A 57,671-nucleotide genomic window follows, 5' to 3' on the forward strand; every position below is an offset into this window, starting at 1 on the left:
TCGGGGGCCTCCACGCCCGAGTCCGGCGCCGAATCCATGTCGTCGGTGGACGTGTCCGGCGAGCACGCACAAAGGACGCAGGCCGCGAGGGCGAGGAGGAGGCTCGGTTTCATGCCCCTTCCAACACGCGGCCCTCGCGGAAGTTGCGCTGCCTTCCGCGAAAGGTGCTCACTTCGGGGGCAGGAGCTGGAAGAGCAACGAGAGCCCTGGCGCTTCCAGGGGCACGCGTCCTCGGAGCGCGGCGAAGAAGGACCAGCCGTGGTCCGCGAGGAGCACCACGCCCGCATTCGCCGCCACGGCGAAGCCGAGGAACCCCGTGTAGCCGCCCATGACGGAGGAGCGCCACACCACCGGCTGGCCTCGCACCTGCGTGACGTTCCAGCCCAGCCCGGCGTGCCGGGGCCCCGCCGTCACACGCGGCTCCTGCGGAATCCGGAGGGCGCGCACGACGCTCGCGTCCCCCTGGCCCAGGTTCGCGTCGAGGAACCGCAGCAGGTCGGGCGCGGTGGAGTACGCGGCCCCCGCGCCTGGAATCGCGGGGAAGGTCCACGCCGGCACGGGCATTCCCTTCGCGGTGTGGCCCACGGCCAGGCGTGGTGCTTGTTCGTCGGTGGGCCGCAGGGAGGTGTCCAACATGCTCAGGGGCCTGAAGAGCAGGTCCCTCAGCGCGTGGCCGTAGTTCACCCCCGCGCGCCGGGAGAGGGCATGGCCCAGCACGCCCATGCCGATGAGGGACTCGGCGTGGCGGCGCGGTGGAGGCCACTCCGGGTGGTAGCTCCGGAGGAAATCGCCGAAGAGTCCCGCGTTGTAGTGGCCGAAGGGGTCCTCGGGGTTCTGCGCTCCGGTCTCCAGGTTGGGCGGCAGGTGCGGCATCCCAGAGGTGTGCGTGGCGAGCTGTTCCAGGGTGATGCGGCCCGCCGCTTCGTCCGGGAGCAGCGGCCGGGGAATCACCTCCGACAACGGCATGTCGAGCCGTGCCTTCCCCTGGTCCACGAGCAGCGCGAGGAGCGCGCCCGTGAAGACCTGGGTGAGCTCGCCGAGCGCGAAGAGCGTGTCCTTTGCGGGAGGCGCGCCCCGGCCTCGCAGTGCCTCCACATGGTGCGTGCCCCCGTATGTGATGCCGGCACAGAGGGCGGCCGACCTGTACCCGCGCACGTAGCGGCGGGTGGCATCCTGGAGCAGCTCTGTGGGGGACGGCTTCGATGTGGGACTCACGGAGCCTCGTCTACACCATCCGGGGCATGGGCACCCTGTCTCGGGACGCCGTGCGCCGTGCTGTCACACGCCCGCTCGGAAATTGACGGATTGTCTCGCGGCACCGCCGGCGGCGGCGTCCAAGTTCGCGGAATCCCGAGCGAAGGCCCTTGGAACGCCATGTGTAATGGCTTGCGGGCACGAGGAGCCCGCATCATGCCCGTCTGCCGTCAGCCCGAATCGTCCGCGTTCACCCTCACGCGTCACTTCGTCGAGCGCAGCGCGCTCCGGCAGCTTCGTGACGACGTGCTCGACTTCATCCTGGAGTTCGGCAGCCGCACGCGCGCGAGTGGCATGACGCACGTCACGGTGCTGGAGCGCGACCTGCCGAGGGGTTGGCGGCGCATGGACGTGGCGCGGCAGGCGAGCGGATGGATTGTGCTGCTCAACGACGAAGAGCGCCTCATCACCTGCTACCGGCGCGGTGACGCGAACCGCTTCATCCGCCGCAAGCCGAAGCACCGCATGTCCGACACCCAGCTTCACCGCCTCTGAGCGCAGGTGCGCTCAGGCCGCGCCCTGCAAGGCGTACATTCCCAGGGCGACCAGCATCGCGCCACCCACGGCCAGCAGGCCCATGGGGAAGCGCTGGGTCAGCAGCCGCCGCGCGGAGGTGGTGCTGTCGGGCCGGTCCTCGATGCGCTCCGAGAGGAGCCTCTCCAAGAACCGGCGCAGCCGGCGCGGCACGCCTCGGGGGAGGGGCTGGCTCCCGGGCTCTCCGCCGGTGAGGGCCTCGTGCAGCAGGCGCCCCAGGACATGCAGGTCGGACTGCACCACCGCGCGGCCCCACTGACGCTGTTCCGGGGCCTGGTACCGATGCGCGCCGGGGGGAATCACGCCCAGGCCGAAGCGCCAGAGCTTCGCGCCATTCGCGCCGACCAGGACGCTTTCGGGACTGAGGTTTCCGTGGACCAGCCCCGCGTCATGCGCGGCGCCCAGCGCATCCAGGAGCTGGAACGCGATGCGCTCCACCTCCGGCCAGGGCAGGGCATTGACCCAATCCAGCCGCGTCCGCAGGTCGGGCGCGGACAGGGGCACCATCGCGTACCAACACCGGCCGCGCTCCTCGCCCGAGGAGACGACGTGGATGAGGCCCGGGTGCCGGAGACCTCGGAGCAGCTCGACCTCGCGGTGGAAGGCGGCTCGACGTGCCGCGTCCGCCGTCACGCGAGAGGGCAGCACCCGGACCGCGCAGGGACCGGCATGGCCCTCCGCCGCGTACAGCGCGCCCGTGTCATCCGTCCCCATGCGGTGCACCAGCAGGAACCCACCCATCGATTCACCGGAGAGGTCTGGCTCGGGTGGGATGAAAGGGCCGCCCACGCCCTCGCCCGTCGAGGCGCCCGCGCCACACGTGGGGCATGGGCCCGGCCCGGTGTCCGCGCGCGGCGTGCGACATGTGGGGCAGAGGTTCTTCACGGGAGGGGAGGGGGTGGGTTGCTGGCATCTTCCGAGGGCTTTCCTCGCACGGCAAGCGATGGTCGCTCGCTCGAGGGGCGGGGCGGGTGCCGTGGACGTTGACTCGCTTGCCGGGTTGAGGGACGCACAGCGCATGGCGCATCAGAAGGTCCAGGTTCCTCGTGAGTCCGCGGGGGAGCGGCTCGACCGCTTCCTGTCGAAGCAGGTGCCGGGCCTCGGCCTGGAGCGGGCGCGCGCCTTGATTGACTCGGGCGCGGTTCGCATTCGCGGGAAGAAGTGTCAGGCCACGCGCAAGCTGTGGGGCGGAGAGGAAATCGAGCTTGAACGCCCGGAGCCCCGCGCCGCGCCCCAGGTGTCCGCCGAGGGGCCCGTGCTGCCCGTGCTTCACGACGACGCGGCCCTGGTCATCGTGAACAAGCCCCCGGGCATCGTCGTGGAGCCGGAAGGCCGCGCGGCCTCGGTGGTGGGCTTGCTGGCGGCGCAGCGGCCCCCGTTCGACGTGGAGGGCCAGGCGCTTCCGGGGGTGGTGCACCGGTTGGACCGGGAGACCAGCGGCTGCCTGTCCTTCGCCCGCACGGACGTCGCCGCCGCCGCGCTCCTGCGCGCCTTCCAGGAGAAGCGCGTGGACAAGCGGTACTGGACGCTGGTGCTGGGGCAGCCCCCCGCGCAGGGGCGTCTGGAGGGGCCTTATGCCCGCGACCCGGCGGACCCCCGACGCTTCACCACGCGCGTGCCGTCCGCGCGCAGGGCCGCGCTGTCCTACGAGGTCCGCGAGCGTTTCGCCAACGCGGCCCTGTTGGAAATCGACCTGGACACCGGCCGCACGCACCAGATTCGCGTGCAACTCTCCGAGGCGGGGTTCCCCGTGCTGGGGGACTCGCTGTACGGCGCGCCCGAGGCGCGGACGCATGCCGCCGCGCAGGCGTTGGGACGTCAGGCGCTGCATGCCTTCATGCTGGAGCTGCCGAGTCTCACTTCCGGGCAGCTCATCCGCGTGGAGGCGCCGCTGCCGGAGGACTTCCTGCGCGCGCTCGCGGTGCTGCGGGGTGGGTGAGCACGCCGCGCCTCGCGTGGGGACGGAGGCGCGGCGGCACGTGGCTCAGAGTGACTGCGTCCCGTGGACCGTCGCCGCCATGACGCTGCCTGCCGCGTTCCTGCACTCGACCCTCCAGCGAATCTGGTCATGGGGCCCGAGCGGCGGCGGCTCGGTCCGCGGGTTCGGCAGAACGTGCGTCCCGAAGTCGAGCGACGTGGGATACGGACCGCTGTTCCACAGTTCCGGCCCACCCCTGTTGAAGCCCTGGATGCCGATGGACTGCACCACGCACGTGTCGGCGTCGATGCTCTCGTAGCGGTAGGACATCGGCGTTCCCGCGTCCCAGGTGAACCGATTCTGGTTCACCACGGAGGGGTCTCCGGTGAACCGTTGCCAGACGTTGCCCGTGCTGGTGCTCTTGACGTACCACGCGACCCCGGTGACCGCGCGACGGATGGTCGCGTTCGCTTCCGCGCTGGTGCGTCGCGTCCCACTGGCGTTCGTGCACTCCACCAGCCACCGGTACTGCCCTGCCGCCAGCGTATTCGCGGACAAAGTCTGTTTCGGCAGGAGGTTGTTGAGCTGGAACCAGGCGAGCCCGTTCCTGAACGCGCGGACGTTGCAGCTCGCCGCGCCCAACGAATCGTAGCGGACGGCGAACGTATCGGTGTGGAATCGTTCGAAATGGCCGACCGCGGTGTCGCCGACGGCGAGCTCCACCGTGGGCTGCGCGAACGGCCCCTGGAGGTTCAGGTTCGGAATGGTCGCGGTCGAGCCCGGGAGCGTGACACGCTTCGCTCGCACCGCCTGCTCGATTTGTGCGGGCGTGGTCAGGCCTTGCGTCTCCGCCAGATGGAGCGCGACCCCCGCGACGTGAGGGGCCGCCATCGAGGTTCCCGACAGGTGGGTGTAGCTGTTACCCGACCAGGTGGACCGCACGACATTCCCGGGGGCCCAGATCTCGACGCACGCGCCGAAGTTGGAGCCCGGCTCGCTGTCCGCGAGCGGGGCGTTGCGGAACCGGTTCGTGCCATTCAAGGGCGCGACGGGCTGGCCATTGTCGTCAATGGCCCCGACCACCATGATGCCGTCACTCACCTGGGTGGCGTTGTAGGCGTAGACGCAGGCGTCCGCGTGATTGTTTCCAGCGGACTGGGCAATGAAGGCTCCCGGGTAGCCCACCGCGGGGTTCGGCGTTGCCAGGATCCGCAGCTTGTCGCCCAGCGTCTGGCCTTCGTTGAAGTGCGGGGAGTTCATCGAGATGTTGACGATCCCCACACGTCCGGACGCGCGGATGCGTGAGTAGATGAGGTCGAGCCCCAAGGCGACATCGGCGACATCGGAGCCGGAGGAGCACCCCGCGGTCGCGGTTCCCCCGCGCCCGACAGCGACGGAGACAATGGCCGCGCCCGAGCTCACGCCGACCACGCTCGAAGGCACGGTCGTCGCCCGGGCACCGATGATTCCGGCCACGTGGTTCGCATGGGGGTAGCAGCCCGTGGGGGACTGGCCAGGAACGGCCGCGAGCCGGTCGAGGAACGGCAAGCCGCTGTGGGGGGCCGCGCCCGTGTCGAGCAGGTAGACGGTGTGTGAGCGGGAGCTGACCCTCGGGCCGCCGACCGCGTGGACGCCCCAGGGGGTGGTGGGGGTTGTCCCGGTGTTCGTCCACACCGCGCTGAGTTCGACAGCGCCGTTCTCGGTCAGCCGCTGGACGCGAGCATCCCTGCGCAGCCGCGCCACCTGCCCGGTGGTCAGGAAGGCGGTGAAGCTCCTCCCGACGAAGCTGGTCATCGCGGTGGGGAGGACGCCGAAGTCCAAACGCAGATCATCGACGAGATGCCGCGCCGTCACGTCCTGGGCGTCGGAGAATCCATCCGACGGGGGCGCGGCGGACGCCGGCATGCGACTCGTCGCGGCGTCGTGCAGGTCGACGAGGTACTGCGTGCGGCCGTTCGCATCCCGGCGGACCGTGGAGGTGTCTCCGCTGGCGCGGAAGACAGGGGCGCCAGCGTTGACGGTGTCCATGGACACGGTGGGCGCGGCCGCGACGTGTCCGGCCCCCCCGATTCCCACGGCGAGCACCACGACGTTTCTCCAACCCATCATTGGCCGTCCCTGAAGAAAGGAGTGAGGTCCTTTTATACAGGGGATTTATCGCCAGGAATATTGTCTCACGGCGCTGCTGCGACACCGGTGTTGCGTTTCTCATGCATTGAGAGTGATTACAGGCGGACCTGGAGCAGCAGGTTTCCGCCCACCGCGTGCGGCGAGTCGAAGACGACGCGCGCCACGCCGGTGACATCGTCCTCGAAGAGGGTGCGGTTCGGGTCTCGCGTGTAGAAGACCTCCGCGAGCACACCGGCCACCTCTCCCAAATCCCAACGCGCCGTTGCCTTGGCGGTCAGGGCGATGCCTGCCTTCGCTCCCTCCGGCAGGAACGATAGCAACCCGACGTCTCGAACGATGGCATCTCCCGAGGGAAGCCCAGACGACAGGAAGGGCGACGCCAGGCTCGCGGGCAGGGTGGCTCGTAGCAGCAGACCGGGCGTCATGCCCCAGTCGCGCAGATGGTAATCCGCCCCCACCGTGGCGGAGCGCTCCGCCTTGGGTTGCATCCGGTCGCGCAGCGTCATCCCGGGTGGGTAACCCGGCATGTCGCTGAAGATGAAGGCCGGAGTCTTGGCGTATGCGAGCGCATGGACCCGCAGCAGGTCCCACTTGAAGCGGGCCACGAGCGCGGCGGCATGGGCCGGCTGCCGACGAGTGACTCCCGGCTCGGACGCATCCGCGTCCAGGAGTCGTTGGGAGATGAAACTCCCCTCCATGGCGAGGTGCGCCCCGAAGCCGCCCGGATAGACATCGGGTGCGAAGAATCGCTCGAAGAAAGTCGGGTCTCCCTCGTAGAGCGCGAGGTCGACGTTGGTGCCCACGGGCACGCCTTGCCGCCACAGCACGCGTCCCGACACACCGAGCGTGTTGAGGTCGAGTTCCCTGGTTCCTTCCGCTGGAGTTCCAGAGGGGCTCCGGTCGAAATGGGCCGCCTCGACTTCCACCCGAAACGTTCGTGTCAGGTTCAGTCCAGCGCCCGCCAACAGCATCAGGCGTCGCTCATTCTCCAGCGTTTGTCCGTTGGCCATTCGGGGGGCCTTGGCGGCGGCGAAGACCTCCCATCGCTGGCGTGACAGACGCAGCTCCAGGCCGGGTTCACCGCCCTCTTCGCGACGTGTGCGGGTGGCCGTGCGCCCCCAGACCACCGGGTTCTCGTAGCCCATGTAGAGACGGGTCGAGCTCACCGGGAAGACTGTCAGCGACAGGTTTTCATCAGGGGCCCAGGAGGACGGGTGGTAGCGGAGGCGGAAGTAGCTGGCGTTGTCGTGGAAGGCAATGCCTTGAAACCCCGATGGATTGACGAACAGCGACAGCGCGGCCTCGGCGCGCAGGCCCGAAGTCAGCTCCGCCGTGCGTGCGTCCAGCGCGACGTGGAACCGGGTGGTTGCATCAGGCGCACCAAAGTCCGTGTCCCCGGCGAGGAATGAAAGACGCGCCTGCAGGAACGCGTCGTCCGTGGGGCTGGCTTTCGTGGCAACGACATCCGGGGTTTGTCCCAGGGCAAGGACCAGCGAGGCGGCGAGCAGCGAAGGCGTCATGGCGAGGCAGCTTAAACCTCCGTTCCATAGGGACTGGCAAGCCTCCGCGGCAGGACGAGGCTGCATCCCATCCTGGAGTCGCTGTCGGGGCCACTCGAGCATCCGGGCCGGCGGCCATTTGTCCTGCCGACGCTTGCAGGTGATGCCGCTGAGACAATGAATACGTCGCAGGGTGCTCAGGCGTGAAACACTTGTCGCGTGCGGTTCTTGCCTCCCTCTTTTCAAGTTCTCAAAGTGTGAAATCATCCGAGCGGTGAGTTGCGTGTGAATTAACTCACCGGATGCACGGTCTCAGTGGGGCCGATGGCGCTCGCGGGTGCTCGTCGGAGTTTTCGCGCTGTTGGGGCCGTGAGTTCATGGCCGCGATTCGCGAGAGCAAACCCTTGGATCAAAGGAATCATCCCTTGAATACGTCGTTCCGCCGTTGGCCGTGCGCGCTTGTTGGACTCTCCCTCGGAGTCATTCTCGTTGCCTGTGGTGGTGACTCGGAGCCGCCCAATCCGGATGGAGAAGGGGATGGGATTGGAGATGGAGATGGGGAGACTCCCACGGAACCGATGGTGAATGGCCTGCCGGCGAGCGAGTACTACGCGCAGTTCGCCTATGAGAAATACGCTGGCGCCCCGGGTGGTGCGGCTGCGTTCCCCGCGCGGCAGGATGGCATCAACCTGTTCGCAGCGACTGTCTACTTGAAGCAGGACAAGAGCTTCATCGTCTACTACGCCGAGGGCACGGGGACTGTGCGTTCAAATGGCTACACTGCGGAGATTCCTTCTTCCCGTATGTTCAAACGCACCGGCGCCTGGAGCGTCAGTGGGGGCTCGTTGAAGCTCGGCGACCTGCTGACTTGCAAAGGTCTCAAGGTGGATGGCAACGACGCGCTTTATTGCACGCTGGACCGGGCCATTGGTTATGCGGACGCGGTGGGGAAGAGCGCGGTGTTCACGCGCTCGACCCACTTGTCGCCGAATGACAGGCAGTGGGCCGACTACCAGTGATGCCTGAGCTCTCTGTGAGGTGTGGCTCTACGGATTGAAGCAGCTTCACGTCCAGGGGGGGGCGGGGCGCGGACATCCGCCTCTCGCTCCCTCAGTTCGGCTGTTTCATCGCACGCATCCGCCGAACTCGACGGCAGTTGTCAAACGCGTTCTCAGTCCATGGACTGACCCGTCTGCTGCTTTGTCAGTGAAGGAGCCGCCTCACTTCGGCGTGCGCTGGCGCAGCGCCGCGCACGGGTCCTCCATGGGGACCGCCGGGGTGAACCAAGCATAGTCGAAAGGCAGGGTCTCCGTGCCCAGGGAGGCCACGTAGTCCTCCGGCTTCAGAAGCTCCTCGGAGACCTCCAGCAGGGCCAGTGCGCGCACGTCCTTTCCCGGCGCGCGTTTCGCGAGCTGCGCGGGGACGGCCCGGTCCGTGCGCGCGTGCCCGTTACCCGTGATGAGCACCACGCCCTGGCCTGTGTCCGCGCTCAGCATCCGGTCCGCCAACTGCGCATCCCGGGCACGTTGTGCCTGCACCATGGGCCCGAGCATCTCCTTGGGCAGATGGCCGCAATGGGCTTCCTCCTGCTCCTCGAGCATCGCCTGCTCCACGGCCTCTGGGAGCGGCGTCTCCAGGCCCAATCGCTGGCGCAGCTCGGGAGCCATCGACTCCGGGCCGCGCATCACCAGGTCCCTCACTTGGGACCGAGGCAGGTTGGCCGCGACGATGGGCAGGCCCGCCTCCAGTCCCGAGGCGAACACGGGACGGTACAGCGCCCAGTCCGGCCAGCCACTGCCCCCCCAGTTGACCGCGGTCGAAAGCGCGTCCGCGTCGCCCGGTGCCTTCGCGAGCGACGTGTCCACCGCGGCCTGCTGGCCCACGTCGAGCATCTCGAAGGCGAGCGCGGGCTTCCTCCCCGACGCGGCGATGCCCTGGACGAGCTGGGCCTGGAGCCGGTGGTGGTCGGGTTGGTCATGGCGCTCACCCAGCACCACGAAGTGCGCCGCCGTGAGCGATTGCCGCAAGGTGTCCAGGTCCACGAAGCGGGCCGCCTTCACGTCCCAGATGCGTCCCACGAGCGGATGCTCCCGGGACAGCGAGGACGTCCATCCCTCCGGAAGCGGGGCGTGCGGCGCGGGAGGCGTCACCACCGAGTCCGGGCGCGTGGTGCCAGCGCGGGAGCAGGCGGTGGAGAGCAGCAGGACGGAGGCGATGAGGAGCGTGCGCATCAGGTGCGCGATTCATCCACAACGCGGGGGCCGGGGGCCACTCCCACATCGGATGGATGCTGTCCCCAGGACATCGCGGGGGCGGGCCCGCGCCTGCCAGAGAGGCGGCGCGGGCTCGCGGGCGTCTGGCTTACTTCGAGTCCACCACGACGACCATCCAGCGGTCGGTGGCGTGGTCGATGCGGATGTTGGCGGCACCGGCCTCCTGGAACTGCTGGATGATGCCCTCCAGGAAGGTGAGGTGCTCCTTGGGCGCGTCCACGAAGATGTTCTTCGGGCCGTTGCTCTTGGCCTTCGGCTTCTTGGCCGGGGCGCTGGCGGAGCCGTTGATGGCCTCGGGGGCGGCGGCGGCCTTCAGGCGGGCGGCGGCGTCGTCCACCGTGGGCTCATCGGCCTCCGCTTCGGTCTCGGGCTCGGCTTCGACCTCGGGCTCAGCGGCCGGCGCGGGAGCGGCGGACGTGGCTTCGTCCTCGGCCTGCTCACGGAGCTGGTTGAAGGTCTTCATGTTGATGGTGCCGCCAAACTTCTGCTTGAAGGACTCCAGCGCCTCCTTGCTGCTGACGTCCGGCTGCTGGCGGAAGAGGTCGAGCAGGAACGTGTGGCGCTCCTGGGTCTGCTCCTGGGTAGTCCTCGGCATTTTCTTCGTGCTCCTGGGTGTGTCGCGACGGGGCGAAAGGCGGCGCACCCTATCTGGAGCCGTGAAGCGCCGCAAAGGGGGGGCCTGTCTTCCCCTCCGGGCTTGCAACGCGTGCCGAGCCACCCGCGCTGGACGTGCGACTTCAGTGCCGGGGCGGCGGCGGCGCGCTGTGGTCGCAGTGCAAGAGCGACGGCGGGTCGAAGCAACTGAAGCGCTGGTTGTCGAGCCGGCACACGCCATCTGGCGTGTTGGCGCACTGCACCTCGGTGCGCGTGGCCTTGCAGTCGTAGCCGCAGCCCAGCGTCTCGGAGGCGTTGAGGCAGCGCGGGGCGGGGGTCTCCGCGCCGTACTGGTGGATGACGGCGTCCGGTGGGTCCCAGCACATCAGTTGGTTGAAGTTCGTGGAGCACACGCCGTACGGCGTCCGGTTGCAGGCCACCTCGCCATTGAACTGGCGGCAGTTGTAGCCGCACGCCACCTGGCCCCGGCTCTCCTTGCACTCCGGCTTCACGCTTCGGGTGGGCGGATGCTGGATGGCGGCCAGGGGCGGGTCCCAACAGTGCACACCGCCCACCAGCACCTCACAGATGCCGTAGGGCGTCCTGGCGCATGCGGTCTGCGTCCCATTGGACTTGCACTGGTACCCGCACACCGAACGCCCCTGGGCGAACAGACACTGCGGGGGCGGCGGCCGGGCCACGGGCTGCTCCGAGGCTTCCAGGGGAACCGTCGCGAACCACAACGCGGAGAGAAGGCTGAGCATGGTGGAGGCCCGACGAAAAAGGCGGCGGTTTATTCAACCGCCCATTCCGGAGCCGTACGGGCAGGGTCTCCTGCCCGGTGGGGCGTGCGCTCAGCGGGCGCGGGGTCCACCCGGCCGGGGCGGGCGGGAGCGTCCACCGGCCCGCGGCGCATTCCGGGGCGCGCTGTCCTGACGCGGCGCGGAGGCACCCTCGGCGCTGTCACGCTCCGTGCGTTGGCGGCGCGCGGCTTCCCCGGGCGACTCCGGCGGCACGAGCGCGTGCGGTCCCCGTCCGATGAGGTCCTCGCGGCCGGCCTGCTTCAGCGCCTCGCGCGCCAGCGGCCACTGCTCCGGATTCCAGTAGAGCAGCAGCGCCTTCTGGAGCCGCTTCTCGCGAAGTCCCTGCGCCGTGTAGACGGGCTCCATCTTCAGCGGGTCCAGGCCGGTGAAGTACATGGCGGTGGCCATGGCCATGGGCGTGGGGATGAAGTCCTGCACCTGCCGGGGCCGCTTCCCGTTCTGCTTCAGCCACAGCGCCAGCTCCACCATGTCCTCCAGCGTGGAGCCCGGGTGGCCGCTGATGAAGTAGGGGATGTCGTACTGCTCCTTGCCGGCTTCCTCACTGGCGCAGGCGAACATCTGCTGGAAGCGCTCGAAGCTCTCGATGCCGGGCTTCTTCATCTTCTCCAGCACGCGCGGCGACACGTGCTCCGGCGCCACCGACAACTGTCCACCGACGTGGTGCGCGGCCAGCTCCTTCACGTACTCCGGCGAGAGCTCCGCCAGGTCGTACCGCACGCCGCTGGCGATGAAGACGTGTTTGACGCCGTCCTCCTTGCGCACGTCCTGCATCAGGCTGATGAGCGGGCCGTGGTCCGTCTGGAGGTTCTCGCACACGCCCGGGTGGACGCAGGACAGCTTGCGGCACCGCTTCTCGATGTCCTCGCTCTTGCACTTGAGCTTGTACATGTTGGCGGTGGGGCCACCCAGGTCGGTGATGGTGCCCCGGAAGTCACCCATGCGGCGCAGGGCGCGGACCTCGCGCAGCACGCTCTCCGCGGAGCGGCTCTGGATGACGCGGCCCTCGTGCTCGGTGATGGAGCAGAAGGTGCAGCCGCCGAAGCACCCGCGCATCAGCACGATGGAGTGCTTCACCGTCTCGTAGGCGGGGATGCGGTCCTGGTACATCGGGTGCGGCACGCGGTTGAAGGGCAAGTCGTACAGCTCGTCCATCGCCACCGACGCGCCTTCCGCGCCCGTGGTGCCCACGCCGTCCTCCAGCGGGAGCGCGGGCGGATTCATGAAGATGGCGCGGTTGCCATGGCGCTGCGCGAGGGGGCGCGCGTTGCCCGGGTTGGTCTCCATCTGGAAGTCGCGGCTCATCACCGCGAAGGCCCGCTTGTCCTCGATGACCTGCTCGTAGGAGGGCAGCACCACCGTCTTGCGGTCCACGGCGCGTTTGGCCGGGTCCGCCTCGTGGGTGCGCATCTCCTCGTCGTTGATGAGGTATGCGGTGCCGCGCACGTCGCGGATGTCCTGGATGCGCTCGCCTTGGCGCATGCGGTCCGCGACCTCCATGATGGGCCGCTCGCCCATGCCGAAGACGAGCAGGTCCGCCTTGGCGTCGAAGAGGATGGAGCGGCGCACCTTCTCGCTCCAGTAGTCGAAGTGGGCGATGCGCCGGAGGCTGGCCTCGATGCCGCCCAGAATGACGGGGACGTCGGGGAACGCCTCGCGGCAGCGCTGCGCGTAGACGATGGTGGCGCGGTCGGGCCGGCAGTTCGTCCGGCCCGCGGGGCTGTACTGGTCCTCGGAGCGGTTCTTCTTCTGGGCCGTCAGCCGGTTGAGCATCGAGTCCAGGTTGCCCGCGGCCACACCGAAGAACATGCGCGGGGCGCCCAGGGCCTTGAAGGGCTCGGCGGAGTGCCAGTCCGGCTGCGCGATGATGCCCACCTTGAAGCCGCGGCCTTCCAGGAAGCGCGCGATGAGGACCGGCCCGAAGGCCGGGTGGTCCACGTACGCGTCTCCCGTCACGATGATGATGTCGCACTGCTCCCAGCCTCGGGCCTGCATGTCGGCGCGGGTGGTGGGCAGAAAGGGATGGGCGTAGCGAGTCGAATAGGCCATGTCGGAGAAGGGGCGAGGGCTTCCTCCCAGAACATCGGGAGGGCGCGGAAGCAAGCCCGGCTGGAGAGGGTGTACACCGGGGCGGCTTGCCTTCCTACCCACCGCGCATGCACCCGAAGTGTGGTGCATTGACGGCGATCCAGGCCTCCCCTACCTTGGCCGCCCTCTTACATGTGGCGACCTGTTCAGGTGGGTAGGTCGCGAAATGTAGGTTCGAGAGTGTTCGCCATGGCAGCCGCACCGCACCCCTCAGCCCTGCCAGACGTGACGGAGCCGCGTGGCGCCCAGGGCCCACGGCCGGTGGTGGGCGAGGTGTGGAGGCTCCGCGTCCGATGAGCGGCGGGTCGGGCGGGGGCAGGGCGGGGGACGCGGCGGAACCGGAGGCGGGTGCTTCCGGCGAGCCCGCTTCCACGCGCGAGCTGCACATCGAATACGACGACGCGCCCCCCGCGGAGGCGGCGGCCTCGCGGCGCGGCGGTTCGAACGAGTACGACGACGCTCCCCCCGCGGAGGCGGTGGCCTCGCGGCGCGGCGGTTCGAACAACGAGTACGACGACGCGCCCCCCGTGGAGGCCATGCCGGCGCGGCGCGGCGGTCCGAACAACGAGTACGACGACGCGCCCCCCGCGGAGGCCATGCCGGCGCGGCGTGCCGGTCCGGTGCCTCGCTGGCGCAACGCGCTCGTGGTGCCGGAACCTCCTCGCGAGGAAGAGGTGGCGCTGCGGCGGACGGAGACCGCGGTGCGCGCCGACGCGCCCCAGGCGCCGGTGCCCCTCGAGGGTGCCTCGGAGGTGGCGCGAGCGCCGAACCCGATGCTCGTCTCGAGGATGGCGCGCGGCCGGGACGCGGAGGACGTGCCCTCGCGGGATGTCTCCGCGCCCGAGGACGTCAGCCCCGCCGAGCGCGAGGCGATGCGGGCCGCGGTGGCCAGCGGGAAGCGGCGTGAAATCTGGTCTCCGCCCGCGTATCTCCCCGAGGAGCTGCGCGAGGCGCTGTTGCTGGAGCGCAGCCAGTACCGCGCGCAGTTGCTCCAGGACGTGCGCGAGCTCAGCCTCCAGGGCCCCGGCGTGTTGTCTCTCATCCCGAGGCCCGCGGCGGACCCGGACTGGTCGGGCGGCACGGTGCTCGGCTTCCAGGGCGAGGAGTGTGTCTTCGGCGGGGACGTCGTCCACCTGGACTTCGAGTCGGGCCGGGTCTTCGCCGCGCCCAGCCACGGCGACGACGTGGACCGCCGCGCGCTGTCCGCCGACCGCTGGTGTTACCGCCCCTACGACTTCGCCGAGGCCCTGTGCGCGGCGGCGTCGGCCTACGAGGAGCGGCAGGACGCACTCGCCGAGTCCCTGCGCCGGGCGTGTGGTGAAGCCCCTCCGGTCCCTCCGTCTTCCCAGGACGACCTGCTGCTCCCGGCGGACCGGCTCTGGCGGCAACCCTGGGGCTGCATCTGGGGGCCTCCGGGGACGGGCAAGACGACGGCCGTCGCGGACCTCATCGCGCGTGCGCTGCGGGCCTTCCCGGGGGAGCGCATCCTCGCGGTGGCGCCCACCAACCGCGCGGCGGACGAACTGGTTCTCCGCGTCAGCGCGCTGTTGGAGCGCGAGCCCATCCCCCTGCGGCCCCTGGCGCGCAGCATCTTCCGAGGCGGCACCGGCGCGAGCGACGCGCTGGCGAAGCTGCCCACCGTCACGCTGGAGGACACCAAGGGCGGCAAGCTGCGCGCCAGCATCGAGGAGCGCGAGCGGGAGCTGGTGCTCCAGCGGGTGCGGGGCGGTCCGGCGCACGAGCTGGCCAAGCTCCAAGCGGAGCTGCGCGGCCTGCGCGGCAAGGTGAAGGACCCCACGCTCAAGGAGGTGGAGAAGGGGGACTGCCCGTTGGTGGTGGTCACCGTGCACCGGGCGTTGCGGCTCGTCTCGGAGCTGGAGGGGAAGCGGCACTTCGCGCGACTCGTGGTGGACGAGGCGGGCATGGTGACGCGCGCGGCCACCGCGTTGATGGGGCCACTGGCGGAGCGGGTGACGCTCGCGGGAGACCCGAAGCAGATTGGCCCGGTGAGCCGCGCCGCCGAGGGCGCTGGGAAGGGCTCGCAGAAGTGGCTTCGGGGCAGTGGCCTGTCCCACCTGGAAGACGCGGTGCGGGACGCGGCGCGCGCGGACGTGTTGCTGCTGCGCACCCAGCACCGCATGCATCCGCACATCGCGAAGGTGGTGAGCCACTTCTGCTACGGCGGGGCGCTGGAGGATGGTGACGGCGTGAAGGCCCGCGCCGAGCGGCCCGCCCCGGTGGCGGCGTTCCCCGAGACGCGCGCGGGTTGGGTGGTGCTGGATGGCCTCACGCGCGACGCGAAGCGGCTCACGCATGGGCGCGGGGAGACGGGCTCGGGATATCAGCGGGAGCTGTCCGCCAACCTCGCCGTGTCCCTGTCGCGGGAAGCGGTGCGCTCCGGGCTCAGCGTCCTGTGTGTCACGCCGTACCGCGCGCAGGCGGCCTTGCTGCGCCGGCTGGGCAACGCGGCGGGCCTTCGCGGAGACGTCTTCAGCGCCTCCACCATCCACCGTCAGCAGGGCACCCAGTACGACGTGGTGCTGGTGGATACGGTCGCCGGAGGCAGGCCGTTTCCTCCGCACACATTGGTGCCGATGCTGAACGTGGCCGCCAGCCGCGCGAAGGACTACCTGCTGGTGTTGGCCTCTCGCGATGAGGCTCGCGCCGCCACGATTCCCCAGCGCTTCCTGTCGCTGCTGCCTCGGCTTCGTGTTCACCCAGGGGAGCCCTTGAAGCTGGAGCCGCTGCCCGTCCCGCAGCGCGCGCCGCCACCTCCGCCGCCTCCAGTGCCGGTGGACCTGGGCGCGGAAATCTCGGGCGCTCGGACGGGGCGGCCGCTCTTCACCCATGAACAGGTGTCGCTCTTCGAGCGGCGCTTCGATGACGGGCATCACCTGGTGCGTGGCGTGGCCGGGAGCGGGAAGACGTACGTGCTGGCCCACTGGGTGGCGCGCTACCTGTTGGAGCACGCCGAGGCACAGGTGTTGGTGTCCTTCTTCAACCGGGCGCTGGCGCCGCTGGTGGACAAGCTGCTCGTGGAGGCGATTTCCCAGCGCGCGGGCCGGCTCCGGGTGCGCGAGCTGCGCTCCCGGGTGACGGTGAAGCACGTGGGGGCCTTGCGCCGCCATGCCCCGGAGTCCTTCGACGGGGTCTTCGTGGATGAAGCCCAGGACATGGACGCCAAGGCGCTGGCCATGCTCCACGCGCTGGTGCGTCCGGATGCGCTTCCGGACGGACGCGAGGTGCGCTGCTTCCAGCTTTTCATGGATGACTCGCAGAACGTCTATGGCCAGGTGCCCATCGACGCGCTGAAGGAGCAGCTTCCGGAAGGGCTGTCATTCCGCGGGCGGACGCGCGTGCTCAAGGAGACGTTCCGTGCCACGCGGGACATTCTCGACGTGGCCTTCAACGTGGTGTTGGACCCGCTGCGCCAGCACGCCGCGGCCGAGCCCGGCATGCGCGAGTACATGAAGGTGGGCGAGTTGGCGCGTGAAGGGCTCGTCTGGCTTCCGGAGGAGACGCTGGAAGGGCTCTTCCGGGTCCAATCCACGGAGCGCGGCGGCGTGCTGCCCCAGGTGCGAGGGTTCGCGTCCAGTGCCAGCGAGGCCCGGCAGGTCGCTCGCGAAATCGCGCGGCTCATCCGCGAGGAGGGCGTCCATCCGAGCGACATCCTCGTCGTGGCGCCGGTGATGCCCTCTCAGTTCACGGAGGCGCTGAAGCGCGCGGGCGTGCCGGCGGAGGCCTACGGCGGAAAGGGGGGGCGCAACGTGACGGACTTCCGCGTCAGCGGCGTGGACCACGTGCGCGCCACCACGGTGTTTTCGTGCAAGGGGCACGAGTGCCCCATCGTGTTCTTCGCGGGCCTGGACGCGCTGGACACCGCGGAGCAGTGGATGGCGGGGGCTCGCGAGCGCTCGGCGCGGGAGAACGAGCGCATCCGCCGCGCCATGTTCTACGTGGGCGCGACGCGAGCGATGAAGCGGCAGTACCTCACCGGCGTGCGGGGAGCGCGCTTTCTTCGCGTGGCCACCAAGTACGTGGAGACGCTCGGCGGGCTCGCACCTTCCGCGCCGGAAGAGGCGGCGCGAGCCCCGGGTGGCGCCTCCCGGTAGGGCACTTGCGCCGCTCGTCAGGGCCGGCGCGAGCCCGGGTGGCGCCTCTCGGTAGGGCACTTGCGCCGCTCGTCAGGGCCGGCGCGAGCCCCGGGTGGCGCCCCCCGGTAGCGCTACCGCGCCTCCCGCCGGATGGCGGGCAAGTGCACCTGGAGGCCGTTGCGGTGCGCCGCTTCCAGCGTGCCCGCGGCGAGTTGCTTCACGAATCGCTCGGTGCGGGCGATGCGCTCCCGTTCCTCGACAATCGGGTTCGGGTCCCCGGACGTCTCATGCTTGGGATCGATGGCCAGAACCACGCAGCCGTTCTCGGAGGCTTGCGCGCCTTGGCAGGTGACGACCATCGTCACGAGGACCTGGCCTCCCGACACGGAGGGCCCAGAGGTACCGCTCGCGGCCTTGGTCTCGGCTTCGGATGACGCCTCGGGGCCCGTGTGCGCGTGAGCGCGGCGCCCATCCAGGCGCTCCACCACGACATTCCTGCGCGGGTCCACCACGAAGGTGGAGCGCCGCTCCGCGTCCTGGGCGTCCTGCAGCGTGACGCGGACCCGCGTGCCCGGGGGCACGTCCTCGGCGGGATTCCAGTCCGGCGTCCGGCCCGTGTGGATGCAGCCCGTGGCCGCGACGACCAGACACGACAGCGGAACGATGAACTTCTTCATGGGGGTGTACTCGATGGAGAGGAGAGGGATTATTCGAAGAGAAGCACCTGGTGGACCCACGCGCTGCTGTGGCGCTTCAGCCACGCCTGGCGTTCATCGCGCAGCGCCACGGCGGCGGGAGCCCCTTCGCGAATGCGTGCCAGGACAGGCTCGAAGAAGGCGTTGGCCTCGGCATCCGGAATCTCCTGCGTCGCGGCGAGGACGGCCCGCGCGCCGGATTCGATGAAGGCCAGCGGCAATCCGAAGTTCTCATGAAGGTAGGCACTGGTGTGGCCCGCGTAACACGCGGCGAGCAGCACCACGGGGTGTCCGTGCAGCCGCTGTCCCTTCAGGTCTCCCGTGGACAGCGCGAAGCGGCCACTGGAGGACTCGGGTGAGAGCACGAGCACGGACGCATCCGCCACCGAGGGGTCGATGATGCCGTGCGCGTGGACCTGCACCTCGGTGGCGTCGCGCATGGCCTGCAGGACGCGGGGAGGCGTGGCCTCGGCGCCGCGGAGCAGGGTGAGGTCCTTCGTGTCGGCGCCGTTCTCGTTCCAGGCACGGAGCGCGGGCAGGTTCAGCGACGCGGGTGACTGCACATCCGTGACCACCAGTCTGCGAGGGGCCACGCCGGGCGCCGGCGCCGCGGACGGAGCCCCCATCCGGTAGGACCACGCCATGTCGGACGGCAGCAGCCCCGCGCGCCCTTGCACGGGAGGCCGCGCGAGCACGTCCACGCTCGGACAGGCGCGCAGCGCGGCAACGACCTTGTCGGGCACCAACCCGTCCACGGCCGCCAGGGGCGACGTGCGGCCCGTGTCATGGTGACCGATGAGCCGGCCCTCCGCATCCCGGGCCACGACGAACGTCCGCTCGTCATCCACCGTGACGCCCAGCACGCACTTCGCGGGCGGGGGCAGGGCGCGCTCCTCGGCGAAGAGCGCGAGCCCCTGCCCAAGGTCACCGCTCCGCCCCGCATGGAGGATGAGCGAGGTGTAGCTGTAGACGCGAGCCTTTCGCGCGCTCACGTCCGCCGCCGGCAGCTTCGAGGACTCCGCCAGCACCTGCCGCAGCAGGGCCTGTCCCCGCTGCGCGTCCTGCTCCAGGAAGAAGCGCCCTTCGATGTGGCGCAGCAGCGCGAGGTCGCCCGCTTCCTGGGTGCCCGACTCCCGCAGCGCACGCAGCCCCTGCTCCAGCAGCCCCGCGTCCTCGGCCTTCTGGAACGGCGTGCGAGCCAGGTCGGAGAGCAGCGCCAGCCGCGTCATCGAGGGCTTCTGGCTGCACTGGATGGCCCGGTCGAGCAGCTCACGGGCCCCCGCGAAGTCCAGCGCCCGGTGGTGCGCGAGCGCGAGGTTGGTCAAGGCCACCTCCGAGTCCGCGCAGCCCTCCGGCGTCTGGAGCAGCAACTCCTCCAGGTACGCGCGGGCCAGCACGAGGTCGCCCTGCGTCCGCGCCACCTGTCCCAGGTCCTGAAGCAGGTTGCGTTGTGAGCCCCACTCCTGGCTGTCCCGAGCACCGCGCAGCGCCGCCAGGAAGTGGGTGCGGGCATCGACGGGACGGTGCAGCCGCGCCATCACCAGTCCCAGCTCGCGCTGCATCAGCATGCACCGGTAGGCCTGCCGCCCCGACTGCGTGCACGCCTGCACCGCGGCCTGAAGCCGCTCCCGCGCCTGTTGGGGCGCCTCCGCCTTGGCCTGCCGCTCCTCGGCGAGCAGCGCGAACCACGGGTCCTTCGTCGCCAAGGCGATGGCCCGGTACTCCTCCACGGACTGGCGCGGGTCGGCATACGCGAGCGCGCCCAGGAGGAGGTCCTCCTGCCGGGCCTCGCGGAGCCGCGTGAGGAACGCCTCCAGGGCCGGTCCCTTCACCTCGCCCCGGGTGAGTCCCGCGTACTCCCGGGCCAGCGGCACCCGGACGGAGAAGTCCCGCCGCGCGGTGTGGCGCACGAGGTCCTCCAGGTGCGTGCCGTCCTCCCGCCGGTCCAGCACCACCGCCAGGGGACGCAGGGACTCCACGCGCTCGGGCGAGGCCGCGGCGCGCAGCGCGTTGTAGAAACACACGCGCGCCATGCCCGGCAGGGCCTCCGCTTGCGCGGAGGAGAGGGGCGCACCGCCGTCCACCATTCGCTGGCAGTCCTGCCGCATGCCCTTCCAGTCCTTCCGCTCCCGCACCGCCGCGTCGCGAAGGGCCTGGGCCCGCTGGGCGGCCTCTTCGCTCCAGCCGCGCTCCTTCAGGCCGGCCACCTGTTCGAAGGACTCGGCCGCGCGCAGCGGCAGGCCCATCCGCTGGAACGCGAGCCCCTGGTTCCACAGCGCCTGGGCATGGCCCGGCCGCGTCTTCAGGGCCCGCTCCAGCAAGGTGAGCGCCTTCTCCGGCTCCCCCTGTTGCAGCGCCAACGCCGCGCGGTCCGTGTCCACGTCCGGGGAGTGGGGCAGCTTGTCGAAGAAGGCGGTGGCCTGGGCCAGGTCTCCGCGCAGCAGGAAGGCCGAGCCGATGCCCCGGTGGTCCGCGGCCTCTTCCAGCCGCGCCAGCTCACGAAGGGCCAGGGCGCGCGGCGGGGTGCCCGCGCTGCGCATCACGTCATAGGGCCGGTGCCCATCCGCGCCGGGATGGGTCAGCCGGACTTCGAGGGGGCGGGTGGTGGCGTCGGCCAGCCACAGCTCGGAGCCCGGGTCGCCGGACTCCGAACGGGGAACACGCAGCATCAGCACGGCGAGCCCGGCGGCGAGCGCCAGGGGTACCACCATCAGCCACGGCTTGCCGCGCCAGGACGGGGCGGCGCGGGCAGGCTGCGTCTCCACGGTGTTCAGCGCATCGTCCGCGAGCAGCTCCAGGGCGAGCAGCTCCTTCATGCGCGACTCACACGGCCCGCATCGCGCCAGGTGGTGGCGGAAGTTCTCCGCGTCCGCGGGCGCCAGTTCGCCGTCGAGGAAGCGCTCCAGGTTGTCGCAGGCGCTGTTCATGTCTCGGCCATGCCTTCTCGCGAGGCATCATCATCGCCCAGCAGCCGCCGAAGCGCCTGTCTCGCTTCGGTGAGCCAGCGTCCCACCGTTCCTTCCGTCGAGCGGAGCTGCTGCGCGATGGCCCGGTACCGCAGCCCCGCCACGTGCAGCCGGTAGGCCTCCCGGAGGTGCGGGGGCCGGAGCTGATCGATGGCGCGTTGGAACTCGTCGCGGGACACGCGCTCCCAGCGCTCCAATGGCGCCGCCTCGCCCTGCGCGTCCACGTCCTGGACCAGGCGCAGCATCGGCGCGCCCAGGACCTCGGTGCGGCGCCGGCGGCAGTGGTCCAGGAACCGGTTGCTCAGGGTGGTGCTCAGCCAGACGCTCACCGCGCCGGCGTTCTCCCCCTCCAGCCGGTCGAAGTTCCGGTACGCGCGCTCCAGCGTCTCCTGGACCAAGTCCTCCGGGTCGATTCCCCCGCCCGCGCACAGGCGCCGGGCGATGCGGAGCAGCCCTGGCCGCCGCGCACGCGCGAACGCTTCGAACTGGCGGTGTTGCCCGTCGCCCACCGGAATGGACCCCTCTGGTTCCCTCATTCGAATTCGTTCCACGCGTGGAGCGCCCCCTGCGCTCGGGGAGAACGCGCCGGGGAAATTCCCTTCGGTGAATTCGGATGACGCGATGCGTTGCCGCGACGAGGGCTGAAAAGCCCGGCGTGATTCAGGCGTCGCGGATGCCTGGGCGGAGGGCGCTGGTGGCCTCCACGGTGGGGACGGGGACCTCCAACTTGAGCCGCTGGGGGCCGCCCACGTCGGCCATGAAGGAGAGCCGCCCGCCATAGCGCTCGAGCAGCCCGCCCACCACCTTCAGGCTGTCGTCGGCCAGCAGCCCGGCGAAGCGCTCGATGAGGGACACGGCCTGCTCGGCTGGGAAGGAGGGGTCGGCGACCTGGACCTTGAGGACCATGGACGCCTCCGACATGCCCACCTCCGCGTTCACCCCGTCGCGAACGCCCCGGAAGGGGGCGAAGAGGCTGGCCATCGTCTCGCGGTGCCGCAGCAGGCCCTTGAGGTAGCTCACCAGCTCCGCGTCATCCCAGGGCTTGCTGATGAAGCGGCAGATTTCGCCTTCGTTCACCGAGGCCACCACGGACTTGAAGTCCGCATAGCCAGAGATGATGAGGCGCAGCGCGAGCGGATGGCTGCGTTTGACGCGCTGGAGCAGCTCGCTGCCCGTCATTCCTGGCATCCGGAAATCCGTCAGGACGATGTCCGGATGGAACCCCTCCAGCCGCTCCAGTGCCTCGTTGCCGTTGAAGGCAATCTGGACCTCGAATCCCTCTCGCCGGAACAGCCGCTGCAACGCGCGCGCGATAGGGGGTTCGTCGTCAACTATCAAAACCTTGAACGCTTCCATGACAACGTGGCTCCTCGGGCGCGCACTCTAGACGGGCTCCTACGGAAAATCCCCGAGTCTGGAAAATGACTGCAGGGTCAGGCCCGAACCTGCGACAGGGTGGGTGTGATTGCTTCATCTCCACCGGGCGCCATACGCGACGCGTTTCGCTCTGGTTTCATTTAATCGTCAGCAATGCACCGATGACCATCAGCGCCACGCCCATTCCCAGCCGCCATGAGAGGGGTTCGTGGAGAATGAGAAAGGCGAGCAGCACCGTGAGCGGCAGGCTGAGTTTGTCGATGGGCGCCACGCGCGAGGCGGGGGCCAGTTGGAGTGCTCGGAAGTAGGCCAGCCACGACAGGCCCGTGGCCACGCCGGAGAGGACGAGGAAGAGGAGCGTCTTGCGGCTGATGGAGGGCAGGGCGTGGTGTTCACCTCGTGCCAGGGCGATGCCCCAGGCGAACATGAGGACGACGACGGTGCGCAGGGCGGTGGCGAGTGTGGAGGGCACACCCTCCACTCCGACCTTGGCGAGCACCGCCGTCAACGCCGCGAAGCCCGCGGAGAGCAGGGCATACGTCCACCACGCCATTGGAAACCCCAGGTCATGAGTCGGCGGGTCGCCGCTCGTGTTCAGGGACCTACCAGTGCGGGAATGCGTTGTCAGGCGTGGCTGGCGGTGGGGCGGCGGCTGTCGTATGGCGGGGGCCCGGCAAGCGAGTCAGGAGGGCGTCCCTGTCCCAGACGAGAAGTGCTTCATTCCTCCTGCCCTCCCTCTTGGCGCTGCTTGCGCTGGCGTGGTTGCCGGCGTGTGGCGCGGAGCAGGACTCCGGCCTGGCGCGGGTTCGCCGCACGGGGGAGCTGCGCTGGGGCGCCGACGCGCAGGGGGGCGAGCCCTACGCCATGGAGGATCCGGATGCCCCTGGGGGCATGCGGGGGTTCGAGGTGGAACTGGCGGAGGCGCTCGCGCGGGAGCTGGGCGTGAAGGCCCGCTTCGTCCAGAACGACTGGTCCAACCTCATCCCGTCCCTGGAGCGCGGCGGGTTCGACGTGGCGCTCAACGGCATCGAGGTCACCCCGGCGCGCTCCGGCCGCATCCTCTTCACGCGGCCGTACTACGTCTTCAACCTGCGGCTGCTGGCCCGCCAGGATGACGCGGCCGTCACCGGGATGGCGGCGCTGCGGGGACAGCGGGTGGGGACCCTGGCCAACTCGCTGGCGTGGGACCTGCTGCAACGCAGCGGCGTGGAGGCGGTGCCCTACGAAGGTGTCGAGGAGCCCTACATCGACCTGGAGCAGGGCCGGGTGCGCGCGGTGTTGATGGACGACATCATCGCGCAGCGTTACGGCCAGGTTCGCCCGGGGCTCCGGCTGGTGGGCGACGTGGGTGAGGGCTACTACGCCATCGCGGTGCGGCAGGGGGACGATGACCTGCGGGCGGCGCTCGACGCGGCGCTGGGGCGCATTGCCCAGTCCGGCGAGCTGCGCGCCATCTTCCAGCGGTGGGGCATCGACAGCGCCGCGCAGCAGCGGATGGTGGACTGGACGGACGCGCAGACGCGCGAGGTGCTGTCCAATACGCACACCGCCCGCATGGGCTGGGGACAACTGGTGCTGTTCCTCCAGGCTGCGGTGGTGACGCTGCTGGTGTCGGCGGGGGCCATGGTGCTCGCCATTCCGCTGGGCGTGGGCTTGGCGCTGACGCGGCTGTATGGGCCTGGCTGGGCGGGCCGGCTCGCCACCACCTACGTGGAGTTGTTCCGGGGCACGCCGGTGCTGCTCCAGCTCTACGTCCTCTACTACGGGCTGGCGGGGGTGCTCCGGTTGGACCCGCTCAGCGCCGCCATCTTGGGCCTCGGCTTGAACTACGCGGCCTATGAGGCGGAGGTGTACCGGGCGGGGGTGCTCGCCGTGCCGCGCGGGCAGTTGGAGGCGGCGCTGGCGCTGGGCATGCCGCTGCGGCTGGCGCTGCGGCGGGTCATCATGCCCCAGGCCTTCCGTGTGGCGTTGCCGGGCGTCACCAACGACTTCATCGCGCTCCTGAAGGACAGCTCCCTGGTCTCCGTCATCTCCGTGGTGGAGCTCACCAAGCGGATGACGATTACCGCGGTGGATGTTCGGAGCTGGTTGATTCCGGGCGCGCTGTGCGCCCTGCTGTACCTGGCGATGAGCTATCCCCTGTCCCGGCTGGCGCGGCGGCTGGAAGCGAGGTTGGAGCGCGGATGATTGAAGTCGAGAAGCTGAGCAAGCGCTACGACGGGCGGCTGGTGCTGGATGGCATCGACGCCACCTTCGCACCGGGCGAGGTGACGGCGCTCGTGGGCCCCTCCGGTGGTGGCAAGAGCACGCTGCTGCGCTGCCTCAATGGCCTGGAGTCCTTCGACGCGGGCGTGGTGCGGGTGGGCTCGGACGCGCTGGCGCCGGGCGACGTCCGCGCGCAGGGCGAGAAGGTCCGGAGCATCCGCCGCCGCGTGGGCTTCGTCTTCCAGCAGTGGCACCTGTTCGCGCACCGCACGGCGCTGGGCAACGTGACGGAGGCGCCCCTGCACGTGAAGGGCGTGGGGCGGAAGGAGGCCCTGGAGCGGGGCCGGGAGCTGCTGGAGAAGGTGGGCCTGTCCCACCGCCAGGACGCGTATCCCTCCGAACTCTCCGGTGGAGAGCAGCAGCGGGTGGCCATTGCCCGCGCGCTGGCGATGGAGCCCGAGGTGCTGCTGATGGACGAGCCCACCAGCGCGCTGGACCCGGAGCGCGTGGGCGCGCTCATCGACCTGTTGGAGCAGCTCCGCTCGGAGGGCCTCACGCTGGTCTCCGTGACGCACGAGATGCGCTTCGCGCGGGAGCTCGCCTCGAGGGTGCTGGTGTTGTACGGCGGGCGCATCATCGAGGAGGGGCCGCCCGAGCGGGTGCTCGCCAGTCCGCACCATGAGCGCACGCGGGCCTTCCTGGGGCTGGGCCGGGTGGCCTCGCTGCGGACGATGGGGGCGTGAGTCCGGGCTGCCCGCCCGGAACGCAGGCGGGGCGCCCGTCGGGGCAGAATCGGTGCGCCGGCGATTGTTCCCCGCCGCGTTCGCGAGGGAGTGACATGCGTCGAGAGGTGCAATTGACCGAGCTGGGACAGGGGCGGGGGCCCAGGGTGCTCCTGCTGCCGGGGCTCGGTGCCCGTGGCTCGGGGTTCCTCGCGCTCGCCCGGTGTCTGGAGCCGGTGTGTCGACCCGTTCTGGTCGAGTATCCAGAGGGCCTCGCGGCCGCGTGCGGGGCGGGGGCCTTGGCTCGGCAAGTGCTGCGGGCCGCTGGCGCCCTGGACGCGGTGGTGGCCAGCTCCTTTGGCGGCATGGTGGCCGCGCACCTCGCGGCGGCGGGGCCGCGCGAGGCGTGGCGTTCCTGGGCGCCTTTACCCGCACCGAGCACCTGGGCCTGCGCGGGCTCGCCATCGGGATGATGGGCCCCATCGCCCGGTGGGCCCGGCCTGGTGTCGTGGCGGCGGGGCTCGCCGCGGGGACGCCCGTGCCTTTCTCCCGCGTGCCGGAGGTGGTCCCCACCACGGCGCTGGAGCGCGACTCCACGTGGCACCGCGCGCTGGCCATTCACGGCGAAGCGCCGCCTCCAGAGCTTCGGAAGCTGCCGGTGGCGTGTGTCTGCATCCAGGGGACGCGTGACGTGCTGGTGCCGCCAGGCACGGTGAATCGGCTCGCCGCGTCACTGCCGGCCGGGACGCCCCTGCACCTGCTGCGGGGCGCGGGGCACGTGCCGTACTTCACCCACCCGGAAGACTGCGCCCGGCTCCTCCTGCCCTGGTTGGACGCCCTGGGCCCGACAGCGGCGGACGTTTCGCCCACGGTGCGACCAGCTCTCACTGGTGTGGCGAGCAGCGCCGCCTGAGGTGGGCTCGGAGGGGGATGTACGGATGGCCCAAGGGTCGCTACCTTTCGGGCGCCAATGCAGAACCGCCTTACGCGATTACTCGTCACCCTTCTTGCTGTTTCCGCGGCACCCGTGTCGGCCGCCTCCGTTCAGGAGGCTTCGTCCGCCGCCGTTGCACCCGCCGCGCCGCTCCCCGCCGCCGCGCCCGCGCAGGAAGTCGCGCGCAAGCACAAGGTGCTGTTGCTGGGCGACAGCCTCATCGCCACCGGCTTCGGTGAGTATCTCCAGGCGCAGTTGGACGCGCACCCGCGCATCCAGTCCGCTCGCCGCGCGAAGTCCTCCACCGGGCTGGCCCGTCCCGACTTCTTCGACTGGATGGACGTGGGCCGCGAGGAGGTGGAGCGCCACCAGCCGGACGTCGTCATCGTGATTCTCGGTGGCAACGACGGCCAGTCGCTCCAGGACACGCAGGGTGGCAAGCCCGTCCCCTGGGGCAAGGCGGAGTGGGAGTCCGGGTACCGCCAGCGCATGGAGAAGTTCCTGGGCGTCCTCGCCTCGCCGGGCAGGAAGATTGTCTGGCTGGAGCTGCCGGCCACGGGGCTCAAGCGCTTCGAGCAGAAGCTGGGCCTCATCCGCACCGTCCAGCGCGAGGTCATCTCCTCCCGCCAGGACGCGGTGCATCTCGACACGCGCCCGTTCTTCACCGACGCGAAGGGCCGCGCGCTGCGGCAGGCCCGGGTGGATGGGTTCCGCAAGCCCATGCGGCTGCGCATGGAGGACGGGGTTCACTTCACCATCGCGGGGGGCCGCTACTTCGCCAACAAGGTGTACCCCGAGGTGCTCGGCGTGCTGGGGCTGCTCCAGGGCTAGCGGCGTGAGGCCGCGGGCCCTACTTCCCGCCGAGCGCGGTGATCAGGCGCTCCGCCTGCTCGCGGATGTCGCGGCGGTGGCTGGCCTGAGCGCGCTTCGCGTGCGTGACGGCCTGGGCCTTGTCGCTGTCCGCCAAAGCCAGGGCCATGTTGAGGTGCACGTCCGTGTCGTCCGGGTGCGCCTTCAATGCCTCGGCGAGGACGGTGCGCGCGGCGGCGGCGCCTCCCGGACGTGACAGGTGCAGCACCGCCAGGTCATTGGCGGCGCCCACGTCGGTCGGGTCTCCGGCCACGGCGGCCTCCAACAACGTCCGCGCCTCCGCGTCATCACCCAGCTTGCGGCGCACCTTGGCGAGCGCGATGCGCACCGGCGCGGAGTCCGGGGCCTTGGCGAGCGCCTCACGGAGAATCCGGTCCGCGTCCTCGTCCTTGCCGGCCACGAAGGCGGAGATGCCATGCAGGTAGATGGCGTCCGCGCTGTCGGGAAGCTGGAGGCGGATTTCAATGGCGGCCCGCATCGCCGCGTCGGGGGCGCCGGCCATGAGGCACAGCGACGCGAACTCCCGGAAGAGGGCCGTCTCCCGGGGGCTGCGCAGAATCGCCTGCCGCAGCGTCACGATGGCCGCGCCCACGTGCCCTTGCAGCAACTGCACGCGGGCGGCGAGCTGGAGCGGCAGGTGCTCCGTGCGGTTGATTTCAGCCGCTTCCTGGTAGCGGCGCAGCGCCCGGTCCAACTGCTGGTCGCCCTGGTACGCCATGCCCAGGTACGTCAGCGTCTGGGCATTGCCCGGCAGCAATTGGAGCGCGCGCTCCAGCTCCGGAATGGCGGCGGCGTAACGGTCATGCGCCAGCAATGCGCGGCCGTGATTGACCACCTCGAAGTAGCCCGCCTTGGGCTGCGAGGCGAGCGCCGCCAGCAGGTCCAACTGGCGAGCGTCACCCTTCTCCGCGTCGAGCCGGGCCAGGTGGCTCAAGGCCTCCGGATGCGTGGGATGCAGGGCCACCAGCTTCTGGAGCAAGGCCCGCGCCGCGGGTTCGTCGTGCTGCGCCAGACGCAGCCGCGCGAGCCCCAGCAGGGCGCTGGCGTCCTTCGGGTCCTGTTCGATGGCGCGCTCGAAGTCGAGGGCTGCTTCCTTCAGCAAGCCCTGCTTCATGAGGCGCGCGGCGGAGGATGCCAGCTTGGAGACAGCCATGGCCCCTGACTCTAGCTCCGGTCGCGGGAGGTGGGTACCGCTACCTCGGGACGGACGCTCTAGGTGATGAAGTTCCAGGCGTCCTTGATGCCGTTGCCCACGTCGTCGACGAAGCCCGTCACCGCGTCGGCGGCGTTGCTGAACACCTCGCCCGCCGCGTCGGCCACCGCGCCGCCCGCGTTGATGGCGCCGTCGACCACGTTCTCCAGCACCTCGCCACCGGCGGCGGCGGCCGTCTCACCCACGGCCCTCAGCACGTTGCCGGGGTTGACGGAGCCTTCGATTTCCACGCCGAGGCCCAGGCCCGCGGTGGCCTCCACGCCGACGTCGAACTCCAGGTTGCCGTTGTTGATGCCGATGTTGGCGTGCGCGTCGCCGCTGACACCCGCGCTGGCGCTGGCGGTGATGCTGCCGGACGCGAGCGTGTTGTCCTCGTGCTTCAGCTCGATGGAGCCCGTCAGGCTGGCCTGCGCGCCCGCGAAGCCGGAGGCCGAGGCGTTGATGGACACGTTGCCGTCGGTGCCCACGTGCAGGTCCAGCTCGATGCTTCCCTCGGCGCCAATCTTGCCCAGCGCTTCCAGGTCCAGCTCGACCGAGTACTCCTCACCGGCGATCTCGAACTCGACCGTCTTGGAGGCACCGGCGCCCGCCTCGATGAGGTTGGCCTCGATGTCGATGTCGACGCTCACGTCGATGCCGGACAGGCCGATGTCCGCGTCCACTGAGGCATCCGCGGTGAACGTGGGGCCCTGGACGTGCGCGCGGGTGTCGATGCCGCCCGGACCCGTGCCGCTCACGTCGGTGCGAGCGCCGCCCGCCGTGAAGCTGGACTGGCCGCTCAGCGCGCTGTGCCGGGGCTGCTCCACGGAACCCGACGCGGACGCCTGGGTGTCAACGCGGGGGTTGTTGCGACCGCCCTGCGGGGGAACTCGCGGGTCGCGGGCCGGCGGCGGGGGAGGCGGCGGCGGGAGCGGCTGCGAGCGGTTTCCGATGCGGGGGGACATGGGGGCTCCGGCGAGATTCCTCGGCGCCCGGAAGGGCACCATCTGTTCTCATTTTCCGAGATCAGAATCCGGAGTTGCTTGGGACCTTCATTTTTTGAGAATCGATTCCTGGGTTTCTCTCAGGGCGTGTGAGTCCGACGCGCACCTCGGGCGCACCTGGACCTGGAGGCCCTGCGATTCCGGCTCAATGCGAGTGGGGCGCCGGGTCCGGGCCGCCGGACAGCCGATGGGGCATCAGCCGGCGGACGGCCCTGATGAGGAGCTGCTCATCGCGGGGGCTGGCCAGGAAGCCACGCGCCCCGAGCTCCCGGGCCCGCTCGAAGCCCTCGTCGTCCGAGCTGCCGTGGACGATGAGCGCGCCCTCGATGTGGACCTCTCCCGCGAGCAGTCCCTCCATGGCCTGGAGGGGCGCCAGCACGATGTCCTCCGGCCGGGTGTGCAGCACCTCCAAGGGGGAGGCCATCCGGGCCTGGAGGCCGTGCCTCGCGAGGAGCCGGGAGATGAGCACGGCCGTGACGGGAGGCCAGCCGTAGAGCAGCAGCGGCCCACCGGCCACGGGTGCGGCGGGCGCGGAAGGCTCCGCGGCGGGCTGGATGCCATAGAGCCGCAGCAGGGCCTGGTCCAACGCCGTATCCGACGCGATGTGGGGTTCGACGCGGGGCAGTCCGGACACGGCGCGCACCGCGTCCACGGCTTCCAGGGACACGGGGGCGGGCAGCGCCACGTGCAGGACCTCGCGCTCGCCCTGGTCCAGCAGGACCTTCTCCATGCGCAGCGGGACGACGCGGTACTGCCGCGCCAGGCGGATGGGGATGTGGCGCATCAGTCCGGCGTCGGGTGGGGTGTGCTCCAGGTCCACCGCGTCCACGCCGAGTTGCACGGAGAGTCCCCGGAGCACGTCGGCGTCGGAGCAGAGGCCCTCGCGTACCAGCGCCCGGCCGAGCGGGACGTGGACCTCGTGGTGATGCACGAGTCCGACCCGGAGCTGGGCGCGGTTGAGCACTCCCTGTTCCAGGAGAATCTCGCCGAGCGGACGTCGTGAACCGGTCTCCATGAAGACATGAAGTCGTCACGCGATACCCCGCTCGGCGAGAGGCGACAGGCCGTGCGCCTGACTGCGGACGCTCAACCTCGCGAGGCGAAGAGCTGCTCGTAGGCTTCGGGCTTGAAGCCCACGAGGACGGTGTCGCCGGTGACGAGCACGGGGCGCTTCACGAGCTTGCCGTCCGCGGCGAGCCACTCGACCAGCTCCGCGTCGCTGGCCGCATCGACCTTGGGCTTGCCGAGCGCGCGGTAGCTCTGGCCGCTGGTGTTGAGCCACTTGCGGACCGACACGCCGCTGCGGGCAATCCACTGCTTCAGCTCCGCCACGGTGGGCGGCATGTCGACGATGGGGCGCACCTGGTGGGTGACACCTTGCTCCTGCAACCACTTCAACGCCTTCTTGCAGGTGCCGCAGCCCGAATATGAGAGCACGAGAACGTCTTTCGCCATGCGCGCGCTTCTAACAGGGTGACATCGTCCGGCCCAGCAGTGCGTACCCGCCCCGGGTCGCCCGGACCCTGTTTGCGAGCCGCGTCGCACGCGTGTTAGCGCGAGGGGGCATGAATGCCCTCCGTGTCGCGCGGTCGCTGTTCGCGTTGCCTTTGCTGCTGGTGCTCGCTGCGTGTTCGCCGGAGCCGAACGAACCGCCTCCTCCGGGGAGTGGTGACGCGGGCGTGAGTGACGGCGGCGCGGATTCGGGGACGCGGGATGCGGGCCCGGATGACGACGCGGGAAGCGACGACGCGGGCACGCATGACGATGCGGGCAGCGGCGGCGACGACGCAGGGAGCGACACCGACGCGGGGGCTGGGGACGCTGGCTCGGATGTCGACGCGGGAGCGCCGGACAGCGGCACCGACGCAGGCACGTCCGACGCAGGCTCGGATGTGGACGCGGGCGCAGCAGACAGCGGGACTGATGCCGGAAGCGGCACCGACGCGGGCACGCCGGACAGCGGCACCGATGCGGGTAGTGCGGACAGCGGCACCGACGCGGGCACGCCGGACAGCGGCACCGACGCAGGCACGCCGGACAGTGGCACCGACGCGGGCACGCCGGACAGCGGCACCGACGCAGGTACGCCGGACAGCGGAACAGATGCCGGCACGCCGGACAGCGGAACAGATGCCGGCTCGCCGGACGCGGGGCCCGAGATTCCGTCGGACGGAGGAACGATCATCACGGGGACGCTGTCCGGCCGGCTCACGGTGGCGGGTTCTCCGTACCGGGTGGTGGGCAATGCGAACGGGGTGGTGACGATTCCCCGAGGCCAGGTCCTCACGGTGGACCCGGGCGTCATCCTGGACTTCCGTGGCCGGCCCGAGGTGACCGAGGCCGACGTGGACCCGGAATCACCCGACAACGTGATGAACCACCAGGCGGGCCGCGTGGAAGTGCGCGTGTACGGAGCCATCCAGGTTCGCGGGACGGCGGCGTCGCCGGTGTTGCTGACGTCCACCAATCCCTATGGCTGGTGGGGCATGAACTTCTACGGCGAGAGCTCCGTAGGCTCGGGCCACCCGGTGTTCGAGCACATGATTTTCGAGAAGGTGCGCAAGAACGAATACAACGGCGACCGTGATTGGACGCGCGGCGCGCTGTGGGTCTTCTACCCGGGGCCGGTGACGATTACGGACTCGGTGTTCCGCGACAACGAATCCTCCGCGAACTGTGGCGCGCTGGACCTGATGTTCACCGATGGCTCGCGCGTGGAGCGCACCGTCTTCGAGAACAACCGCATCTGGGAGGTCGATCGTTTCGCGCAGCGGGGCACCTACTCCATGTCGGGCGGTGGGGCGGTGTGCATCACGCACGGGCGCAACACGGTGCTGCGAGGCAACACGTTCCGGGGCAATTCAGTGGAGGCTTTCGGTGGTTCGCTGACGACCAACCTCTGGGAGCGCCCCATCCTCACGTGGCCGAACCCGCAGGGCATCTACGACCTGGGCGGCGGCGCGGCCATCCACTACTTCCAGCCGGACAATGACTTGCTGGAGGACAACCTGTTCGACGGCAACTTCATCCCGCTGGGCCCTGGCGCGGCGATTCAGCTCGAGGACATCGGCGGTACGCGCACGGTCATCATGCGAGGCAACCGGTTCATCAACAACCGAGGCGGGGCAGGGGGCGTCATCACCTGCAACCGTGGCTCGCATACGGGGGAGCTGGTCATCACCACGAGCAACGTCTTCAGCGGGAACGTGGTGAACGGGCAGCCGGCGGCGAACTCGACGGGAACCTGCGGCGTCGTGACGCAGTAGCCGTTCGTCAGGGGCTGTCGAAGCGGAGGCCCGCGCGGCGCAGCAGCGGGTCCTCCGCGAGTTGCCACAGGGCGACGGCGTGGTTCTCCTGCCGGGTGCCGCCGAAGTGCAGTCCCAGCACGGCGTGCGTTTCCAGGTCCACGATGGGAGAGCCGGAGCTGCCTCCCAACGTGGAGCAGTCGTGCGCGAGCTGCTGCTGGGCCGGATCCAGTGAGAGCAGCTCCCCGGGCTGGAGCCGCTTCACGCCAAACGTGTCCGAGAAGATGCGCAGTAGCACTTCGGGCGGCGTCCGGGTGTGGTCCTTCATCGGGTAGCCCACGCAGTACAGCGCGCGGGAGGCCGCATCACTGGGCCCCTGCGACGCAAGGCGCAGAGGGGCAGGGCACAACGAAGCCCCCTTCGCGGTGCCCAGGCGCAGCAGTGCCAGGTCGTGGACGGGGTGGAGGGCGGCGACGCCCGCAATTGGAAACGCCGCCTGCGCGTCACGCAGGTGTTCACCCAACCAGTCGACCTGCGGCACCACGCCGAGCTTCAGCACCCACGCGTCTGCTGCCCGTCGGCAGAACTCCTTCGCCACGTGACAGTTGGTCATCACGAGGTCCTCGGCGACGAGGAAGCCCGTGCCGAGCATTCCGTACCCCACCAACTCGATGCGGCCCGTGGCGTCGATGGTCCGTTCGATGTCCGCGCGGTGCTGCTCCAGGACCTCCCAGCCGACCGGTGGCGTGCCGAAGCTGCCATTGCGAACGGCCAGCGCGGGGCGCCCGAAGAAGGCGACCACGGTTTCCAGCGCGGTCTGTTCGGCGTCGGTGCGGGCTGCGTCTTCGCCCAGGTGCTCCATCCGAGCCAGCACCTGGGCGCCCATCGCGAGAACCGAGCGCAGTTCATCGCGAATCGAGTCAGCACTCAGCTTGCCCGCCACGGAGGTAGGCACCCGCCAGGAGGGCGGAAGGTGTGCCGCGACAATCGCTTCCACTCCGCCGGGGTGCAGGGCCTCACGGACCCGTGAGAGGTCTCGGAGGAGGTGGCCTGCTCGGCGCAGCGGCTCGCGGCGTGGCGTGTCGGCCGTCACGGGATGACTTTCCTCAAGGTGTTGGTGCGCCCGCGAGCGGAGCCGCGGGAGGGCGGAAGGTGTCGCAGAGGGCCTGGACCTGCGTGGCATCGCTCCGTCCGCGCACGAGAGAGCAGGCCGTCTGGAGCAGGTCGTTCGGCTTCAGCGAGAAGAGATAGGCCCCATCCGTATCGATGGTGAGGATGCGCTCACCTTCGGCGTCGGATTGAAGCTCCGGGTCATCCCAGGTGATTCGGCGGGCTCGGTGGAGGGCTCCGACGCTCTGTCCGTCCTTCGTTCTCCAGAACTGGCTTCTGCCCGAGGCGTCGGTGACACCAAACCGGTGGTCCGCGTGGTGGATCTTGACGCTCAAGTGCGAGCGCCAGTCGATGCTCCGGACGAGCGCGCCCGTGCGCGGGTCGAGAAGGTGAACGGCCGCATCGGTTACCGCGATGAGCCGTGAGCCGTCGGGAGAGAAGGACAAGGCTTTGACCTTTCCATCGATGGGCGCGAGTCGCAGCGGCGTCCCATCGGTGGCGTCGAAGAGGAAGGGCTTGCCCATCCAGTCGAGGTCAGGGTCATTCGTTATCACGAAGTACTTTGAGTCGTGCGAGAAGGCCATGACGGCGGCCCCGAAGCTCTCTGGCAACTCGGCGAGACGCTTTCCCGTGGTGCCGTCCCACAGCGCGGAAACGTTGCGGTCAGCAGACAGCGTCACGAAACGCAGCCCATTGGGGGAGAACGCGGCCCTGATGGCACCGATTCTTCCCGTGGCCAGTGGCGCCTCCTGGACGAGCCGGCAGTCGATGGTGGAGCCGAGATAGACGGAGCCCGCTTCGAAGACGGCGAAGTGCGTGCCAATGGGGGCGAACTCGACAGTCGAGCCCGCTGTAAACGCCCTGGTCGTCTGGCAGGGGCGTTCGTGCGCACCGCCTGTCTTCTGAAGGTATGCAGTGCCGGGCACGAGGCGGTCCACGCTCGTGCCTGGAGCCGAGTCCGTGCTGGTGACAAGCCGCCAGTGCCAGTTCCTGGGGAACGCAAACTGGCTGAGCCCTGCTTCGACAGGCGGTGGCTGCGCGAGCGGGCCACGCTCCCATTGGGACATGTCCCAGAACTGGATCTGTCTATCGCAGCGAACCGCGAGGAATGCCCCATCCCGAGAGAACTCAGCGAGACGGCTGTAGCGCGCGCCGGTCACGGCGCAATCGCCCAACGCCGTGTCCCGTCCGGTCTCCAGGTCGACCAGGGAGATGCGCCCTGCTTGATGCGAGCGGACCACCAGCCAGCGCAGATCGGGCGAGGCCGCGATACCGCCCGGAATGTGATGGGTCCAGGTGGTGAAGTCGCGCGTTTCCCTCGTGAGGCCGGGGCTGTCGTACAGCAGCAGGGTGCGTCCGTCGGGCGAGAGGAGGCCCTTGGCCTGCTGCTCCGCGAGGGGCGTGGTGCGCATCATCCAGCGTGCGGTGCTCTGGGGAACTCGGATGAAGGGATTGGCTGTCACGGGCTCGGCCGTGATGGCGAAGTGCCTGCGGCCGTCATGGGTGAAGCGCCCGACACGTTGAATGGGCTGCCATGCGGTCTGCTTCGGTGAGGACGCTGTGCCTCCGGGGGCGATGCCCGGGCCTCTGTCGCAGAAGCGCGTGGTCAATGCCGACGTGAAGGTCTCATTGAAGGCGGAGAGGCTGCACTCGTCCTCGAAGGACGGCATGAGCGCGTGCCCCGCGAGTCCTGAGAGTGTGCGACGCACCCGGCCCGTGTGCACGTCCACCAAGAGGACGCTTCCTTCGCCACGGCTGTCTCCCAGTGCCGCGAGCTGTCCCGATGGAGAGAACGCAAGCGAGGGACCGGCATCATGGGTGTTGAAACACTGAATGGGCGATACGCCCGAACCCAGCTTGAAGAGGCACGTCCGCTGCTCTCCACCGACCAGTGCGTAACCTGCATCCGCCGACACCACTGCCTGGGTGCAGGGTTCTGAGTGCGTCAGTGTCCGCAGGAGCTGTCCTGTACGTGCATCCCAGAGCCGGGCCGTTCCATCCAGGCTGGCGGAGAGCACCTGGTCGCCGCGTCCCGAGAAGGAAACCGCGGTGACGCGGGCGGTGTGGGCATCGATTGTGGAAGGGAGCGGGCTGTTCGGATTCCACCGCGTCAGTGCGCCATGGAAGCCTCCAAGCCAAAGCACGCCATCGTCTGGAGCGAAGCCGAACGCGTGAGTGTCCTCGCCCAGGATGTCCGCGTGGAGTTTTTCCGTGCAGGTCTTGCTCGCGGAGTCGGGGCACAGTTCGAACGACTCGAACTCGTGCAGCATGCTCCCGGTTCGTACGTCCCAGAGCCTGCTGACGAATCGCACGGTGGGCGAGAGCAGGATGCCCCGGGTGACGAGATGTCGTGAGTCCGGGGAGAACAGCGCGAGGGTGCGGGCTTCCCGCTCCGTCGTCAGGGGCACGGCGTGGAGAAAGGCCGCCGTTGCTTCGGTGAGGGCTTCCGTCACCTCGTCCCTCGCGGCGTCGTGGCCCGCCAGAGGACTTCCCGCAAGCTGGATGGCTCGGACCAGCGCTTCTGCTTCTCGGCCCGGGGCCCGCGTCAATCCGATGACAGCCGAGGCCTCCGTGGTGCGGAGATTCCAGAAGAGCTGATTCGCGGTCCGGGCTGCTTCGTCCCTGGCGCGCTGGGCCTGCGCCTCGGACTCCGCCCTCAAGACATACAGCCAGCCCACGGCCACCAGCGCGGTGACGGAGGCGCCCAGCGCGAGCCACAGGTTCCTCCGCGCCCGGCCGTGCCGCGCTCGCTCCGCCTCATGGCTGCGCAGGACATACCGTTGCGCCAGTTCACTCGCTTGCCGAGGATGGGCCGACAGCATCTGCTGGGCACGAACCAGCGCCGCGCCTCGCAGCAGCCGGTCCTCCGCCTCCTGTCGCTGCTGGGCGCGCTCGGAATCACGCCACCGCTCCGCGTCCGTCTGCACTGCCTCGTGCCAGCGACGGAAAGCGCGGTCCTCGGTGCGCAGCTTCACGAAGCGCTGCCAGTGCGTGAGCAGGGCGTCGTGAATCAGCTCCACCGTCTCGCGCTGCTGATGTCCGTCCTGGGCCGTCACCAACAGCCGGCCGTTGACGAGGGCCTGCAGCACCGCGTCCACCTCGGCCGGGTCGCCCAGGCGCTCACGCAGCAACTCCAGCGGGACCCGGCGCCCCTTGTCCTCCAGTCCGTTCTCCGCCTCGCCCAACTGCACCAACTCCAGCAGCAGCCGGTCCGCGAGCCGCCGCTCCGACGCCTTCAGCGGCTCATAGACACCATCCGCCCAGCGGGCCAGGGAACCGAGCAATCCCGCACTGGCGTTGAACGCCTCCAGCTTGATGGCGCCGTCTCGCGCCGTCTGCCACAACTGCGTCAGCGCGACCTCCAGCAACGGGAGCGCCGTGACGCGCGCCCCCGCGCCCGCTTCGACGCGGAACTCCTCCTGCGCGGCGAGCGCGATGGAGTCCACCACTTCAGGCGGGTCGAAGCGCAGCCCGACTTCACGTGCGGGGCCCGCGATGATGTCCCGCAGCTCGGAGGGCGTCAGCACCGAGGGCACCTGGACGCGCTGCTCGCCCAGCAGCGAGCGGAGCTTCGGCGCCCGCTGCGACAGCACCGCGTCGAAGCCCTCGCGCAGCGCGACGACGCACGTCACGGGCAGCGCCTCGTCCGCGAGCGCGGAGAGCTGCTGAAGGAACCGCTGCTGCTCCTCCGCCTCGGCGCCGCTACCACGAAGGAGCACGTCCTCCAACTGGTCGATGACCAGCACCAGCCGGTCCCCTGGCTCGGGATGCTCGACGCGCCACGCCCGGACGCGCTCGACCACCCCCGCGCCCGCCGGAAGTCCCGCGGCGTCCATCGCGGAGAACGGTGCCAGCCCCGGCCGGAAGGCCCGGACGTCCCAATGCTGGCTGCCCGGAATGGACGTTCCGTTCCGCAGCGCGGGAATCAACCCCGCGTGGAGCAGGGACGACTTGCCGCTGCCGGAAGGCCCGGAGACCTCCACGAACCGGGGCAGCCGCGAGAGGCGTGGCAAGAGCTGCTCATCCAGCACCCGGCCGCGCCCCTTCCAGAAGCGCGCGTCCGATTCCCGGAACGACGCCAGGTCGCGATAGGGGCAGTCCTCGGAGGCGCGCAGCTCCGGGCACCGCGCCAGGAGTTGCTCCGTGGGCGTCGCATAGGCCTCCCGCGCGTCCTCGGACACCGTCTTGAAGCGCACCACCCCCACCACGCGCCGCGTCTGCTCGTCGAAGAGGGGCCCGCCGCTGAAGCCCTCCCGGATGTCCGAGCCGTGCAGCAGCAGCTTGCGGAAGTCGCCGTCACCCGTCGCGTAGCCCAGCGTGCCGCGCGCCCACGTGCCCGTGTCGTCGAAGCCCCTCGGAAATCCGAAGGTGGCGAAGCGATGGTCCGCGCTCCGCTCGGAGCTGCCCAGCGGGAGCGGCGTGCACGGCCCTCGCAGCGGGCGCGTCAGCTCCAGCAGCGCGAGGTCCGCCACCTCCGTGGGACTGGACGCCTCCACGCGCAGCCGCGCCGTGGCCTTCTCGTGGCTCTGGAGCACCTCCAGGCAGATGGCGTCCCGCTCCGTGTCGCCGAGCGTGTCGAGCACATGCCAGCACGTCACCACCAGGTGCTCGGTGACGAAGAAGCCCGTCCCGAGGACGCGCTGCCGGTCCCGGCTCAACACGCGTACGACGCCTTCTCGGAGATCGCTGCCTTTCATGGTGCGCGCGGAAAGCTAGCACGCGCGCAAAGTGTTGGTGCCAGGCGCACTCAGGAGATGGATTCCGCCTCCGTGAGCGTCTTCACGACCCGGCGGGCCGCCCGTCCCAGCGTCACGCCCGAGCGGTGGTGGAGCTGGGGGTGGAACGCGTGGGTGGCGCCGCCGGCCAGCTTCAGGGCCTTCAGCTCGCCCCGGCGCAGCTCGCGGGCGACCAGGTACTCAGGCAGCCAGCCGAAGCCCAGGCCTTCCAGGATCGCGGCCTTCTTGGCGGCGAAGTCATTGAGGTGCACGGTGGATCGCGTCTCCAGGACGCCGGTGCTGAGCTGGAGCCGGGGGTCCGAGCCGCGCACCGTGAGCACCAGGTGCTCGGCGAGGTCCTCGTCCTTCAAGGGCCCGCGCCGTTTCGCCAGCGGGTGTCCGCGTTGGGCCACCAGGATGGCCTTGAGCTCCGGCAGCCGGTAGCTGCGCAGGCCCGGCACGGTGGGCGGCAGCAGGGACACCATGAGGTCCGCCTCGTCTCGCACGAAGGCTGCCTCCACGCCGGAGAGGAACTCCGCGGAGACGTGGAAGCGGGTGCTGGCACCCTCGGCGCGGAGCGCCTTCACCACGCGCAAGAGGGGCTCTGCGGGGAAGATGCCGTCGAAGACGATGCGCAGCGCGGGCTCCCAGCCGGCGCGAATCTCCGCGCACGCGGCCTCCAGCTCGCGCTCGGCGGTGAGCAGCTTGCGGCAGTGCTCCAGGATGCGCTCTCCGGCGGGCGTCAGCCGGGTGCGGTAGCCTCGCCGGTCCAACAGCGTCAGCTCCGTCTGGGCCTCGAGCGTCCGCAGCGCATACAGCACCGCGGTGTGGCCCTTGCGCAGCGCCTCGGCCGCGGCGGTGAAGGTGCCGTGGCGGGCGAGGGCATCCAGGGCGCGGGCCTGCTCCAGGGTGACGTTCATGCCCTACATTGTGCAATCTCCTGACAACGCAGGGCAGCCCTTCGTGCAGCGCGCATGACGCAATGCGCCTTACGCCTCCCGCACGGAGCGTCCTACTGTTCTGCACGGAGTGACGCTCTGGGAGCGTCCTCTTCGACGGAGGGGCAGATGATGCGAAAGCTGTCGTGGTCCCTTGCAGTGGTGTCGTTGCTGGCTTCCACCGGCGTCAGCGCGGAAGAGACGCAAGCCCTGGAGTCCTCCACGCGAGAAGAGCGCAGTGGCCTGGAGCTCACCGTGGGCGTCGGCTTCCAACTGGGCGCGGGCTACGTGTATCGGGAGGGCGCCGGTTTGGATGGCAGCGTCCGAGACCTGAAGCTCAGTGACGCGGCCAACGGCGGTATCGCTTTCTTGCTGGAGGCGGGCTACCGCATCAACTCGCGTTGGTATGTCGGCGCGTTTGGCCAGTACTCGCATGTGTTGGTCAAGACGAACCCATACACTTGCCCAGAAGGCTACGACTGCTCGACGTCGCAGCTCCGCTTCGGTCCGCAGGTGCAGTACCACTTCGCGCCGGACGCCTCGTTCGACCCCTTCGTGGGCTTGGGCGTGGGCATGGTCCTCTTGAACAACCGTGTCTCCGGCCCGCTCACGGTGCCCGCGCCGGGCACGGTGGAAATCGACAGCCAGACGCGAGGCCCCGAGTTCGTGAACCTGACGCTGGGCGGCAAGTGGCGCCTGTCGGACTCGCTGTCCTTCGGCCCCTACGTGACGGGCACCTATGCCCGGTACACCACGCGCAGCGGCACCACGACGGTGAACATCCCCGCCATCAATCTCACGCGCGAGGAGCCGCTGGACCAGGTCGGTGATGGCCCGTATGGCCTGGTCATGATCGGGGTTCGCGGGACCTGGAACCTTTAATCCAGACTAGCCGGGTCTGTGTTTCACGCGCAGTGGCAGGTGATGCGATACCAACACGTCGCGTCACGTCTGTGCCTACCTGGGACGTTGTCGTTCGGGATGTTCATTGCCCGCTGGCTGCGTAGAGTGCGGGCAGAATCTTCCATCCCGAGGAGTCGCCCATGGTCCGGAGTTGGCAGCGGTGGAGCGCGTGCGGAGTCATGGGGGGACTGGCGTTGTTGAGTCTTCCCGTGGCCTCGCTCGCGAAGGCCCCTCCCATCCTGAGACAGTCCACCTGGGTGGAGCAGATGGGCTCGCCGCAGGACGAGCTGGCGCTGGCGGTGACCACGTCGGGGAGCGCCGTCTATGTCGCGGGCTACACCACCGGGGCGCTCGACGCGGAGCCGTCGGCGGGCGGGCAGGACGCCTTCGTCGCCAAGTACGACGTTTCGGGTGAGCTGCTGTGGACGCGCCAACTGGGGACGTCCGCGCATGACCGTGCGCAGGCGGTGTCCGCGGATGCCCACGGCAACGTCTACGTCGCCGGCTACACCTGGGGCAGCTTCGGCTACTACGTCAACGCGGGCGGCACGGACCTCTTCGTGGCGAAGTACGACGCGGACGGCGCGCTCCAGTGGATCCGCCAGTTCGGCACGTCCACGGACGACTTCGCGACGGGCGTGGCGGCCACGCGGCAGGAAGGGCAGGACGCCGTCTTCGTCGCCGGCTACTCGCTGGGCCGCTTCGACGGCGGCGCGCCGCAAGGCCACTACGACGTGGTGGTGGCGAAGTTCGACACGGGGGGCAACTCCTACTGGCTGCGCCAGTTCGGCTCCCCGCGCAGCGACGTGGCGCTGGGCGTGGCGGTGAGCGCGAGCGAGGACGTCTACATCACCGGCTACACCTACGGCAGCCTGGATGGCGTGACGAACCCGGGCAACACCGTGGACCTCTTCCTGGCGAAGTACAACGTCCAGGGCGAGCCCCGCTGGGTGCGGCAGCTCGGCTCGGGGAATGACGAGTTCGGCACGGGCGTGGCCGTGGCGGACGACGGAAGTGTCTACGTCTCCGGCTACACGTCGGGCGCGTTGGATGGGAACGTCCGGCTGGGCTCCTACGACGCGGTGCTGGTGAAGTACGACGTCGAGGGCCGCCGCCACTGGACGCGGCAGATTGGCACCGCGACCACGGACTACGCGCAGTCCGTGGCGGTGGGCTTGGGCGGCCGCGTCCACGTGGCGGGTTTCACCTCGGGGGCCATGGGCGGCGCCTCGTCGCTGGGGAGCACCGACATGTTCCTGGCGACCTACGACCGCGAGGGCACGTGGCTGGAGCTGCGGCAGGTGGGCTCGTCCTCGGCGGACCGCGGGCAGGGCGTGGCCACCTCGGACGACGGCGGCGTGTACCTGGTGGGCTACACCTGGGGGCAGGTGTCCAGCCGCCCCAGCGCCGGGGGCTATGACTCCGTTCTCTATCGGTTCTTCGACGGAGACACCCTGCCCAGGGAGCCCGGTCCCTGGATGCCGCGCGGCGACCAGAAAGGGCAGTGAGGCGTCGGGCGGGGGACAGCACGTCCGCTCGCCTGCCAGCGCCACGCGCCTCCGCGCTACGGTGAGGGCATGAGCCAGGAGGACGCGGGGGCGCTGGACGCCCGCTACAAACAAGCGGCGGCGGAATGGGCGGTGGACGGCTTCGTCCAGCCCGGCATGGTGGTGGGCCTGGGCACTGGCAGCACCGCCGCCTTCGCCGTCCAGCGGCTGGCGGCGCTGCGCGCGCAGGGGCAGCTCCTGGACGTCGTGAGCGTCCCGACGTCGCGCGCCACCGAGTCGCTGGCGCGCTCGCTGGGCGTGCCCCTGTCGACGCTGGAGGAGCACCCGTCGCTGGACGTCACCATCGACGGCGCGGATGAGGTGTCGCCGGATTTGTCGCTCATCAAGGGCGGCGGCGGCGCGCTGCTCCGCGAGAAGATTGTCGCGCAGGCCAGTCAGCGCGTCGTCATCGTCGTGGACGCGAGCAAGCTGTCACCCGCGCTGGGCACGCGCTGGCATGTGCCGGTGGAAGTGCTGCCCTTCGGGTGGCGCTCGCAACAGCGCTACCTGGAGTCGCTCGGCGCGCGCGTCACCGTGCGGCAGGGCTCCGACGGCGCGCCCTTCCTCACCGACCAGGGAAACCTCGTACTCGACTGCGCCTTCGGGCCCATCGACGCGCCGGTGCCCCTGGCCCTGCGGCTGGGCGCGCGCGCGGGGCTCGTGGAGCATGGCCTGTTCCTCGGCATCGCCACGGACCTGGTCGTGGCCGGCCCCCATGGCGTCGAACATCGCGAGCGTTGAACCCATCAACGGGTGTGGGCCTGCACCCCGAGTCCACCCGCACCCAGAAGGCAATCAGTGTCAACGTAGGTGGCTGTATGGGTCGTAATGTCTGTATTCAAAGGATTCTCCGGAGTGGAGTGCCACCCTCAGTGCAATCCCGCAGCGCTTCTGCACTCAGAGCGGGTCTGACACGCTGCGCTCGATTCGTGACGGACCGTGTTGGTGAAGCGGTTAGAATCGTCGGCAAGCCAGCACTTCAGAGGGGGCCACCTGGGGGTTGCTGGTTCGAGGGTGCCTTGCGTATGCGACTCATCCGTTTTTCCGTTCCCGCGGCCTTGCTGCTGACAGCAGTGTCGTGTTCCGGCAAGTCTTCCTCTGGGGCGCCGCCCGATGTGGACGAGGCTTCCTCCGCGCGTGTCCGGCGCCTGACGCGTGCCGAGTACGACAACGGCGTCAACGCGCTGCTCCGTCCGACCACGCCGCTGGTGATGACGTATGCCTTCGCGCCGGAGGACACCATCCTGGGGTTCTCCACGCACGACCGCCTGCAGGTCACCTCGTTGCTGGCGGACCAGATCTCCGTCGCCGCGCGCAACATCGCGGAAGTGGGGAAGAACGCGCTCCAGTCGGAGTGGACCTGCCCCGCGAGCGTTCCCGAGCTGGAGTGCGCGGAGACGTTCATCCGCTCGGTCGCCACGCGCACCCTCCGCCGCCCGGTGGCGGACGACGAGGTCGCGGACTTCCTGGTGCTCTGGCAGGAGGTTCGCAAGGGGACGGACCCGGCCACCGCGGCGCGCTACGTCATCCAGGCCATCTTCTCCTCGGCGTCCTTCCTCTACCGCACCGAGCTGGGCGCGGCGGAGGCCGGCGCCAATCAGGTGGTCCGGCTGACGCCCCATGAAATCGCCACGGCGCTGTCGTTCGCCGTCACCGCCGCTCCCGCCGACGAGGAGCTGCTGGCCGCCGCCACGTCCGGCAGGCTCGACTCTGCTGCCGAGCGGGAGCGGCAGGCGCGTCGGCTCCTGGCCACCCCCGCCGCGCAGCGGCACCTCTACCGCTTCGTGGAGGAGTGGCTGGGCCTCACCGGACAGGCCAGCCTCAACAAGAACAATCAGGTGTACCCGGACTTCAGCACGGCCTTCAAATTCTCCAGCCAGGCGGAGACGCAGGCCTTCATCAACCACATCCTGACGGAGCGCAACGGCTCCGTGCGCGAGCTGCTGAACGCGGACTACACGTACGCGGACGCGCGCATGGCGTTCTTCTACGACACCCAGCCCTCCATGCCGGACGGCACGCTGGGCCGCCTGCCGTTGCCGGCGAACCGCGCGGGCATCCTCACCCACGCCAGCGTGCTGGCCACCTACGCGCTCTTCGACTCGAGCTCTCCCATCCGCCGCGGCAAATTCGTCCTGGGCCGCCTGCTGTGCCGGGAGGTGCCGCCGCCGCCGCCCACCATCAACCTGGTTCCGCCCGAGCCGGTGTTCGACCAGACCACCCGCGCGCGCTTCGCCGCTCACACCAACAACCCGACCTGCGCGGGCTGTCACCGGACGCTGGACCCCATTGGCTTCGGCTTCGAGGACTTCGACGGCCTGGGCAAGTTCCGCACCGTGGAGAACGGGCTCGACGTGGACGCCAGCGGCTCGGTGGAGCTCGCCAACGGCACCCTGCCTTTCACGGGCGCCGCCGAGCTGGCGCGCATCCTGGCGACGAGCGACGACGTGGGCGACTGCGTCCCGTTGCAGCTCTTCCGCTTCGTCATGGGGCGTGACGAGGTCGCCATCGACGAGCATGCGCTGGCGGACATGCGCTCCGCCTTCCGGGCCAACTCGGAGTGGCGCCTGGGCGACGCGCTCGTCGGCCTCGTGCGTTCTCCCTATTTCGTCCACCGGCGTACCCTTTCTCCCGAGTAGCCACCATGCTCCGCGAACTTTCCCGACGCTCACTGCTCCAGGCGCTGGCCGGCTCGACGGCGGCGCTTCCCCTGGCCAACCTGCTCGGCACGACCAACGCCTACGCCCAGGGCACCGCGCCGCCGCTGCGCTTCGTGGCCCTGTTCACCTCCCACGGCTGCCTTCCGGAGTTCTGGAACCCGCAGGGGTCGGAGACGGGCTTCACGCTCGACTTCCCCAACTCCATGCTGTCGCCCCTCCAGGCGCACCGGGACAAGCTCCTGGTGGTGGATGGCTTGGATTACCAGGTGCTCTATGAGCAGGGCCTGACGGGGCACGAGGGCGGTCCGGTGACCTTCCTCACCGGCAGCAAGGTGAGCACCGCCAGCGGTGACCACCTGCCGGAGAGCGCCTCGCTGGACCAGATTCTGGGCAACCACATTGGCGGCGGCACGCGGTTCCGCTCCCTGCAGCTCAATGCCTGGGAGCAGTTCGGCGGCCAGCACGTCTACAACAGCATCAGCTTCACGGCGAACGGCTCGCGCGTGCCCTTCGAGCGCGACCCGGCCAACGTGTACGGGCGCCTCTTCGGCGCCGCGCCCGCGCCCACCGCCGACCCGTCCGCGGTGGCGGGGGAGCTGGCGCGCAACCGGAGCCTGCTGGACTTCCTCGTCAAGGACGCCACGCGCCTGAGCAAGCGGCTGGCGGGCGCCGAGCGCCAGAAGCTGGAGACCCACCTGGAGTCGCTGCGCGACATCGAGCGGCGCCTGGGCTCCCTGGGCACGGGGCCTTCGCCCTCACCGACGCCGCAGCCCGCGGACGCCGCGTGCAGTGGCGGCAACGCGCCGCCGTCCTATGGCCTGGGCGGCCTGGGTGACCTCAACAACATGCCGGCGCTGACGCGGCTGCACCTGGACCTCATCGCCCGGGCCTTCGCGTGTGACTTGACGCGCGTGGTGACCATGACGATTCCGGGGCCGTCCATGCCCTGGATTGGCGTGCACGAGGACACGCACAACGACATCGCCCACCTGCTCGACGTGCGCGAGGAGCCCCGGCGCACCAACATCCGCGAGAAGATGGTGCGGGTGCAGCGCTGGTACGCCGAGCAGCTCGCCTACCTCATGACGCAACTGGCCTCCATCCAGGAGGGCAGCGGCTCCGTGCTCGACAACACCATCATCCTCTGGGGCAACGAGCTGGGGGATGCGACCGGCCACATGAACGTGCGTGTCCCCACCGTCCTCGCGGGCGGCGCGGGCGGCAGGTTCCGCATGGGCCGCTTCCTGCGCGCGCGCGCGGCGGGCTCCAACCCCCTGGATGGGTGGGGCGGGCCCCGGACGCCCATGCGCGGCGCGGTGGCGCACAACAAGCTGCTGGTCTCCATCGCCCAGGCCTTCGGGGTGACTGGAAACACCTTCGGCAACCCCGACTACACGGGAGCGCTGCCGGGCCTCACCTGAGCGCCGCCGCTTCAGGAATCCTGGCCCCGGTGGGAGGACGTCCTTCCCGCCGGGGCCTTCGTGTTTCGTGCGTCAGGGGGCCGTGCCCTGGCCCCGCCACCGGCGCAGCAGCTCGCCCGGGCTGCCGCCGCGCTCCAACTCGGCGTGGCGGACGGTGTTGTCCGCGTCCAGGTGGATGACGAACGCCAGCGTGGGCTCTCCGCGCAGGTGGTAGCGCAGGTCGGCGATGCGGATGCTCCAGCCGCCTTCCGGAAGCGGCTCCAGGCGGACGCGCGGGAAGCGTGCCCAGGCCAGCGCCTCGCGCACGGTGGGCACCGCGCGGAGGTCCTCGGGCAGCACGTCCTCGGAGGCGGGCTCGCGCCGGGCCTCGACGGGAGGACCGGCGAGCGGCACGTCGCCCGCGGCGAAGACGCCCCCGGGCAGCGTGGCGACGTAGCGCCAGGTCCCCACGGAGAAGGGCAGGGGGAAGACGCGCACGGCCTCCGCGCTGGCGTAGGTGGCCTCCACCCGCTGCGTCAGCGTGGCCCAGGTGGCGACGCGCAAGCCCACGTAGGCCGCGGAGCACGCGAAGCCCACCAGCAGCGCCCGGCGCCAGGCCGCGCGCCTGCGCCACGCCACCACCGCCCCGGCGAGCAGCGGCAGCGTCACCCACGGGTCCACCACCATGGTCCAATCCAGGCTGAGGCGCGTGTCGGAGAAGGGCAGCAGCACCCGGGTGCCCCAGCCCGTCCACAAGTCTGGCAGCAGGTGCGCGAAGACGACGGACGCCAGGCTGGTGAGGAACACAGGCGTCCACCGCGCGCCCCGGAACAGCGCCCGGGCCGCCAGCGTGGCGATGAGCGCCACCAGCGGGGCGGAGACGAGCGCATGGGAGAGGCCCCGGTGGGCCTGCAGCGCCACCGTCACCGCGTCGCCGCGCGCCAGCAGCGTGTCGAGGTCCGGCAGCTCCGCGGCCAGCACCGACGCCACCAGCACCGCGCGGTCCGTGGGGGACGCGCGCTCCGGGCCCCCCGGCCGCGCGTCGGGGGGGCGCAGGGCGCCAATGGCGAGCCCGAACAGTCCGTGGGTGAGGTTGTCCATGGCGGACGTGTCGTCTACCGCCCCGGGGCCCCGGAGGCCAGCGCCGGGGGAGGGGCCTGCCGCCTGGCCCCTGAAACGACGAAGCGGGACGCCGGCAGCCCCGGCGTCCCGCTCCATGAACAGCGTGTTACCGGGCCGGGCCCGGCGTCAGGCGGTGACTACCCGCCCAGCGCGCCGTTGATGAGCGGCGCGACAATCTGCATGCCCGGGTCCTCGGCGTTGTAGCCGTTGGCGGGCTCGTAGATGCGGACGCGCTGGTTGCCGTTGATCCACCGCGACAGGAACAGGTCCATGCCCACGAACTCGCTGTAGCACTTGAACGTCTGGGACCACGGGAACTCGGCGTACTCCCACCAGTGGCGCTTCTTCTCCATCTGCTGGCAGGCGTGCGCGCCAATGAAGGTGATGATGGTGCTGCAGTGGCTCTGGTTGATGGCGCGCTCGTGGGGGATGAAGTAGCTGAAGTTGTTGTACTTGTTCAGCTCGGTGACCAGCGCGTCCTGGTCCTGCTTCCAGAAGCCGTGCACGCTCTCCTTGTCGTTGGGCGTGTGGAAGCGCTCATACGAGAAGCGAGAGTAGTTGTAGTCGCGCGTGTAGCCCGTGTACGCGAGCTGGTCGTTGGGGAACTCCTGCGCCACCATGCGGTTGATGGTGCCGAAGTCGTTCTGGCTGAACGTGGCCGGCAGCAGGGAGAAGACCGAGTTCAGGTTCCACGACTGGCGAATCTGGTCGTGCAGCCGGCGCGAGCGGAAGTTCGCGTTGGGCGCCAGGAAGATGGGGCCGGAGTCGTTGAGCAGGTAGCCGCGCGCCGGGTTGATGGCCTTGCGCACGAAGTAGTAGCCGGCCGCCGTCGCCGTGCCACCCGCGCTGTAGCCCGTCATCAGCATCTTCTGGACGTTGGGGAACTGCGTCTTCGCGTAGTTCGCCACCGCCAGCGTGTTGGTGTAGCCGTTGTGGTGCCACGTCAGCGGCGGGTTCTGCCCCGTCGAATCGACGTAGGTCGCCACGTTGTTGCCCACGTGCACGTCACCGGTGCAGTACGGCACGTAGACGATGTTCCAACCCTTCGTCACCAGGTCCCGCTTGCTGCGGCCCGGCAGGCCCGGGTCGGCGCCGTTGACGAGCGGCGACACGTACTTCGCCGTGAAGTTGGTGATGTAGTCGTCGCCAATGCCGTTCGGGTTGGCGGCGCCCAGCAGGCCCGCGCGCCCGCTGCACGTGTCGTAGTCCCAACACGCACCGCCGCCCTCGAAGAGGAACATCAGGTTGGGCGAGCCCGTGCGGTGCACCCAGAACTTGAACTGGGACCCGTTGCCACACTTGGTCCCCGGCAGCTCCACCTTCTGCCAGTTGTAGTTGTTACCGCCGTCCACGATGACGTCGACGATGGACGAAAAGACCGCCTCCGCGCGGGCCGCGGCGGGCACCAGCGCGGCGGCCGTGAGTCCGGCCAAGACAAGGTTCTTCATTCGAGGACCTCCGGGTTTAGTTGGAAAACGGGTGTATACAATAGCGTTGCATCAGAGTCAGGAGGTTTGTGGTTGTCACATGTCTCTGACGTGACGAAGTGTTGATGGTGCATTGCGCCAAGCAATGCCGCGTTGCGGCATGGCCGTAATGCATTGCGCTATCGGACGGTGGGTGGTTGCCGCTCCACGCCGTGCGCGGTATGCGGAGACCTATGGCCGTGAATGCATGGAGAAAGGGCCTGCCCGGCATTGTCGTGGCATTGGCGCTCGTCGTGGCGGCGTTGGTGTACGCGCTTCGACCGGAGGCGGAGCAGGTCACGCCGGCGGTGGCCGTCCAGGAGCCGGTGGCGCCGCAGGCCGCCGCGCCGCACGGTGCCCGCACGCCGGCCCCTCCGCCCCGGAAGACGCCCGTGCCGGCGCCGGTGGACCTGACGCGGCCGCCCGAACCGGTGGAGGACGAGAACACGCCCAAGGTGCACCCGGTGGACCTGCAGGTGATTCGCGCGAGGCTGCCGGACAACCTCTACTGGGACATGGCCGCCCCCACGAAGGACCCGGCGGTGCTGGAGCGGCGTGAGGCGTCCACTCGCCACTGGAACGAGCTGTACGGCAAGGTCCTCTCGGCGGAAGCCTCGGTGGAGCAGATTCGCGAGTACTACGGCCACCGCCGCAAGGTGTCCGAGGACTTCATCACCTTCTCGCAGGCGGTGCTGTCCCAGTACGACGACGTGCTGCCGGACCGCGACCGCGGCCTCTACGAGTTGAGCATCGACATGCACCGCACGCGGCTGGCGGAGCTGCCGGCCCAGGAGCAGGACGCGATGGAGCGCCGCGAGGCCAGTGAGCGCCGCCGCGAAGCCTGGCGCCAGGGCCGCCAGGAGCCCTGAGCGGGGCCCGGTGTCTGTTCAACGATGGACACTTCGGTGAGGGCTTGCGCGTCCTCGCCGGGGCCTCCGGAGGCAGCCCGCGCCGGACGGCGCCGAGTGTCCGCTGTCATGCAGATTTCTGGCGCGTGACAGTGGGGCGGGCGCGGCGGAAATGTTAAGCGGCTGGGACATCGCCTTGGCCCGTTCTCTCCCCGACCGCGTGGACGCACCCTTGACCGGACAGGACCCTGCTGGCGACAGCCGCCATGGGTCGGACGCCACCGGGCTGGATACCGCCCTGCTGGACCAGATGCCGGAAGCGGTCGCCGTCTGCTCGCTGGACGGGGCATGCCTCCACGTGAACCCCGCCCTGGAGCGGTTGTTGGGCCGGCCGGGACAGGACCTGCTGGGGCGCGTGCTCTGGGCGCTGCATCCGGAATGGACGGAGCGCTCCTTCCAGGACCGCTTCCAGCAGGTGGCGCGGACCGGTGAGCCCGCGGAGTTCGAAAACCATGTCGCGCCGGTGGAGCGCTGGTTCGTGCTGCGGCTGCTGCGCAGCCATGCGCGCGTGGTCCTCTTCTGCCGCGAAATCACCGCGGAGAAGAAGCAGGAGGCGACGCTCCGGGCCCTGTACGACGAGATGCGCCGGGCGCAGCGCCACGCGGCCTTCCTGGCGCAGGCCAGCGAGGTGCTGGCGTCGTCGCTGGAGCACGACCTCATCCTCCAGCGCCTGGCCCACCTCGCCGTGCCTGTCCTGGCGGATGCGTGCTCGGTGGACCTGCCCATGCCGGACGGACAGGTGCGCCGCGCCGCCATGGCCTACGCGAAGCCGGAGCTGCAGGTGGTGGGTGAGGCCTTCCAGACGCGCTTCCCCGTCCGGACGGAGGACCCGGCGGGGATTGGCAAGGTCCTGCGCGTGGGGCTCACGGAGTTCGTCCCGGACTTCGCCGCCGTGCTGGCGTCCTCGCAGGGTGGGGACCTGGAGTACCGGCGGGCCGTGGAGTCCCTGGGCATCACCGCGTACATCATCGTCCCGCTCATCAGCCGGGGCCGGGTGCTGGGCGCGTTGACGCTGCTCAACTCGGAGTCGCGGCGCCGCTACACCGAGGCGGACGTGCGGCTGGCGGAGGACCTCGCCCGGCGCGCCGCCACGTCGCTGGACAACGGGCGGCTCTACACGGAAGCGCAGGAGGCGGTGCGCGCCCGGGACTCCTTCCTGTCGGTGGCGTCACACGAGCTGAACACGCCCCTCACCTCGCTGATGCTCAACATCCATGCCCTCCGGAGGGACATGGAGCCGCGCGCGGGGAGCGCCCCCGCGTCCGTTGACGCGCTGACGGGCAAGGTGGTGGCCGTGCAGCGGCAGGTCTCCCGCCTGTCGAGCCTGGTGCGCGAGCTGCTGGACGTGTCCCGCATCACCGCGGGCCGGCTCGTCCTGGAGCGCGAGGACCTGGACCTGGCCGCGCTGACCCGCGAGGTGGTGCCTCGGTTCTTCGAGGACGGGGTCCGGGCGGGTTGTGAGATTCACCTGGACGCCCAGGGCCCCGTCCTTGGCCACTGGGACCGGCTGCGTCTGGAGCAGGTGCTGCAGAACCTGCTCTCCAATGCCATCAAGTACGGCCGGGGCAGCCCCATCGAGGTGCGGGTGGGCGCGGACGACACGCAGGCCTGGCTGTCCGTGAAGGACCACGGCATGGGCATTCCGCCGGAGGGGCGCGCGCGGCTGTTCCAGCGCTTCGAGCGGCTGGCCAGCGAGCGGCACTACGGCGGGTTGGGCCTGGGCCTCTGGATCGTGAAGCAGATTGTGGACGCCATGGACGGCCGCATCCGCGTGGAGAGCACGCCCGGCCAGGGCTCCACCTTCACCGTGGAGCTGCCGCGCCCTCCGGGGTGAGCAGCCGCGAGCGCACGCCCGAGGACACCACCCACAGTTGATGGGAGGTGCGCGTCACGGCCACGTGGAGGCGGCGGCGGGACTCGTCGTCCACCGGGTAGGCCCGGGCCGTGGCATCCGGGAGGATGACGTAGTCGAACTCCAGGCCCTTCACGCTGCCCACGTCGGTGACGTCCACGCCGGGCTCGAAGGTGAACTCGCCGTCGCTCACCCTCCGGGCCCAGGGCTGGTCTTCGACGACGCGGTAGATGGCCTGCGCGGCCTCCGGGCTGCTGGCGATGACGCCCACGGAGGCATGGGGTTCGCGCGCGACGAGGTCGCGGAGGGCCTCGCCGATGAAGAGCTGCGCCTGGGCCTCGTCCGGGAAGTGGTGGAAGCCCACGGGGGCGCCCGCGCGGCCGTTGACGGGGGCCTCGGGGGCCTGGTCGCCCAGCACCTGCCGCGCCAGCTCCACCACCGGGCGCGGGCAGCGGTAGGAGACCTGGAGCCGGCAGGTGGCGGCGTCGCGGATGTCCAGCTCGTTGAGGACCGAGGACCACCCGGCGAAGCCCGCGTCCGTCTGTTGCATCTCGTCGCCCGCGAGCGTGCAGCTTCGTCCCTTGCCCAGCAGTTGCCGCACGGCGAAGAGCTCGAAGAGGGAGAAGTCCTCGGCTTCGTCGAGCACGACATGCGCCAGCCGCTCCAGGCCGAGCGAGGTGTGCTGGGCCTTGAGGAACATCAGGATGGGGAGGTCATCCAGGTCCACGGTGCCCGCCATCGCGTCGGGCGTGTCGTCTTCGATGGAGCGCCCGTCCACGGTGACGAGCCGCTCCGCGTCGGTGATGTCCCGCAGCGCCTTCGCCAGCGGCGTGGCCGTCTGCAGGCGCGTGTGCTCCATCGTCTCGTCGATGGCGGTGAGCGGCAGCTCGCCCTTGGCCGCGTGCACCACGCTGTCGAGGAAGCGCCGGTCCAGGTACGCGTCCGCCAATCGCTGGCGCAGCCGCTCCAGCGTGGTGCCCCCGTCTGTCTTCGGGACCCCCACGCGCGCGGCCAGGGCCCGGCGCAGGGCGGGGTGCCGCTTGAGGCGGGACACCAGGGGCGGGGTGTCGTGCCACAGCTTGATGCCGGGCAGGTTGAAGGCGGAGCGCGCGGTGGCCAGCAGCCAGGCATCGCGCGTCTGCACCGCCACGTTGCCCAGGCCCAGCGGCGCGAGCAGCCTGCGGGACAGCCGCGCCAGGCCCTCCTCCGGGACGATGAGCTTCATGCGCGCCTGGGGGAACTTCTGCGGCTCGTCGAAGGCCAGCTTCGCCAGCCGGTGCAGGGCCACCGTCGTCTTGCCGCTGCCCGCGCTGCCCAGCACCAGCAGCGGCTGGTCCGGGCCGGTGGTGACGGCTTCGTACTGCTCGGCGTCCAGCATGGCCGTGACGCCGAACGCGTCGTCGATGTGCCGGGCGCCCTTGCCGGTGCCGAGGAACTCCGGCCGCGCCGCGGTCCCCGCGCCGCCCGATTGGAGCGTGGCGAAGTCGCGGCTCACGCTGCGCCACGCGCCACCCTCGCCGCGCTCCAGCACGAGCGGCCCGGTGATGATGCGCGTGAGCACGCCGCGCTCGATGACGACGAGCCGGCGCGTCTCCACGTTGCCCTCGGCCAGCCGCTCACCGAAGTACTCCTCGTAGTCGTCGCCTTCCTCGTAGCAATAGAAGACGCGCGCCACGGGGGCGAAGCGCCAGTCGATGACACGCACCCCGGCGCCCACGTCCGCGAAGGTGGTGCGGCCCAGCAGGTAGTCGCGCGTCCCGCCCGTGCCTTGCAGCCGCAGGTGCGCGAAGTAGGGCGCGTGCGGGTCCGGCAGCTTCGCGGTCTCCTGGCGCTCCATGAGGGAACGCAGTTGGTTCATCTGTGCGAAGATGTGGGGCAGGTCCGCCTCGGCGGCGGTGGACGCATCGTCGCGGAGCACTTGAAGCTGGGCGACAAGTCCCTGACTGTCCTGTCCGCGTGCGGACTTGCGCCGCGCGGCTTCCAGCGTGGACTGAACACGGGCCAGCAAGGCCTCTTCCTCGTCGATGATGGCGCGGGCATTGTCCGGCAGCGGCGCCTCGGCGTGGCTCATGCGCGGCAAGGTGAACCTCGGCGACGTAGGCGTCAACCTGTTGTTTTTCCTAAGAGAAATGCTGTCTTTTTGGTACTCTGTACCTTGGAGGGATGGACATGCTCCGAGTGGCCCAGCGACTCGTGCTGGTGGGGCTGGTGGTCCTCGCGTGCTCCGCCTTCGCGTCGCGCAAGGTCCTGTATGAGAAGGCATCGCCGTACACGCTCGTCTCGGTGACGGAGGACGACGAAGGCCGGCGGTATCTGGGCTTCGACGCCTCTGGCGCGTTGCAGAGCGTGGTCCGGCCGGGCAAGCCGCTGGACCTGGTGCTGCCCTACACACAGGTGTCGATGGCGGGGCTGGCCTACGTGCCCGCGCCCAAGCGCATCCTCATCATCGGGCTGGGGGGCGGGGCCATGCCCATGTTCCTGCGCAAGGTGGTGCCGCGCGCGCACATCGACGTGGTGGACATCGACCCGGACGTGGTGAAGGTGGCGAAGGCCTACTTCGGCTTCAAGGAGGACGCGCGCCTGAAGGCCCACGTGGGTGACGGGCGGGCCTTCGTCGAGGCGAAGCGGCCCGCGTATGACCTCATCTTCCTGGACGCGTATGGGCCCGACAGCATTCCGGAGCACCTGGCCACGGTGGAGTTCCTGGCGTCGGTGCGCGCGAAGCTGACGCCGAACGGCGCGGTGGTGGGCAACGTGTGGGCCTTCCCGCCGAACTCGCGCTACGACGCCATGGTGCATACGTGGCAGGTGTCCTTCAAACAGCTCTCCGAGTTCATCGTGCCCCAGAGCTCGAACCGCATCCTGGTGGGCGTGGGCTACGAGGAGAAGGTCGCGGTCAAGACGCTGGAGGCGCGCGCGGAGAAGCTGGAGCGCGCCCACGGCGTGCCGTTCGACCTGAGCGGGCTGGTGGACCGCGGCTACACGGACGCGACGGAGCGCAAGCCGCGCGGGCGGGTGCTGAAGGACGCGGACATTCCGAAGCCCGCGTCCGCGACGACGCCGTCGCAGGCCCGCTGAGCTTCGGGGAAAGGCCATACCTCGCCAGGGGTATGGGTGTGGAGGCGCATCCCCGGTAGACACAGGGGATGCGTTCCATTGCAGGTCTGTTCATGGCCGTGTCGGCGGTGCTGCTCGGGGCCTGTGGCGAGGTCTCCCCGGGGCGCTGTGTCGACACGAACTGTGAGGACTACACGTCCCAGTCCGCGGCGCAGGCGGCCTACGAGGCCGACCCGGAGTGCCGCGAGGACCTCGACGCGGACAAGGACGGCGTGGCCTGCGAGGAGGATGGGAACAGCGTGCGCTGGTGCCCTTCGACCTCCGCTTGTGGCTGCTCCAACAAGAACAAGAGCGCCTGTGGCGGCGACCCCTGTTGCCGGTGGGTCGTGGGCTCTGGCTGTGGGTGCCGGTAGATTGGCACGCGTGAGGCCGTGCTTCGTGGTGCGTTTCTGAATCGCTGGGGGACATATGCGCGTCATCAAGGGAGATACCGTCATCCACCGCAGGTCGCGGGAGGTGGGCATCGTCGAGCGCCGTGACGGAAACCACGTCGTGCTGCGCTGGCCGGAGCGGAATGGTCAGCGTGAAACCATTGCTCGGAACGATGTGCAGTGCCTCGCGGAGGTGATGGCGGAAGCGCGCCAGGCTTCAAAGCTCTTCAGTACGACGTTGAGCCTCACTGGAACCTCGACCCTGGCGGACCTGGTCTCCCGGTTTGGCTATTCGACGGGGCAGATGCGCAGCGAGTCTCTGCGAAAGGTCCGCACGCAGCTTCAGCGTGCCGGGTTGCAGCTCGACACGGAAGACGACAACGAGCGGCGAGACTCGCGGTTCTGGCTCACCCTGCTCGATTTTCCTTCACCCGATGAATCGGGCCCCGACGTCGAGCCTTCGCAGGCGCATCTGCGGCAGGTCGCACTCCCCGCGCTGTCCTGGCCCCAGGCGGTGGGCCTGGCCTCGCACCGCGAGGTGGCGCTGCTGCGTGCGTTGACCGAGCGGGAGCCACTCCTGTGCGTTCTACACCTCTCCGATGCGGCGGCGGACGGGGGCTGGCTCCAGGCCACCTGGGAGGCGCTGATGACCTGGGCCTACCGCTCGGCGCAACGCTTCGTACGGCGGTCCTCCACGGAGTTCGACGCCACGGTGCTGCTCGGTACGTCCGCGTTGCTCCAGACGCACCTGGCGCCCTCGTCGCTCGACACGCACACGGGCCAGATGCAAACGGAGCCTCGGAGCCTCAACCTCATCACCGTCCGGCGTGATGCTGAACTCCCGGTCGACTTCGAGCGTCTCAAGGCGAGCTGGCCGGGTCCTCTCTTCGAGTTCTTTTCGCCGGAAGGCGCGGGCGAGCTGGAGGGGAGCCGACGCGCCATCGAAGAGGTGCTCTACTTGCTGGGCGGGATGTCCGCGCCAAGCGAGACGCACGGGAGCCCCAGGTTGTCGCCAGTGCGGCTGGCGGTCTGGGCGCGCGAGTCCGCCGAACAGTTGCTCGCGCGAGGTTCGGCGTGTGTCGGGGATGTCTTCTCGCGGAGCGGTGCGTCCAAGCTGAAGGGCAGTACCGAGGGGGAGACGTCGCTGGCGCTCAAGGCGCTGCTGGCGGACTGGCTCCTCGCGCGGGACCCCCAGGTGAAGCTGACCTTCGAGGTCGTGGAGGGCCGGGAGGAGGGCGATCGGCGCATCGACCTGGTGGTCGAGGAGCAGGGGCACTTCGAGGTCGAGAGCCTGCGTGGCTCGGGGCCCATGGAGCACTTCATTCATCAGAAGGTCTTCGCCAGGCGCCGGGACAAACCCTTCACGCTCGTCGTGCCCAACGACGCGCTCCTGTGGGCCGGCCCCTATCTGGCGGACGTCGCCTTTCATTTAGGGGCGCAGGGGCGAGTGTTGGTTCCTGGCGCGGAGCATGTCTGGCTCCAGCTCGAAGGCATCCGGCTGGCGGAGAGCGCCTCGGAGGTGGAGCCACCGGGAGTGGCCGCCGCGGAGGACTTCGTGCCCGAGCAGGGACGTTCTCCGAGTGTGGAGACCTTGAAGCTGAATGACATCGCGGGGTACGCGGAGCTGCGCCAACGCATCGACCGGCAGGTCATCTGGCCGGAACGCCACTCTCGGTGGCTGAGGGGCATCTCCCGCTCACCGGGCATCTTGTTCTTCGGTCCGCCGGGCTGCGGGAAGTCGCGAATGGCGAAGGCCATCGCGGGGGAGTTGGAGCAGGAGGTCCGGCTCCTCGCGCCCTCGGATTTGCGCGGCGAGTACATCGGGTGGGGGCAGATTCGCGTCCGGGAGCAGTTCAACTGGCTCGCCGAGCGAGAGCGGCGCATGCTCGTCATCGACGAGTTCGATGCCATCGCGAGGTCCCGCCGGGGTGACCAGATGCACTCGGATGATAAGTCGACCGTGAACGAGCTGTTGGTCCAACTCGACAAGGTCACCCGACTGGGGCGCATCGTCGTGGCGACGACGAACCACATCGACGCGCTGGACGACGCTGTCTTGAGGACCGGACGTTTTGGCAGCTTCGTTCCCGTGGGGCCGCCCGATCTGGCTGCGGCAGGGGAGATCCTCGACTTCTACCTGCAGCGATTCGCGCGCGTGGCCGCCGAGCAGCCGCACCTTCGCGTGTCCATTCCGACCTGGAATGAGCTGCTGCCGCTCCTGAGCTCCTTGATGAGCGCCAACGCCTCGGAGTCGCGGGCCTTCAGTTGCTCGGACCTGGAGGCCGCCGTGAATCATGTGGTGATGGACCAGATTCGCGTGGCCATCGAAGGGCGCTCCAGCGGCGGGCAGCCGGCCATCAACGTGAGCATTCCGGCCAATGCGCTCATCGATGCGCTGCAGTCGGGGCCCCGATCGATTCGTCCCGAGGCGTTGGAGGGCTTCGAGGACGAAAAGGCACGTTACTGCGGGCGCTGAAACTTCACGAGGCGGAGGGGCCGCCATCCGCGCGGCCCCCTGCCGCTGCACCAATGTCACGCGTTGGCGATGGACTTCGGCGGCAGCTTCAGCACCTGGCCGACCTTGATTTTGTCGGGGTCCTTGAGCTGGTCCTTGTTGGCCTCGAAAATCTTCGGGTACAGCTTCATGTCGCCGTAGATGTCCTTGGCCAGCTTGCTCAATGTATCGCCCGACTTGACGGTGTACAGGCCGTACGGCGTCTCGTGCGTGACGGTGAGCATGACCATGACTTCGTTCTGCCAGTTCGGATGCCTGGCTTTGATCTGGTCCCACATCCGGTCACGGTCCCAGCCGTAGTCCACCGTCCCCTTGATGATGAGCTTGCCGTTCTCCTCGCGCGACTCGACCTTGGCGCCCACGTTCTTCGCCACGTCGAGCACGTCTTGATAGTCATTCTGCAAGGCCATGGTGTCTCCCTTTCGCCGGCACTCCCCGGAGCGGGCGCAGTGCCAGGCGGGCGCAATCTAGTCACCCTCGGAACGGCCTCTGCCGTCCACGAACGGAGACACAAGGCGTGTGGCGGGCGGTCAACAGACGGAGCTTCGCGCCCTGTTCAAACGTACGGCAGTCGATGGCGCACCCAGTCCCGCGAGGTGAGTCACCCGCGGAAGGCCGGCGCACTGCCCCGC

The 57,671-nt window shown here is 69.8% G+C and carries 44 protein-coding genes (1 of these 44 cut by a window edge); 19 read left to right on the forward strand and 25 right to left on the reverse strand.

Annotated elements, in window-relative coordinates:
• Both A176_RS06910 and A176_RS06915 read right to left on the reverse strand, forming a co-directional pair.
• Positions 1-113 carry the 5' end (the start) of a serine hydrolase domain-containing protein gene (locus tag A176_RS06910; RefSeq protein WP_002634266.1) on the reverse strand. Its footprint begins 1,042 nt before the window's first position, so the window shows 113 of its 1,155 coding nt (coding positions 1-113); it begins with the start codon at positions 111-113; its stop codon lies beyond the left edge, outside the window.
• 55 nt (positions 114-168) lie between these two features.
• A complete protein-coding gene (locus tag A176_RS06915; protein ID WP_044889554.1) occupies positions 169-1,215 on the reverse strand; it encodes a serine hydrolase domain-containing protein in 1,047 nt (348 codons plus the stop codon).
• Positions 1,216-1,410: 195 nt separating this feature from the next.
• On the opposite strand from A176_RS06915, the gene A176_RS06920 reads away from it, so the two are divergent.
• On the forward strand, positions 1,411-1,749 hold the full coding sequence (locus A176_RS06920; protein ID WP_002634264.1) for a hypothetical protein: 339 nt from the start codon (positions 1,411-1,413) through the stop codon (positions 1,747-1,749).
• A gap of 12 nt (positions 1,750-1,761) precedes the next feature.
• Here A176_RS06920 and A176_RS06925 read toward each other — a convergent pair whose 3' ends face one another.
• Positions 1,762-2,529, reverse strand: coding sequence for a protein kinase domain-containing protein (locus A176_RS06925; protein WP_002634263.1), 768 nt, complete (start codon positions 2,527-2,529; stop codon positions 1,762-1,764).
• 277 nt (positions 2,530-2,806) lie between these two features.
• Between A176_RS06925 and A176_RS06930 the strand changes: the two genes are divergently transcribed.
• Positions 2,807-3,727 (forward strand): RluA family pseudouridine synthase, encoded by a 921-nt coding sequence (locus A176_RS06930; protein ID WP_002634262.1) that lies wholly within the window; start codon positions 2,807-2,809, stop codon positions 3,725-3,727.
• A 45-nt stretch (positions 3,728-3,772) separates the two neighbouring features.
• Here A176_RS06930 and A176_RS06935 read toward each other — a convergent pair whose 3' ends face one another.
• A complete protein-coding gene (locus A176_RS06935; protein ID WP_082282699.1) occupies positions 3,773-5,815 on the reverse strand; it encodes a S8 family serine peptidase in 2,043 nt (680 codons plus the stop codon).
• Positions 5,816-5,931: 116 nt separating this feature from the next.
• Entirely contained in the window at positions 5,932-7,356 is a 1,425-nt protein-coding gene (locus A176_RS06940) for a hypothetical protein (RefSeq protein ID WP_002634260.1), read from the reverse strand.
• Between the two features lie 557 nt (positions 7,357-7,913).
• Between A176_RS06940 and A176_RS06945 the strand changes: the two genes are divergently transcribed.
• Entirely contained in the window at positions 7,914-8,354 is a 441-nt protein-coding gene (locus A176_RS06945; RefSeq protein ID WP_002634259.1) for a hypothetical protein, read from the forward strand.
• Between the two features lie 201 nt (positions 8,355-8,555).
• On the opposite strand, the gene A176_RS06950 is transcribed toward A176_RS06945, so the two are convergent.
• The 4 genes from A176_RS06950 to A176_RS06965 all read right to left on the reverse strand — a co-directional run bounded on the left by A176_RS06950 (position 8,556) and on the right by A176_RS06965 (position 13,072).
• On the reverse strand, positions 8,556-9,566 hold the full coding sequence (locus A176_RS06950) for a ChaN family lipoprotein (protein WP_002634257.1): 1,011 nt from the start codon (positions 9,564-9,566) through the stop codon (positions 8,556-8,558).
• A 130-nt stretch (positions 9,567-9,696) separates the two neighbouring features.
• Complete coding sequence (locus A176_RS06955; protein WP_002634255.1) at positions 9,697-10,203, reverse strand: hypothetical protein; 507 nt, start codon at positions 10,201-10,203, stop codon at positions 9,697-9,699.
• A 142-nt stretch (positions 10,204-10,345) separates the two neighbouring features.
• A complete protein-coding gene (locus A176_RS06960) occupies positions 10,346-10,966 on the reverse strand; it encodes a hypothetical protein (protein ID WP_002634254.1) in 621 nt (206 codons plus the stop codon).
• Between the two features lie 90 nt (positions 10,967-11,056).
• Entirely contained in the window at positions 11,057-13,072 is a 2,016-nt protein-coding gene (locus A176_RS06965; protein ID WP_002634253.1) for a YgiQ family radical SAM protein, read from the reverse strand.
• A 332-nt stretch (positions 13,073-13,404) separates the two neighbouring features.
• On the opposite strand from A176_RS06965, the gene A176_RS06970 reads away from it, so the two are divergent.
• Positions 13,405-17,223 carry an AAA family ATPase gene (locus A176_RS06970; RefSeq protein WP_002634808.1) on the forward strand — a complete coding sequence of 1,273 codons (3,819 nt, stop codon included), beginning with the start codon at positions 13,405-13,407 and terminating at the stop codon, positions 17,221-17,223.
• Positions 17,224-17,336: 113 nt separating this feature from the next.
• On the opposite strand, the gene A176_RS06975 is transcribed toward A176_RS06970, so the two are convergent.
• The 5 genes from A176_RS06975 to A176_RS06995 all read right to left on the reverse strand — a co-directional run bounded on the left by A176_RS06975 (position 17,337) and on the right by A176_RS06995 (position 22,796).
• Positions 17,337-17,882 carry a hypothetical protein gene (locus A176_RS06975; RefSeq protein WP_002634806.1) on the reverse strand — a complete coding sequence of 182 codons (546 nt, stop codon included), beginning with the start codon at positions 17,880-17,882 and terminating at the stop codon, positions 17,337-17,339.
• Between the two features lie 29 nt (positions 17,883-17,911).
• Positions 17,912-20,827 (reverse strand): CHAT domain-containing protein, encoded by a 2,916-nt coding sequence (locus tag A176_RS06980; RefSeq protein WP_002634804.1) that lies wholly within the window; start codon positions 20,825-20,827, stop codon positions 17,912-17,914.
• On the reverse strand, positions 20,824-21,402 hold the full coding sequence (locus A176_RS06985) for an RNA polymerase sigma factor (protein WP_002634802.1): 579 nt from the start codon (positions 21,400-21,402) through the stop codon (positions 20,824-20,826). The genes A176_RS06980 and A176_RS06985 overlap by 4 nt, the downstream gene beginning before the upstream one ends.
• 124 nt (positions 21,403-21,526) lie before the next feature.
• Positions 21,527-22,222: a response regulator gene (locus A176_RS06990; RefSeq protein ID WP_002634800.1), complete on the reverse strand. Its 696-nt coding sequence runs from the start codon at positions 22,220-22,222 to the stop codon at positions 21,527-21,529.
• 157 nt (positions 22,223-22,379) lie between these two features.
• The gene (locus A176_RS06995; protein WP_002634798.1) at positions 22,380-22,796 is read right to left on the reverse strand and encodes an EamA family transporter; all 417 of its coding nucleotides are present in this window, start codon (positions 22,794-22,796) and stop codon (positions 22,380-22,382) included.
• 185 nt (positions 22,797-22,981) lie between these two features.
• On the opposite strand from A176_RS06995, the gene A176_RS07000 reads away from it, so the two are divergent.
• The 4 genes from A176_RS07000 to A176_RS07015 all read left to right on the forward strand — a co-directional run bounded on the left by A176_RS07000 (position 22,982) and on the right by A176_RS07015 (position 26,935).
• Positions 22,982-24,430, forward strand: coding sequence for an ABC transporter substrate-binding protein/permease (locus A176_RS07000; RefSeq protein ID WP_002634796.1), 1,449 nt, complete (start codon positions 22,982-22,984; stop codon positions 24,428-24,430).
• Positions 24,427-25,191 (forward strand): amino acid ABC transporter ATP-binding protein, encoded by a 765-nt coding sequence (locus A176_RS07005; RefSeq protein ID WP_002634794.1) that lies wholly within the window; start codon positions 24,427-24,429, stop codon positions 25,189-25,191. Before A176_RS07000 ends, A176_RS07005 begins: the two co-directional genes overlap by 4 nt.
• Before the next feature lie 385 nt (positions 25,192-25,576).
• Complete coding sequence (locus A176_RS41145; protein ID WP_226994224.1) at positions 25,577-26,083, forward strand: alpha/beta fold hydrolase; 507 nt, start codon at positions 25,577-25,579, stop codon at positions 26,081-26,083.
• Between the two features lie 57 nt (positions 26,084-26,140).
• Positions 26,141-26,935, forward strand: coding sequence for a DUF459 domain-containing protein (locus tag A176_RS07015; protein ID WP_063787443.1), 795 nt, complete (start codon positions 26,141-26,143; stop codon positions 26,933-26,935).
• 19 nt (positions 26,936-26,954) lie between these two features.
• Here the strand turns inward: A176_RS07015 and A176_RS07020 are convergent, their stop codons facing one another.
• The 4 genes from A176_RS07020 to A176_RS07035 all read right to left on the reverse strand — a co-directional run bounded on the left by A176_RS07020 (position 26,955) and on the right by A176_RS07035 (position 30,625).
• Positions 26,955-28,127 carry a tetratricopeptide repeat protein gene (locus A176_RS07020; protein ID WP_002634788.1) on the reverse strand — a complete coding sequence of 391 codons (1,173 nt, stop codon included), beginning with the start codon at positions 28,125-28,127 and terminating at the stop codon, positions 26,955-26,957.
• Positions 28,128-28,186: 59 nt separating this feature from the next.
• Positions 28,187-29,131: a Circumsporozoite protein gene (locus A176_RS07025; RefSeq protein ID WP_226994225.1), complete on the reverse strand. Its 945-nt coding sequence runs from the start codon at positions 29,129-29,131 to the stop codon at positions 28,187-28,189.
• 184 nt (positions 29,132-29,315) lie between these two features.
• A complete protein-coding gene (locus A176_RS07030; RefSeq protein WP_044889549.1) occupies positions 29,316-30,185 on the reverse strand; it encodes a GspE/PulE/PilB domain-containing protein in 870 nt (289 codons plus the stop codon).
• A 71-nt stretch (positions 30,186-30,256) separates the two neighbouring features.
• Positions 30,257-30,625, reverse strand: a complete 369-nt coding sequence (locus tag A176_RS07035) for an arsenate reductase family protein (RefSeq protein ID WP_002634780.1) — start codon at positions 30,623-30,625, stop codon at positions 30,257-30,259.
• A gap of 110 nt (positions 30,626-30,735) precedes the next feature.
• Between A176_RS07035 and A176_RS07040 the strand changes: the two genes are divergently transcribed.
• Complete coding sequence (locus A176_RS07040; RefSeq protein ID WP_002634778.1) at positions 30,736-32,436, forward strand: right-handed parallel beta-helix repeat-containing protein; 1,701 nt, start codon at positions 30,736-30,738, stop codon at positions 32,434-32,436.
• Positions 32,437-32,443: 7 nt separating this feature from the next.
• On the opposite strand, the gene A176_RS07045 is transcribed toward A176_RS07040, so the two are convergent.
• From A176_RS07045 to A176_RS07055, 3 genes are all read right to left on the reverse strand, one after another.
• The gene (locus A176_RS07045; protein WP_002634776.1) at positions 32,444-33,508 is read right to left on the reverse strand and encodes a trypsin-like serine peptidase; all 1,065 of its coding nucleotides are present in this window, start codon (positions 33,506-33,508) and stop codon (positions 32,444-32,446) included.
• Between the two features lie 13 nt (positions 33,509-33,521).
• The gene (locus A176_RS07050) at positions 33,522-38,186 is read right to left on the reverse strand and encodes an nSTAND1 domain-containing NTPase (protein WP_002634775.1); all 4,665 of its coding nucleotides are present in this window, start codon (positions 38,184-38,186) and stop codon (positions 33,522-33,524) included.
• 86 nt (positions 38,187-38,272) lie between these two features.
• Positions 38,273-39,160 carry a LysR family transcriptional regulator gene (locus tag A176_RS07055; RefSeq protein ID WP_002634773.1) on the reverse strand — a complete coding sequence of 296 codons (888 nt, stop codon included), beginning with the start codon at positions 39,158-39,160 and terminating at the stop codon, positions 38,273-38,275.
• A 147-nt stretch (positions 39,161-39,307) separates the two neighbouring features.
• On the opposite strand from A176_RS07055, the gene A176_RS07060 reads away from it, so the two are divergent.
• The 5 genes from A176_RS07060 (at position 39,308) to A176_RS07080 (ending at position 45,709) form a co-directional block, all read left to right on the forward strand.
• On the forward strand, positions 39,308-40,060 hold the full coding sequence (locus A176_RS07060) for an outer membrane beta-barrel protein (RefSeq protein WP_002634771.1): 753 nt from the start codon (positions 39,308-39,310) through the stop codon (positions 40,058-40,060).
• 161 nt (positions 40,061-40,221) lie between these two features.
• Complete coding sequence (locus A176_RS07065) at positions 40,222-41,589, forward strand: SBBP repeat-containing protein (protein WP_002634767.1); 1,368 nt, start codon at positions 40,222-40,224, stop codon at positions 41,587-41,589.
• 69 nt (positions 41,590-41,658) lie between these two features.
• Positions 41,659-42,369, forward strand: a complete 711-nt coding sequence (gene rpiA / locus A176_RS07070) for a ribose-5-phosphate isomerase RpiA (protein WP_002634765.1) — start codon at positions 41,659-41,661, stop codon at positions 42,367-42,369.
• Between the two features lie 374 nt (positions 42,370-42,743).
• Positions 42,744-44,267, forward strand: coding sequence for a DUF1592 domain-containing protein (locus tag A176_RS07075; RefSeq protein WP_002634764.1), 1,524 nt, complete (start codon positions 42,744-42,746; stop codon positions 44,265-44,267).
• Between the two features lie 5 nt (positions 44,268-44,272).
• Positions 44,273-45,709: a DUF1552 domain-containing protein gene (locus tag A176_RS07080; RefSeq protein ID WP_002634762.1), complete on the forward strand. Its 1,437-nt coding sequence runs from the start codon at positions 44,273-44,275 to the stop codon at positions 45,707-45,709.
• 72 nt (positions 45,710-45,781) lie between these two features.
• Here A176_RS07080 and A176_RS07085 read toward each other — a convergent pair whose 3' ends face one another.
• Positions 45,782-46,789 (reverse strand): metal-dependent hydrolase, encoded by a 1,008-nt coding sequence (locus A176_RS07085; protein WP_002634760.1) that lies wholly within the window; start codon positions 46,787-46,789, stop codon positions 45,782-45,784.
• A 158-nt stretch (positions 46,790-46,947) separates the two neighbouring features.
• Positions 46,948-48,258, reverse strand: coding sequence for a pectin acetylesterase-family hydrolase (locus A176_RS07090; protein ID WP_002634758.1), 1,311 nt, complete (start codon positions 48,256-48,258; stop codon positions 46,948-46,950).
• Between the two features lie 212 nt (positions 48,259-48,470).
• Between A176_RS07090 and A176_RS07095 the strand changes: the two genes are divergently transcribed.
• Positions 48,471-49,145 carry a hypothetical protein gene (locus A176_RS07095; RefSeq protein ID WP_002634757.1) on the forward strand — a complete coding sequence of 225 codons (675 nt, stop codon included), beginning with the start codon at positions 48,471-48,473 and terminating at the stop codon, positions 49,143-49,145.
• Positions 49,146-49,356: 211 nt separating this feature from the next.
• Positions 49,357-51,018 (forward strand): PAS domain-containing sensor histidine kinase, encoded by a 1,662-nt coding sequence (locus tag A176_RS07100; protein WP_002634755.1) that lies wholly within the window; start codon positions 49,357-49,359, stop codon positions 51,016-51,018.
• Here A176_RS07100 and A176_RS07105 read toward each other — a convergent pair.
• Positions 50,987-53,107: an ATP-binding domain-containing protein gene (locus A176_RS07105; RefSeq protein WP_044889545.1), complete on the reverse strand. Its 2,121-nt coding sequence runs from the start codon at positions 53,105-53,107 to the stop codon at positions 50,987-50,989. The genes A176_RS07100 and A176_RS07105 overlap by 32 nt on opposite strands.
• A 92-nt stretch (positions 53,108-53,199) precedes the next feature.
• On the opposite strand from A176_RS07105, the gene A176_RS07110 reads away from it, so the two are divergent.
• The 3 genes from A176_RS07110 to A176_RS07120 all read left to right on the forward strand — a co-directional run bounded on the left by A176_RS07110 (position 53,200) and on the right by A176_RS07120 (position 57,000).
• A complete protein-coding gene (locus tag A176_RS07110) occupies positions 53,200-54,114 on the forward strand; it encodes a spermidine synthase (RefSeq protein ID WP_044889544.1) in 915 nt (304 codons plus the stop codon).
• A 68-nt stretch (positions 54,115-54,182) separates the two neighbouring features.
• A complete protein-coding gene (locus tag A176_RS07115; RefSeq protein ID WP_021781078.1) occupies positions 54,183-54,506 on the forward strand; it encodes an excalibur calcium-binding domain-containing protein in 324 nt (107 codons plus the stop codon).
• Positions 54,507-54,561: 55 nt separating this feature from the next.
• Positions 54,562-57,000 carry an AAA family ATPase gene (locus tag A176_RS07120; protein WP_002634747.1) on the forward strand — a complete coding sequence of 813 codons (2,439 nt, stop codon included), beginning with the start codon at positions 54,562-54,564 and terminating at the stop codon, positions 56,998-57,000.
• A gap of 56 nt (positions 57,001-57,056) precedes the next feature.
• Here the strand turns inward: A176_RS07120 and A176_RS07125 are convergent, their stop codons facing one another.
• Complete coding sequence (locus A176_RS07125) at positions 57,057-57,449, reverse strand: LysM peptidoglycan-binding domain-containing protein (RefSeq protein ID WP_002634745.1); 393 nt, start codon at positions 57,447-57,449, stop codon at positions 57,057-57,059.
• Positions 57,450-57,671 lie beyond the last annotated feature (222 nt).

Origin of the sequence: Myxococcus hansupus, from assembly GCF_000280925.3 — a bacterium.
Taxonomy (GTDB): Bacteria; Myxococcota; Myxococcia; order Myxococcales; family Myxococcaceae; genus Myxococcus; species Myxococcus hansupus.

Coding starts and splice junctions, on each gene's coding strand:
- A176_RS06950 (WP_002634257.1), bottom strand. CDS start 9,566: ATGCGCACGCTCCTCATCGCCTCCGTCCTGCTGCTCTCCACCGCCTGC.
- A176_RS07080 (WP_002634762.1), top strand. CDS start 44,273: ATGCTCCGCGAACTTTCCCGACGCTCACTGCTCCAGGCGCTGGCCGGC.
- A176_RS07115 (WP_021781078.1), top strand. CDS start 54,183: ATGCGTTCCATTGCAGGTCTGTTCATGGCCGTGTCGGCGGTGCTGCTC.
- A176_RS07085 (WP_002634760.1), bottom strand. CDS start 46,789: ATGGACAACCTCACCCACGGACTGTTCGGGCTCGCCATTGGCGCCCTG.
- A176_RS06970 (WP_002634808.1), top strand. CDS start 13,405: ATGAGCGGCGGGTCGGGCGGGGGCAGGGCGGGGGACGCGGCGGAACCG.
- A176_RS07095 (WP_002634757.1), top strand. CDS start 48,471: ATGGCCGTGAATGCATGGAGAAAGGGCCTGCCCGGCATTGTCGTGGCA.
- A176_RS07030 (WP_044889549.1), bottom strand. CDS start 30,185: ATGGAGACCGGTTCACGACGTCCGCTCGGCGAGATTCTCCTGGAACAG.
- A176_RS06945 (WP_002634259.1), top strand. CDS start 7,914: ATGGTGAATGGCCTGCCGGCGAGCGAGTACTACGCGCAGTTCGCCTAT.
- A176_RS07060 (WP_002634771.1), top strand. CDS start 39,308: ATGATGCGAAAGCTGTCGTGGTCCCTTGCAGTGGTGTCGTTGCTGGCT.
- A176_RS07020 (WP_002634788.1), bottom strand. CDS start 28,127: ATGGCTGTCTCCAAGCTGGCATCCTCCGCCGCGCGCCTCATGAAGCAG.
- A176_RS06985 (WP_002634802.1), bottom strand. CDS start 21,402: ATGAGGGAACCAGAGGGGTCCATTCCGGTGGGCGACGGGCAACACCGC.
- A176_RS07025 (WP_226994225.1), bottom strand. CDS start 29,131: ATGTCCCCCCGCATCGGAAACCGCTCGCAGCCGCTCCCGCCGCCGCCT.
- A176_RS06925 (WP_002634263.1), bottom strand. CDS start 2,529: ATGGGTGGGTTCCTGCTGGTGCACCGCATGGGGACGGATGACACGGGC.
- rpiA (WP_002634765.1), top strand. CDS start 41,659: ATGAGCCAGGAGGACGCGGGGGCGCTGGACGCCCGCTACAAACAAGCG.
- A176_RS06935 (WP_082282699.1), bottom strand. CDS start 5,815: ATGATGGGTTGGAGAAACGTCGTGGTGCTCGCCGTGGGAATCGGGGGG.
- A176_RS07120 (WP_002634747.1), top strand. CDS start 54,562: ATGCGCGTCATCAAGGGAGATACCGTCATCCACCGCAGGTCGCGGGAG.
- A176_RS07125 (WP_002634745.1), bottom strand. CDS start 57,449: ATGGCCTTGCAGAATGACTATCAAGACGTGCTCGACGTGGCGAAGAAC.
- A176_RS07065 (WP_002634767.1), top strand. CDS start 40,222: ATGGTCCGGAGTTGGCAGCGGTGGAGCGCGTGCGGAGTCATGGGGGGA.
- A176_RS07040 (WP_002634778.1), top strand. CDS start 30,736: ATGAATGCCCTCCGTGTCGCGCGGTCGCTGTTCGCGTTGCCTTTGCTG.
- A176_RS06965 (WP_002634253.1), bottom strand. CDS start 13,072: ATGGCCTATTCGACTCGCTACGCCCATCCCTTTCTGCCCACCACCCGC.
- A176_RS06930 (WP_002634262.1), top strand. CDS start 2,807: ATGGCGCATCAGAAGGTCCAGGTTCCTCGTGAGTCCGCGGGGGAGCGG.
- A176_RS06975 (WP_002634806.1), bottom strand. CDS start 17,882: ATGAAGAAGTTCATCGTTCCGCTGTCGTGTCTGGTCGTCGCGGCCACG.
- A176_RS06995 (WP_002634798.1), bottom strand. CDS start 22,796: ATGGCGTGGTGGACGTATGCCCTGCTCTCCGCGGGCTTCGCGGCGTTG.
- A176_RS07055 (WP_002634773.1), bottom strand. CDS start 39,160: ATGAACGTCACCCTGGAGCAGGCCCGCGCCCTGGATGCCCTCGCCCGC.
- A176_RS07105 (WP_044889545.1), bottom strand. CDS start 53,107: ATGAGCCACGCCGAGGCGCCGCTGCCGGACAATGCCCGCGCCATCATC.
- A176_RS06980 (WP_002634804.1), bottom strand. CDS start 20,827: ATGAACAGCGCCTGCGACAACCTGGAGCGCTTCCTCGACGGCGAACTG.
- A176_RS06955 (WP_002634255.1), bottom strand. CDS start 10,203: ATGCCGAGGACTACCCAGGAGCAGACCCAGGAGCGCCACACGTTCCTG.
- A176_RS07015 (WP_063787443.1), top strand. CDS start 26,141: ATGCAGAACCGCCTTACGCGATTACTCGTCACCCTTCTTGCTGTTTCC.
- A176_RS06920 (WP_002634264.1), top strand. CDS start 1,411: ATGCCCGTCTGCCGTCAGCCCGAATCGTCCGCGTTCACCCTCACGCGT.
- A176_RS06990 (WP_002634800.1), bottom strand. CDS start 22,222: ATGGAAGCGTTCAAGGTTTTGATAGTTGACGACGAACCCCCTATCGCG.
- A176_RS06960 (WP_002634254.1), bottom strand. CDS start 10,966: ATGCTCAGCCTTCTCTCCGCGTTGTGGTTCGCGACGGTTCCCCTGGAA.
- A176_RS07005 (WP_002634794.1), top strand. CDS start 24,427: ATGATTGAAGTCGAGAAGCTGAGCAAGCGCTACGACGGGCGGCTGGTG.
- A176_RS07035 (WP_002634780.1), bottom strand. CDS start 30,625: ATGGCGAAAGACGTTCTCGTGCTCTCATATTCGGGCTGCGGCACCTGC.
- A176_RS07110 (WP_044889544.1), top strand. CDS start 53,200: ATGGACATGCTCCGAGTGGCCCAGCGACTCGTGCTGGTGGGGCTGGTG.
- A176_RS06940 (WP_002634260.1), bottom strand. CDS start 7,356: ATGACGCCTTCGCTGCTCGCCGCCTCGCTGGTCCTTGCCCTGGGACAA.
- A176_RS07090 (WP_002634758.1), bottom strand. CDS start 48,258: ATGAAGAACCTTGTCTTGGCCGGACTCACGGCCGCCGCGCTGGTGCCC.